The sequence below is a fragment of the Paenibacillus sp. GCM10012306 genome (assembly GCF_042649265.1).
In the GTDB taxonomy this organism is placed as follows: Bacteria; Bacillota; Bacilli; order Paenibacillales; family Paenibacillaceae; genus Paenibacillus_AQ.
The window spans coordinates 691219-748889 of sequence record NZ_JBHRYW010000002.1; the positions used below are offsets into that span (position 1 = coordinate 691219).

The window sequence follows — 57671 nt, forward strand, 5'->3', positions numbered from 1 at the left end:
ATCAATACATCAAGTCCGTCAACTAAAAGAAGAGCAGAACCCGGTATGATTAAACACACTAGTACGAATGACGATATGGAACAGATGGAATAATCAATTAATGATCAATGAAAGATCAGTAATAAATTGGTTATCTAGGAGCAGAAGTGAGGAGAGGGGAGCCGCTATTTATTTCACACTGCATAAATCAATTTGGGAATTTATTAATAAATGATGGCGAAGAATTCCCAGCAATATGCCCATATGCATACGCTTATCTAAACTGGAGAAAAACAATTCTAAAATCAGAACCTTTTCACAGCAATATTAGATGAAGAGAAGAGCAATTTCAAGAATGAAGCCATTTACTCCATTACATGTTGCAATAAATCCCAATTGACATAAGAAACTATGTCAAGCCATACGTGAAAAATACGATTTTTAAATAAAAGAAAAAGAATCATTCTTTGATGATACTGTAGAAAGTTTATTCCGAAATCTTATAATTAGCCGCGTATGGGTAAACCATTGATCTAGAATTTCAGATCAATGGTTTTTTTATTGTCAAGGAAGAGAGCTGTCGTTACGGTAATCGGTACATGTTCTTGTCCTCTGGTGGTTAGCATACACCATCTACTGAAGAATCTAACATGAGCTATTAAACTACTTTAATTGAAGAAAAACATTGTAGGCTATTAGTGCCTGATGCGAAATTTCATGAGTTCATTTTCAATAGATTATGTAAAGGAGGCACCTCCGTTGTTTCCCTCATGAAATTAACTGCCTGCACAGCCCCATCCTTAAGGTAATACAGGGTCTCGCAAATATTTTGAATATCTTGGCTGTGTGTGATTATTATAATGATTTTGTTATGCTTTATCGTATCCAAATATTCCATAAATTTAATAGAGCTCTCTATATCAAGAGCAGATGTAGGTTCATCAAAAATCATAACCTCAGGGTTTTTATTCAATACGCGCAATATGGACATTTTTTGTTTTTCTCCACCAGATAGGTTAGTGTTGTTCTCATGTATAATCGTATCTAATCCTTCAGGTTGCCCATTTATATAGTCGCTTAAATTCAATATATCAATATATTTATGAAGTAGATCCTCGTCAGGTATAGGAGAACCCAAACAAAGATTATATCTTAATGTATCATTGATTAGTATCGGCTCTTGCTCGGATATCCCGATATGTTTCTGTCTCAGTTCATTTGTATTGATCTCACGGATATCTACATCATTATACGTAATCAATCCATTTCTTTCTTCTGAGTAAAGTCCCGCCAATAAATCAACCAATGTGCTCTTGCCTGAACCATTGGCTCCAATTATTCCATATATTCTACCTTTCTCAAAATGCACTGAAACATCTTCAAGAACCTTATCTCCTCCATAACCAAAACAAAGGCCTGCTGTATGTATGGAGTGGACTTGAGCAAGTGTGCCGTTGCTTTGTTTTTCATCCGGCTGATCTAGAATCTTCATTAAACGGTGATAAGATACAAGGTTTTCCTGGTACGTTTTGCCCAAATTAAAAAAGTATCTCGCGGATCCAAGCATCATATTAAAGTAAGCTGAGAAGATGGTGAACATACCAATAGTGAAGTTCCCTTTCATAATTAGAAAACTTCCGATTAAAAAGAGAAGGATTTGTGCGATCATGGACACGATTCCATCAGCACTAGAGAAGAAATACGATATTCTTTGGTTCTTAATTGCAGCAGAGAATAAGTTCTCAAAGCTGGAAGCTAATCTGTGTCGGAATTCTTTGTGAAAGGAGTGGAGTTTGATAAACCGGGTATATTGAAGCTGCTCTTGTAAACTGGAAAAAAAGGAGCCTTGAGTTTCTTTGAACAACATACTTACTGTAAAAAGGCTTTTCTTTGAGTACGAATAAATTAGTATATATAACATCATAAAGCTTATAAACATTAGAGAAATAACACTGTTCATTCTAAAGGAAATATAAAAAGTGGCTATGAGTGTTAATGCATTGGTCAAAACATTCTGTAAAAAAGTAATGCAGAAAATAACCACAGCATTGGCATCATTGTTGATGGTTTGGTTGAGATATGCAGTATTATTTCTATTTATAAATGAGAGCGACATATCCTGAACGTGAAACAAAACATTTTTATTTAATTCGTAACCTATTCTAACTTGCATCTTTACATACATCATAGAACTCACATAGCCAAGAATTAGCTTCGCCATCGTTATCGCCGCGAAAAACATGCAGTAACGATAGACGGATTCCATTGCTTCTTCAGATACAAGAGCATCTATAAAATTCCCAATCAAGTAAGGACTCAAAATGGAGATGCCGCCAATGATCAAAGTTATTATTATATAGGCAATTAAATACACTTTATATCTTTGAAGATATGGATTGCATAATTTGAAAATTTTAATGGGACTCACCACTTTACGTTAATATAACGCGTTAAAAGAACCGCAAAAGCAGTTTGAAGAATTCATCTCAAACTGCTTTTGGTTAATGCTATGTTAAACCCCTGCATATATTTTTCAGATTAAAACTGTGAGGCTATAAGTAAACTAATTCAAGTTTAAGTCTGACCGTACCCAACTTGCCCAGGACGACATATCATTAGAGTTAAGCAGTTGGATGAACATGGGTTTAAGGGAGAGCATAAGCTACTACCATAATAACAAGTACAACTAGACACTGTTAAAGGTGATAATTCACTACCGGTATTAATTCCTTCAATTAAGTACTCCATTTTTAAGCCTCCTTATTAATAAGTACAAATTGGTAATCTATATGCAAGGGTTCACATACAAAGTTTAAACTGCGGAAGGTTGATGCTGTGGACGAACTGGACTATTTTTAAGTCTTTTAGTAATCACGGTTAAATAATTCTCTAACATGAACTTGTAGATAGAGCACTTATCGTTATTATTCGCCAATCTTCGAAATGGACATCCCCCCATACACACAGGGAGAAGTTTGCATTTGGAGCAACTACCCGAATTCGTCGGATCATACATCATGTAATCCAATAGCGCTTTATTGGCAACACCCTGATTATCATTTATATTGCCGAAGCTCCGTTCCTCATCGCCAATATCGCACCAGCATTTATATAATGTGCCTTCTGCCCCAATAATAAAACTGCTCATACTATCCGCTCCGCAAAAGCATGATGCCAGAGAGGGATAACTATTCAGAATATCAACCTCATTTTGCAGGGATAAATGATGATTAAAATCCTCTTTTGAGAATTCATACATGGTAAGGCACTCTGAGCTCGTATAGCAATTATTATCATTTGATATTTTTCCTAGATAGGGCACTACTCTGTGCTCCATTTTGTGTTCCTTAAGATAGTCAAGGATGTTTTTTCCAGATTCCAAATTATTCTTATCAACGTTTATACGAAGAGAAACATGTGGAAGAATATCAATGTTTTCTTTTAAGTTATTCATAATGACGTTAAAGGTTGGTTCACCATTGGCTAACGGGCGCCGACGATCATGCATTTCGGCCATGCCATCCAAAGTTACTTGAAGCATAGAAATTTTGAATTCTTCGAACTTCTCGACTTTATCTCTTGTTAAAAAATAACCGTTAGTTACCATATTGGCGGAATATTCAATTTTATTCTCTTCGCAAATGGCAATGAAGGCCTTCGAAAGTCGCTCAATCGTATGGAATCCCATCAGCGGCTCACCGCCGTACCATGTTGTATTAAATGCGCTAATAGAGCTAGCTTTACTTTTAAGTAAATCGATAATTTTATCCTCTGTTTCAATGCTCATGTATTTAGGTTTAATTACATCTTTCTCATAACAATACGAGCATCGAAAGTTACAATCCGAGGTCGTAGCAATCGTAAAGGAAAGCGAAGTAGTGGAATATCGACTATTCAGCATGTTAAAGCGGATCAAATCAAGTTCATTCACATCGTCATCAAGTAAAAAGAGTCCTTTCCTGAGTGAAGCAATTAATTGGTCGTCCTCGATGTCTACTCCATTCTCGCAAAATTCCACGAGCATGTTATGTTTGTCTTTTTCAATAAGACCTAAAGCATTTGAACGTGAATTATAGGCAATCAATTTGCTGGTGTCTTCTTCATAGGGGAAAAAGAAATTGTAATTTGATGCTTTCATATTAATCTCTCCCGGATATATATTTTGCACTATATAAGCTGGTTTGAAGTTTGCTTTAAGATAGGATTTGAGAGTGGTTTATGAGAATAATAGCTGCTTGTTATAATCACCTCCGTGATGTTTTTATACGAGCTTTTTTTAGTGAAAGATATTGTGATTATAATCACAAATATAAATGAAGTGTTATCTGTTACCAATAATTATAGCAATAATGGATTAAAAATGTTAAATTATATGCGAAAAACATAAAAAGATATTCAAACATCTATATATTACTATTTTAAGATAAAAAAGGAGGAATATTATATTGTTCCATCTGGCTATTTGTAGTGAAGAAACGGAGATTCATTCACTGTTTACAGCATATCTTGATCAACTTTCATACAACACTTCATTTACATTCAAGATAACCAGTTTTCTTGGAGGAGAGGAGTTAATACAGACCTATAAAGAGCGTCAGGAATATTTATTTGATATCCTCATTATTGATATAGAGATGAAGGATGTGTCCGGAATCGATGTTGCTAACATCATTCGTAGAATACCGGATCGGAACGTACATATCATATTTCTGGCAGATCATGAAGGTTATATGAGAGAAAGTTTAGAGGTTTTAGCCTGTCAATATTTTTTGAAACCCGTCACCTATGCTTTATTTGAAACTAAGATGATCAAACTTTGCAAATATATCCTCTTGTGTATTCATCCAGCTTTAATGCTTAAAACTGAAAGTAAACAAATCGTACTGCGAAATTCTGATATTATTGCAATTCTTAAAATAAAGCACTCGCTTGTTCAAAATAAACTTAACGTAATTACAGAACAGGAAACTCATTTAATTTCAGGAACCCTTTTGGAGTATGCCAATCAATTAACATTCCCGTTTATTCCTATTCATCGTTCCATTATTGTAAATATGGAGCATATTCGACAGTTCAATTCAAATTTCGTACTAATGTCGAATGGAGAGTCTTATACTGTTGGACGAACTCACACTAAAGATTTCAAGAGAGCTTATAATACTTACTTTAATTATCCACATTAAAAATGTGATGGAGATTGTTCGCGAACCGCATATTTCTCACCCCACCAAGCCATGCTACAACTGACAGGTGTAGCATTACGATTTTTTCAGGAAAGGGTGGCGGGATGAAGCGACAATGGCTTCAAGTGCTGGCTGCTGTGTTTGGTTTGACAGCTGTGCTGGCAGGCTGCAGCGGGCATCAGATCCGCAAGGAAGCGGACAAGTACAGCATGAAAGCTTATGAGGACGGGGTGCAGCGCGCACAGTCACAGGGAAAAGGGCTTAACGGGCGTTTTCTGGGTGAAATGCGCCGCTCATTTGCTGGAGAAGGGATTAATTTGACGCACGAGATGTTTGCTGAAGATAGCAGGGGAAATGTCAGCTACCAGTATCTGATCGCCGGACAGCCCTCTCAGAATATTACGCTGCATGTATTCTCAGACTTGAATGAGCGGAAGCAGCGAATTCCGGCTTGGTATGGGAGCAATGATATTGCTGAAACACCAACGACAAAGACAGAGATTTATAGCAAATACAATGCCTCACTTGTCTATACATCGATGGGTAAGGAGAAGGCTAAATATTCTGAAAAAATTAAGGCTTTGTTTACCGGACTGTTGGAACGTTTGAATCTGTCGAAGGAAGAGCCGCCACAGCATCTTAAAAAGCTGCAAAATGGCAATCAGATCTACTACGGACCCACACCAACATCACGAAGCTGATGGGAAATGTGGTTTTAGGCAGGCGTGTCATTCACTAAGGATGATGCGTCTGCTTTTTGGTATGAATCTTGGCTGGGTGAGCAAGAGTTTCTACTGTGGCGTGCTATTATATGCTTGCGGCCTATAATTCTTTCAGTCATCTTGACAGAAAACAGGCGAAGCTCGTAGTTTAATAGCCATTGCTGTCCTATCTAACCCGAATATTATAGCTATGTACAATTAATATATTTTCTGGGGTGATAGGTGGCATGGCAAATGAATACAACCAGAATGAGACTGAGCAATACTCTACAGTAGAGGGAATCGATACAACTTCCAGTGGCATTGCATCGCATGTGGAAGGCTACCAGACCAATGCCACGTTTAACGCAGCTCATGCCGAAGGTAGCAGTACGACCTCAAGCGGGAGCGCCTCTCATGCAGAGGGATACCAGACGTTGGCCAGTGCAGATACAGCGCATGCCGAAGGAAATACAACCACAGCTAGCGGCAGTGCTTCCCATGCGGAAGGTTTTCAGAGTCAGGCTACTGCAGACACGGCTCATGCGGAGGGATCATCGACCATTGCCAGCGGCGTGGCCTCACATGCCGAAGGAACACTAACGACGGCTTCCGGATTATTTTCACACGCTGAAGGGGAAGGGAATACGGCCAGCGGCAGGGCTGCCCATGTGGAAGGCGGAGGCCTAGATCCGCAGTATACGCCCTCTCCGAATCTGGCGAGCGGAGCTAGCAGTCATGCCGAGGGTGTGGGGAGCATCGCCCTTGGGTTCGCTGCTCATGCGGAGGGAGGCACAATTAGTATAACTGGTTCGCCGGGTCCCCGAGCGATCGGAGATTTTTCCCACGCTGAGGGACAAAGCACGGTAGCGATTGGCTCACCGTCCCATGCGGAAGGGCTGAACAGCATCGCCAGCGGCCATGTGGGATCGCACGCTGAGGGGCAGAACACCATTGCCAGTGGAACTGCTTCTCATGCCGAAGGCTTCCATACCCAAGCTAGCGGGTCTTCTGCTCACGCTGAAGGTGCATATACATTGGCCGACGGTCTATTTTCACACGCCGAAGGTATTGGTAACCTAGCCGACGGGCCCTACGCCCATGCGGAAGGTGAGGACAATATCTCCAGTGGTGAAGCCTCCCACGCCGAAGGCCAGGGGAACATTGCTACGTTTGCTGCGTCTCATATTATGGGGCGCTTTGGTGACGCGGATGAAGCGTACTCCTGGTTTATCGGTAACGGTACCTCCAGTACGATTAGAGGATTGGGGGCCAAATGGAGCGGCTCCACCTTCGATATGTTCATTGACGGTATGTATTTGAGTCCGGGTGCTGACTATGCCGAAATGTTCGAGACCGCCGATGGCCTGCCATTAGATGTTGGTTACTTTGTCACCGTTCAGGAAGAGGACCGGATCCGTAGGGCTACATCTGCTGATAATTTTATTATTGGGATTACAAGTGCTACTCCCAGCTTTGTGAGCAACAGTGCAGGACTGCGCTGGCAGAACAAATATGTGACCGATGAGTGGGGGCGCAAACAGTACCATGAAGTGACTCTGCCAGCTAATCAGGACAATGATGGACAAGTGCTGATTCCTGAGCGCAAGGAAATGCAGCCACTCCTGAACCCTGCTTGGGACGCCAATAAGGAATATTTTCCCCGCCTAAAACGGCCGGAATGGGTAGCAGTAGGATTAGTTGGACAAATTCGAGTTCGGGATGATGGAACCTGTGTTACACATGGATATTGCCGACCGAATGACGAAGGGATCGCGACTGCCGCTGAGCACGGATTTTTTGTCCTGAAGCGGACAGGAGCCAATCAGATCGTGGTCCTCTTGAACACCGTTTCGGGGCAAGCGGGACGATGAGAACGACTTTTAACCGGAAGATACATCATTAAAGACCACGGAGAAGTTCATGCAACTGTCCCCATTTCGCCTAGGCACGTATGCTTTCTTCCTGAGACGTTTAATCGGATTGGGTAAGAATGAGGAGTAGCGGAGACTGTTCTTACAGGATTTTTGATAGTAGAATAGATTAGTACAGCGTGTATTGAAAAATAGAGTCCCATCCTATTGCGAAGTAAAAGCTATTATGACCAGTAGCTCGAAGCCGGGGATTATATGATTATAATTCGGAAGATACGAGAATGCTGGAAAGTAATTTCGTATCACTCATTGTACCAAGGAGGATAAAAGTGATAGCTTCCATTGAAAAAACAGAGGTAGGGTATACCGCTCGTTTTGACAGGCATTGGCCTTTTTCCGCAGAGGAAGTATGGTCTTGGTTGACAGAGAATGACAAGCTGCCCCAATGGTTCCCTGAACTGCGAGTGAAAGACCTTCGTAAGGGTGGGAGTCTCATGTTCGACATGCAGAACGGCTCATGTATATCGATGGAGATCACCGATTTTACACGATATGCAGTGTTGGAATTCACCTGGGGCGCTGATCTTGTGCGCTTTGAGCTGTCCCCTGAGACGGGCGGCTGCCATCTGGTATTGATTGAGAAGCTAGGCAAAGTTACAGGTCATACCCCCAAAGACCTTGCGGGATGGCATGTGTGCCTGGAGGTCATTGTATCCTTGCTGGAGGAGAATCCATTACAGTCTCGCGATGAGGAATGGAAGAAGTGGTATGGAGAATATGAGCGGTTGCTACATCCGTATGTAACTGCTGACTGAACTGGGAAAGGAGGACCCGGCCATATTCATGGCTTTAAGGGGACCTCCTTTTTTTGCGCGGCGGTGAACTCAGCCTTCAGGGCTGACCAAAGGCTGGTCAGCGCCTGGAACGTATCGGATTATCTTTTTTTGCGGCTACGAACGCTGGATACTGTGCACATTACATCTTTAACGGAATAAGAGTAGCAGTGTTTTGGAATCGGCACACAGTGATGACGTCTGATGACTTCTACGGGATGAATGACATTGACCACCTGTGGGTGATAGTAATCTTCATACACGAAAGACGGCGGGTCAGTTACAGTTTGTTCTGGACAGTTGGGGCAAAAAGTCATTTCAATTCAGCTCCTCTTCATTGGACTTATCGTATTATACGCACATAACAAAAGCCTGCTTGGTCTATTGTCTTGTAGGCTGTAAATTAGGTGAATGTCACCCCAATACCGAAGCTTTCTGAGCGGTTATCTTGGTTGAAAAGGGTTTTGCCTAAACTTTCGCTAAGCGTGAACAGCATCGGACTGGCTTGCATGGATATGACTTGTTGTAGTACACTCGCTACCATAACGAATTTTTCAGGGAGAGATGAAACATGGAACAGGCCATACCTGTGTATATATTGTCAGGCTTTTTGGGGAGCGGTAAAACAACGTTATTGCAGCGTCTCTTGGATCACTGGAAAGGCCAGGGCTTACGCCCGGCCGTTGTGATGAATGAACTGGGAGAGGTGAATCTGGATGGTCTCCTGGTGGAACAGTCCGTGCCCATGGCTGAATTACTTGGCGGCTGTATCTGCTGCTCAATCCGTGGCGATCTTAGCACTGAACTGGCGACGCTGATCAAGAAGGAATCGCCAGATGTTGTCGTGATTGAAGCAACCGGGGCGGCCAATCCGCTGGAGATCGTTGACGGGGTGACTGAAACCTCGTTGTATCTGAAGGTAGAGCTGAAGAGCCTGATCACCGTTGTGGATGCCGGACATCTTCTGGAGCTGCACCGCGCCCAGCAAGGGGCAACCTATCGTCTTATGCAGGAGCAGATTCGCTGTGCTTCGATACTTATTTTGAACAAGACGGATCGGGTGACGGAAGAAGAGAAGGAGGAAGTTCTGACTGTTCTGCGAAAATGGAATGCATACGCGGCAATAATGCCGGCGGTTCGCTGTGAGCTGGAGTCTGAGGAAGTGCTCAGTCAGGCCGGAGGCATTCGTCTTGAAGCCGAGGATTTAACAGAGGTATCCGAAGAGGATGACACCTTACACGAAGGTGATACAGAGAGCGATCATACTGCATCGGGGTCCACCCATGCGCTGCATGATCATGTCATGGCTTACACCCATTATTTCAAAAATCCGGTGAACAGTGAAGAATTCGAGCAATTTATCAAAGATTTACCGCGGGATGTCTATCGGGCTAAGGGAATTGTGGAGTTCAATGATACCTCTAGCCGATACCTGTTCCAATATGCCTACAGAGAAGCAGATTACATGAAAATCACGCCGCAAGGAGATGTCTCTAACGTGGCGGTATTTATTGGTGAACATTTCTCGTCAGGTGAGCTGCGCAATCAGCTGCTGCGACTGGAGAAACGCCTGCTCGTACGGCCAAATGCAATTAGACGGAGCTTGTAACTGTCTGTGAAGGGCCACAAGGTCTGGTTCGTTGCTTTTCTTGCAGGTTAATAGATAGGCATACCGAATCAATTTCATAATGCGGATTTCAATCCGAATAGGTACGATATCACTTATGGATTTATGAAATTGATTCATCCCCTATAAACAATCGCAGGAGGTTAAGGCTATGACCCGAATTCAGTATCAGGAGTGCATTGATGCTTGTATCAGAACCATGAACGCCTGTAATTACAGCTATGTCTCAAGCCTGAAAGAGTACCGCCTGGAGGAGCTTCGTGAGAGTATTCGGCTAGATCGGGAATGTGCGGATATTTGCTCCTTTGCCATCCAGGCCATGACGCGTCAAAGTCCATTTGTGGTTCAGATTCTGCGCCTGTGCGCAGAAATTTGCGAAGCCTGTGCCAATGAGAGCAGCAAGCATCTACATAGGCATTGCCGGAGTTGCATCCAGGCTTGCCGGGAATGTGCAGAAGCCTGCCGTATAATTAGCGAAACCGTTGAGGTGTATGCTTAAGAAGCTGCCCTGAATCTTTTACAATATTAAAACCAGACCTTAGGTTAGTGATAACTTGGGTCTGGTTTTATTTCGTTTTCTCTCCAAAAATTAGATTCATTAAGAGGAAAAAGGAATCCGTCCGGCGAATTACAAGGAGGGAGTAAGGGAGTGTGGGCCATGAATGATTCTATAGGAATTAGAACAGGAAACGGTATCGCTGAAAGTCCAGCCGAGGCCACCTGTACCGAACTTGAAGCTGTGAGCAAAAGTTATGCCGGACGCCTGGTGCTCCAAGAAGTGTCGATGAATATACGTCCTGGGACGATTACTGCCCTGATCGGCCGAAATGGTTCTGGTAAAAGTACGCTGTTGTCCATTCTCGCAGGTCTGGTTCAGGTTACATCGGGAGTCATCCACAGGAAAACTGACCTGCTGATCGGTTATGCGCCCGAGGCGTTTCCAGGGCTTAAGTTTACACCGGAGCAGTATTTACGCAGTATGGGGAAAATACGCGGGTTATCTGCCGGTGAGATTGAAGTACGCATGGCAGAATTACTGGAGCTGTTTCAGCTGGTACCTTTTCAGGGGCAGCCGATGATTAACTTTTCTAAAGGGATGTTGCAGAAAATAAATCTGATTCAAAGCTTGCTTGTAGAGCCAGAGTTGCTGCTTCTGGATGAACCAATGTCCGGTCTGGACCTTTCGGCGCAGAATACGCTTGTTCAGCTGTTGCGTGAGCGGAAGAAGAAGGGGACGGCTGTGATCTTCTCTGTTCATGAGCCGCAATGGGTGGAGGCTCTTGCTGACCAACTGCATATTCTGCAGGCTGGACGTACTGTACGAACATGGCAGGGAATGGACGAGTTGTCCGCACGTCCCTCAACATACATTGTATTCAAGCATTTACAGGAAGAAGAGCTTCTTGATTGGCGGGAACAGCCGGGGTTTCTTTCCATGCAAGCCGTGACTGAATTACCTGACCAGCCCTGTCTGGGACTGTGTGTTGATGCTGCAGTATCCGATAACTTTTTGCGACTTGTGCTGGAGCGGGGAGGATCTATTGTATCTGTGGAACTACGCGATGGCTGGGCAGATTTAGTGCAGTGGATGAATCCTAAAACCCCAGAAGGGGGCGAACGGTCATGACCTCGCTTGTTGTGTACATGCTGCGCAGTTATACTCTTTCCCAGCGTTATTTTGCCCCTTTTGCAAGCATCATTATTGCGGTTCTGGTGTTGTATTCCTATACACCCAATCCAGTTATGAACAGCTACGCGGCTACGGCCGTGATCCTGTTTACCGGCTGTGCCTGGCTGGGTCTGAGCTTTCTGAACCACGAACATCCGGTACAGAGACAACTGACGACCGTTCATTTACGCAGTATTAGAAAATACAACATGGGATCTCTCCTCACACTTGGGGTACTGATTTTGCTGCTGGACCTGCTAATCGTTGTATATCCGCTGGTGACAGGACGCTTTGATGAAAAAGCAGGACTATACCGGATCATGCTTGCTTTAGTCGGTCATGCGCTGCTTGGCATGTTGGGGATTGCGATCTCACTATTCCTGCAGTCGTCCATGATCAAGAAAGCCAGCCATGCTACCGGAATATTACTTGGTGTAATTATAGTATCCATTGGAGGTACGAAGATTACGGAGTTATTGCCAGGTTCTTTGACCTACCTGCGGCTGCTACTCCCACCAGTGTCTTCCGTCATGGATGCAATGATGAATGCTGACCAGATTCCTGGGGTGGATATGCTGATCCCTTTCCTTCACATATTCATCTATACAGCATTATTGATCGGATTCTATAGCTACATAGCGGGCAAGAGAGATATGAATAAAAATTAATGGCTCTATCTAATGATCAGAGATGTATTTAAAATCCAAAGATTAATGAACGGGAGGAACGATGAAGGATACCAGAATACCGGAGAGTGAACAATCGAAGGAACTGTTTGCCTATTTCGGCTTGGCAGTCTACTATTGCCAGGCGCTGGAACAGCAGCTCACGAATCTGCTTTTGCTGACCAAGCTTTCGCAAGGAAAGACGCCCACGGAAGCTGATCTTACGGATCTGTACCAGCGCAAACTCAGCAACTCACTCGGCCAACTCATCAAAGAAATCCAGCATCACTTTCCGTTCTCCGAAGAAGAAACGGCACAATTGCAAGAGGTCTGGAAACAGCGCAATCATATCGTCCACGATTATTTCAAGGAGCGCATTCAGGAGACTTTCACCCCGGCGGGAAGATCTCAAATGCTGCGTGAGCTGAAACGTTTCAAGAATAAAGCTAGCAGACTGGAGAAGACCCTGCAGGGGTATTGTACAGAGTTGTACGCGAAGCTGGGTCTGGAAGAGGAGCATTTGTTATGAACGAAATCTTCAAGCACGTCCCGCTATACCGTTATCTTAGCTATTGCAATGAAACAGGACTGGAACGTACGGTGCTAGATTGTGGTGCGGGAGGAGACAGCCCTTCTTTAGGGTTGTTTGCCCAACATGGATACACTACCCGCGGCATTGAATTTGATCCTGTAGCTATAGCACAAGCTCAGGCTTACGAACAGGAAAGAGGGCTTCAACTGAACATTGAGCGTGGGGATATGCGGAACTTACCTTTTGCCGATGAATCCTTCAGCTTCGTGTACTCCTATAATTCCATCTTTCATATGAGAAAAGCAGAGGTTTCGCAGTCCCTGCAAGAAATGATCCGGACCCTGAAGCCGGGAGGAATCATGTTCGTCAACTTCTTAACCGTTAATGATTTTCGTTGCGGGGAAGGCCCTCACCTTGGGGACCATCAGTATGAACAGTTTGATGACGATCAGCCGGTTATTCATTCCTACTACACAGCTTCGGAAGCAGATCCCTTATTCGGTAATATGGAAGTCTTGTTCAAAGAAGATCGTATCTTAGAGAGAATCTTTGAGGGCGAACGTATTCGCCAGGGTTTTGTCGATTACATCGTTAAGAAATAAGTAAGACAGCAGGTTTATAAGATGGATCCGACGGGTCTGTTTTATAAACCTTTTTTTGTGGTTCTTTCTCAAAATTAGTGCTGTTATTTTAATTTGAGGGAATCAAATTCAGAAATCAGATATGAATCGAACCACACCATAAATAAACTAAAGGTTGAAAACCATTTCAGACGCAAAGAACAGAATTTATCAATGGAGTTGGTGATAATTTCTTGGCGTTCAATGTGAATTTCCAGTATAACAAGCAGCGTTTAGATAAAGTGCAAACCAATGTGGAAAACTCGTGAATGAGTATGCCTACGATGTATGAGGAAATATTACCAGTCAAAAGGAGAAGACTTCCAACCCGTTTAAATACACTGGTGAGGTGTATGATGAGGAGAGCGGGCTGTACTCTCTTAGAGCAAGATATTATGATTCGAGTATCGGGCGGTTTTTAAATGAGGATGAGGGGTATACTACATGAAACATGTTCTTAAAGAAATCAAATCAACTTTTATGGCCAAGAAGATTTTTTTCATCGAAGAAGAGCAAGTGGTTAATTCGTAACAAAATACAAGCTACTGCCACATTTTAAGAGCGCTCCGCTGTTTTGTAGAATTGAAAGTAATAGCCTTCCTTCGGTTGTTCCCATGAGTGCATCGACTTCAAGTAATAAGCGATTCGGTTTAATTTGATAAATATTAAGAAGGTGCTATAATAATTTCCAAAGATTAAATTAATAACTCAACTTTCGCACCTAAAAAATCGGCGTAAACCCTTGAGGGTGTAAGGGGATTCAATTTTTTTACTCGTATTGACAAAAAAACACCTCGCTTGTTTGGTGTCATGGAAGTGTCGAATCAACCATGCCAGCCAAACAAAAAAGGTAACTTTATGTTACAATAACATTCCCTGTTTGAACAGTCTACAAACGCCGGATGGAATCCTTTTCCCGAAGTTTTTGAAAGCCTGGCCCCATCGAATGCCAAAGACATCAAAGGCGCTATATCAAGGGTTTGTTTGGCGATTTGAACTGCGAAAGTTAAGTTAATAAGAAAGAAGATTTGCATATGTCTACAAATATTCATCAAATCGAACAACAATTTGCTAACTTGGTTCGGGCCTATCGTAAACAGCATATTGGAAAAGGTCCTGAGAAAATAAAAGTATCATTTAGTGGTACTTGGGCTATTGCTCATATGATTGGAAGCCTCAGTCCAGTAGAAAAGTTTATTGCTCAAACTGAGGAAGGGCACACAATGATATGGCAAGCTAGGACACAGATGATTAAGCAATTATATAAAAAAATACGACCTTCAGGTCTGGAAGAATTAGTTGGTGCAAAATTATTAAAACTATATGCAGATATTAATGTAGAGGAAGATGAAGCTATTTCAATATTTGTATTTGACAAACCAATAGATAAACTGTAGGATTGAATCGTGGATTAGTCAATGGTACATGGTGCTAATTACTAACTGCGTGTCACAACTTGGTAAGTAAATTGCTTCGGATTGTATTCGACGATGATAGTACTTGTTGTCGGCAAAAATTTCAAATTTAGTTTATGGCGGATTGGCCTATGGTACGTATGTGCTAATAACTAACCACCATTTTGTAAGATCACATGATCTTAACAAAATGGTGGTTTTTCTGTATAAAGGGGTGTTATATGGGGAGTTTTGATAAACATGGGTCGTTCCTGTGACGTCGTACTCGTGGAATAGACCCTGAAGAAACAAAAAATATAATGAAAAGAAGTGAGATTAAAATAAAAATTGCGAATTTAATGAATAATACACCAATAAGAGATGAATATATTTTGTAGACAAAAATAAAGTCTCCCATCAAAGTTATCAGACAAATAAAAATAAATAAGTTCATTGGTGTAAATTCAAGTTTCTAATTTTTAAGGAAAGAAGGTTATCTCTACAGTTTTACAGAGGTAATCTTCTTGAAATCCCAATTGATACCTGAAGTTATATAAAGTCTATTTGGATGTGCTGGCAGTGTATCTGTTTGCCGTTAATGTCTTAATATAATGGCGGATTTATGGAGAATGCTTGATTACTACTCTACCATAAGAGAATGTGTCTTATGGTGGAGTTTTTTGTGCCATGAAATTTGAAGGGGTCATACCCTGAGTGAACAGACAGTAAAAATCAAGCTAAATGAAAATTAGTGGAGGTCGAAACCGGTTCAACCATATTGGAGGCCATTTACTGATATGGGATCGTCCATCCTCAAATATGTTAAATCCCATAAGTTGATCCTATTTAGACTTGCGATACTTGCATTGTGGAAGCGGATGGAAAGCTTGTTCGTTCCTGTTCCACAAAAGTTCTGGAGGGGATGCGTGTTCAATTGCCCTCTGATCAACAATCTTATGAGTACAGCAAGGGTTTTATCCGAAATGGACCCTGAGCTTACCAAAAAGCTGCTGGGCAGCGTGTCTTCCGGCATTGATGAAGCAAGCCCCGATCAAGGGGGCACGGTTATTCTCGGCGAAGTTGTTTACTGCCGTAACATCATGTGAACACTGATGACGGACTTACACGTGAAGGAGTTCATGCTATGAGATTAAACACCTTTATCATTAAAGGTTTCCAGATCATTTTGAACGGATCATTGATTATTTTCGGATTTTTGTTAACCATTTTTATGATCCGTCATCTGAGTCGGATCTTTGTATTCGCGATTTATCCTACTTCAAATGTACATGACATTTTACAAGAAATTTTGGATTTTTTCTTTTTCTTTGCTTTTATTTCAATTGTCGTCAAATATTTTAAGGAAAATTATCACTTTCCCATTCGGTATTTATTATATATCGGCATAACCGCAAGCATCCGTTTCATTATCGTTAACCAAGGAAATCCGAAAGACAATTTGTTTTTATCCGTTGTCATTCTTATTCTGTTGGTAAGCTTTTTGCTGGTGAGCAAATTTCATAAACAATCGGATGGGTTCAGACGGGATGTTTGAAATAAACCCGAATGCCTAAAGTAACGTAAAAAATATGGACGTGGGGAATATTGAATCCGGCCGAGTTTATGTGTAAGATTATCCGGTTCCATGATGGTACAAACTATTAAGTTAGGTCAGAAACTACCCTCTCTGTGGATGCCTGAGAGGGTAGTTTCTGTTTAAAAGAACAGTCTACGAATTTATATGTTCCTTTAGTAGTTGGAAATAGACATGTCTGTTAGCTTTAGAGTTAAAGAGATCGTGGGAGCTATCCCCAAAGATAATGCTCTGGTCAAAACTTGCGGTGTACGAGAGCATCATGACTTGATACGATCGACCTCGATAAGAATGAATACGATGAAGGTTGTATTTCATGAGCGAAAAGCAAACAAAGCAAGTAGATGAACTGGTAAAGCGGGACTCTTTGGCGTGAAGGGCAGATTAATAATCCGCTGTGATTCTCTACAACATTTGACGTTCTTCACAACTTCCTCTTTGAACTATCACAGGCTCACAGCGGCTTCATTACTCCACACTTCATCAGTCTGATGGCTACATAGTAATAACTACATTCCCTCTTTTATGTCCCTTTTCAACGTAAACATGAGCCTGAGAAATCTGTTCGAAGGAGTAGCATCGATCGATGACCGCTTTCAATTCTCCGGCTTCTACAAGTTTTGTGAGGAGGACTAAGTCCTCAAGATTTTCTTTGGCCAGACCGCCAGCTACCGAAATGTATTTGCCGTTTGGCGTCAATGCTTGTTTGCTACTCGACTTTGAGCTTTTGCCGACAGCATCAAAGATAAGGTCATAACGACGCTCTTTTTTCGAAAAATCCTCTTGGGTATAGTCAATGACATGATCTGCTCCGAGTAACTTCACCAGTTCAAAATTACGGCTGCTGCATACAGCGGTAACGTTAGCTCCAAAGTGCTTTGCCAACTGAATGGCGGAAGTGCCCACGGCTCCAGAAGCGCCAAAGATCAGCACGTTTTGACCTTTATGAATATTTCCTTTGCGGAGAAAGTGCAGGGCCGTCGTTCCCCCAAAAGCAATAGCTGCACCCTCCTCAAACGTCATGTTTTGCGGTTTTGTCGTGAGTACTGCATTCTCGGAGAGGACGATATATTCTGCATGAGCGCCAACCTTCATCCCGGTATAGGCGATAATGGACTCACCTTTCCTGAATTTGGTCACGTTCTTACCGATAGCCTCGATGGTTCCGGACAACTCACTTCCTAGAATATCTTTTCTTGGTTTCGTGAGACCGAAGAGGAGCCTCATAACCAGCATCTTGCTGTTACGCAAGACACAGTCACCAGAAGTTACAGTCGTTGCCTGTACTTTTATTAATACCTGGTCGTCTTGAACAGATGGTGCTTTGACTTCTTTAATCTGTATAACATCCGGTGTTCCGTATTTCGTACATATCGCAGCCTTCATATACTATATCCCTTCTTTCTCTGGTGATGTTGCTTGGCTACTGTCAGTTCCTTGTGGATGAAAAGAAAAAATCTCTTCCAGCGGCAGCTCAAACACTTGAGCAATCAGAAACGCCAATTCGAGCGAAGGGGAGTACTTCTCCTTTTCAATAGCAACGATGGTTTGCCTTGTCACGCCGACCCGATCGGCCAATTGTTGCTGAGTCATCTCATGATTCATAAATCGTAATTGCCGTATATTATTCTTGACCAAGTTTTTCTTCATTTCAAAATCCTCTCTGATAATAGAAGATGTAGGACAGATTCAAGACAAGTCCGGAAAGGAAGACGTCCACTGCCAGGATATTAAACATAACCGAGAGAGGTTGATGAATCGCTAGTGCGCCCATGGCGGCAAAAAAACCAAAGGAAAACATAAAGCAAAGTTTCTGACCGCTTTCAACTCAATCATTCGATCCCGTTCATCGGCAAAGGAAGGCTCTGCCTCTCGTGTAGTTAATCTGTTCAAAATATTGAAAACAATCAGAATCACCATCTTCGCTAAAACCTCGATTACGATCCATTTCAAAAAGAAGGCTCCCCAAAGCTGTGGCAGAGATTCGACTCCTGCAGAACTCGTCCCCTGGATATCGATAAAAAGATAGAGGAAGACAAGAAGGGAGGTGAGGATGGATACGATTGCTTTTTTGGGGTGATACGTCATGAGTCATCTCCTATGTGTATGTTTTATTTAACATGATGTAAAGAATTATATACATAAAATATAGTTAACTTCACTTCGTGTCAAATATTTTTTACATTGAAGAGTGTAGTGCTCTATTTAATTCCTATATAGGACGCATAAAAAACACAACGTAATCTCTCGCAAGTGGCTCCGATGTTTATACGGTGAATTTCTTGTGCTTATGGTCAAAGTGATCCCTTGGTCCATAAGGATTCCACTCCTTCAGGTGCCAAGTGCTCCCGAAAAACTCAACTTCACGCTATAGGGCGTTGTAATAACTGGAATGGCTTAGACTGTTGAGAAAGTAGTTGTTTTGAGAAAATCCATAATTAAACCTTTGATTTATGTACCTATCTCTAAATCAGTATTTGCTTCTTGCTCCATCTGGTAACGGACCTCAGATACGTTATTTCCTAACAACCGACCGTAGCAGAAAATAACGGACTCCAGAGACGGTATGAGCAGAAATCTTGTGTGAAATCCACTGTTTGGGAGGAAATAGCGGCACCTGAGTCCGTTACATGTTCCAGAAGCTGCTTGATGGGCAAATAACGACGTTAGGGTCCGTTAGCCCATCGTAAGCCCCCATGCATGAGTTTCAACCTTCTGAAGCAGTGGTTTTGGCAAGCGCTAATGATGAAATTGAGCCTGATTAATAGAGCTATTTTGATCAACAATCGTTGAGGATGTTGTCCTAGACTTAGGCGATTATTCCGGTGTAGAGTGGACGTAGAATCGCTGTGTGCTCTCCAAATTCCTATCTGTTAAACCGCTTCTATTCGCTGAACTTAAGAAAAAAAGCCCCCTCCGCCAAAAAGGCAAGGGGGGCATGAAGATTACATTTTCTTGAATGCTGGCAACCCGGCAGCAGAAGCCTGGTGTCCTGCACCTGCTGCAACTGGATTTGCGTTTTCGGCTGCGGCAGCACCAACCTGGAGCTGATACATGCGGAAGTATCTTCCGCCGAGTGCCATTAATTCATCATGATTACCGCGTTCCACGATCTCCCCGCGGTGCAGCACCAGGATCTGGTCTGCGGAGCGGATCGTCGAGAGACGGTGGGCGATGATGAAGGTGGTACGGCCTTTCTTCAGGACTTCCAGCGCTTCCTGGATAATGCTCTCCGTCTCGGTGTCGATGTTGGAGGTCGCTTCATCCAGAATCAGAATGGCCGGATCGAAGGACAGTGCCCGTGCAAAGGAAATCAGCTGACGCTGTCCGGCAGACAACGTACTGCCTTTTTCAACTACCGGTTCGTCGAAGCCTTGCGGAAGATGGGCCAGCAGTTTATCTGCGCCTACCTCACGCAAAGCACGTTCCACACGCTCTCGTGAGATGCGTTCATCTCCGAGACTGACGTTGGAAGCTATGGTGCCAGTGAAGAGATACGGATCTTGCAGAACGATCCCCATATGGTTACGGATCCACTGCTTCGGAAGACTTGTAACTTCCTGGCCATCAATCGTGATGGAACCTTTCTGCGGATCATAGAAACGGAACAGCAGGTTAATGATCGAGCTTTTACCGGAGCCTGTGTGTCCGACGAGGGCGACAGTCTCACCCGGACGAGCCTCGAAGGAAATATCGCGCAGGACAAAGTCTTTTTTGTAGGCAAAGGATACATTCTTGAAGGCCACATCGCCTTTGTAGCGAGGCATGGAGCCGTCGGTCACAGCTTCTCCCGGTTCATCCATCAGCGTGAATACACGACCGGCGGAGACCATGGAGCTGTCGAGGTTTGCCAACTGGTTGACCATACCTGTGATCGGCTGGAACATTCGGCCCAGCACATCGACGAAGGCGTACAGCACACCCAGCGAGACAAATGTCGAGCCATCCAGACTGCCAAAGCCAAAGTACCAGAGGACCAGTACAAAGGACAGACTGCGGATCGAGTTGACCAGATTGTGCGAGGTCAGCGCATTGAGGTTGAGCATTTTGTTCTGATACTTCAAGTAATCGTCGTTCAGCTTCTCGAACTCTTCGCTGCGCTCCTTCTGACGGCGGAAAATTCGGATGATCGACATCCCCTGAATGGATTCGTTGATAATGGCGTTGATCTCGCTCAGACGGGAGCGGATGATCGTGTTGTACTTAGTCGCCACCTTCCGGTAGATAACAATCCAAAGAATCAGTGCTGGAATAATGAAGAGACTGACCAGTCCAAGCCGGACATCCAGCAGGAACAGCGCGATATAGACACCAATAATGTTAATCACACCGGTACTGAAATTGGATAACACGGCGATAAACAGGTCCTTGATAGCTTCCGTATCGTTTGTGACCCGGGAAACGACCTTGCCCGCAGGTAGGTTGTCAAAAAAGTGGACCGGAAGGCGTTGAATATGCGCATAGACATCGGTCCGCAGCTTGCGGATGACCTGGTTGGCTGACGATTGCAGCCAGTAGGTTTTTCCGAATTCCGCCAAGATGGAGATCAAGAGGAACAGGGCATATAGCCCTACCAGCTCATAGATCCCCGGCAGTTCGGGTTTGTAGAAAGCAAACAGCTCATCTACAGAAAGCTTAACTGCCGGATAGGTAACCTCATTCCCGCCGCGTACGATATGAAGCTCGCCGTCACGGAAGGTACGTTCGCCATCGGGCTGCTCTACAGGACTATTGATAAAATAGAAGCTGCGCCCAGCCTGCAACAGACGGATTTCCTGGCCTTTGGCCTCGCCTGGCTGGAAGCGGTCGGCGCGTTTATAATACTCGTTATGATAGACCGCGGCTTCTTCCGAAGAAGTGGTTTTGAAATACGGCTTCTCAATCGCCAGCATATGATTGTCGATCATGCTCTTGGCGATGAAGGGGCCGGCAAGCTCGGCCGCAACGCCGATGGACAGCAGCAGCAAGGCTGCGATAAATGTTTTTTTGGCGGTTAATGCATATTGGAGCAGGCGTTTGCCTGTACTTTGTGTCAACGATGACACCTCCTGTTAGTTGGTCTGTAGCTCAGGCTGATTAATTGGATAGGTTATTTTCGATCTGTTGACGATCATATTGTTCACGGTACCAGCCGTTTAATTCAAGCAGCTCTTGGTGTGTTCCCCGTTCCGTAATATGTCCGTTGTCCAGCACGACAATTTGATCGGCGTGTTCGACGGCGGAGAGACGGTGGGTGGAGATCAGGGTTGTTTTACCGGCACGCTCTTGCCGGATGTTCTCGATAATCTGTGCTTCTGTCCGTGCATCCACAGCGGACAGAGCATCATCCAGAATCAGAATTTCAGGATTAGCGATGAATGCTCGGGACAGCGAGACACGCTGCTTCTGTCCACCGGAGAGGGATACCCCGCGTTCACCGACCAGCGTATCCAGCCCGTCGGACAAGGTGCCGAGGTCATTCTGGAACGCAGCAGCCGTGATGGCGTCCATAATCTTGTCATCGCCAGCATTCTCCAGTCCGAACTGGATGTTCTGGCGTACACTTTTGGAGAACAGGATTTGTTCCTGTGGAACATAGCCCATCCAGCTGTGCAATTGGTCCAGAGTGATCTTCTGAATCGGCACACCGGAGATCAGAATGTCTCCGCTACCGGTTGGATATTCATGCAGAAGCTGCTTCAGCAGTGTGGATTTACCGCTACCGGTCCGCCCTACAACGCCGAGCGTCTGTCCGCGTTCAAGCGACAGGTTGATCCCGACTAGATTATCAATGGTGGATGAAGGATAACGGAAGGTCACATTTTTCAATTCAATGCCGTTAGGTCCGGCTGCAACGTCTACAGGGTTCGGAAGATCAGTTACATCTGGCTTGGTTCCCGTGGTTTCGTCAATACGTTCCAGGGAGGCGCCGCCGCGTTGCATTATGTTGATCAATTCGCCAATGGCGAACATCGGCCAGACAATCATCCCGAGATACATATTGAAGGAGATCAGATCGCCGAGTGTGATCTGGTTGCGGAAGACCAGGTAGATACCGTAGGTGAGTCCAATAATATAACTCAAACCTACGCAGAAACGGATGGTGGGCTCAAAGAAGGCATCGACCCGGGCTACGGCCATATTTTTGCGGTATACATCTTCTGTGATGTCAGCAAAGCGCTTCTCATCTAGGCGTTCCTGAACATAAGCACGAATTACGCGTACACCGGAGACGGATTCCAGAACCTGGTCATTCATATCACCAAAAGCATCCTGGGCCAGACTATACCGGTCATGTATGGCTTTACCGTAGAAGACCATGGCTATTGCAATGAGTGGCAGCGGCAGTACGGCGGCTAGTGTAAGCTTCCAGCTGACCAGAAATCCCATCGCCAGCAAGACAACGGTAAGATATACAGTGGAATCTACAAGGGTCAGCATGCCGAATCCTACAGTGGCAGAGACAGCACGGATGTCATTGGTTGCCCGGGCCATAAGGTCGCCGGTGCGGTTGCGTTCGAAGAACGAGGGGGTCATGGTCATCAGATGATTCATGAACCGGGAACGCAGCAGACGCTCTACAAGGTTGGAGCCACCGAATAGTTTGTGCATCCATATGTACGTGATCCAATAGATAAACAGCAGCAAGGCGACGATCAGACCAATGTACTTGATTAGGGAGCTGGCCGTGACAGAACCGCGGACGATTTCGTCAATGGCATTGCCGAGCAGACGAGGTGGCAGAAGTTCCAGCACACCTACTGCGATAAGCAGGAAAAGGCCGATCATGTAGCGCCTTTTTTCCCGGCGGAAGAACCATCCGAGATTTTTAAGAACAGAGAACAAGGTAAATCCCTTCCTTTCGGGTTTGTAATAAAGTCGGCAATTGGGTACAGCGAATAGTGGAAAATCTCCAACAAAAAAGGTATATCATCCGACAACGGACGATATACCTGTGTAATTAGAGGCTATCATGCGCACGGTGCAAAGCAGCACCTGGCATGGAAAGATTTTCGTTACCTGAAGATATGCGATACACTTAATCCGCAAAGATTCAGGAGGGTTCCACCATTTGGGCTGCTTCGGTATTCGATTGTGTATGGTTGCCGACAATTGTAAAGTAATCGTACTGTACTTTGATAAACACCGCTCTCACCCTTTCGTTCGTTTTTTTTGGTAATAACTTGAAGACAATTCGTTATGTTCAGAGTTTATCACTCGGTTCAAGACGTTGTCAAACAAATTTTTTTATCTTTTTTTTCAAAAGCAGTTTGGAATCTTTGATTATTTTCAGTATGATTAAAGTTACACAAAGGAGTTGAGAGAGATGAGTATGGCAATCAGCCAAGCTGCGGCAGCGTGGTTCAAGAGAGAACTGGCGCTTAACAACGGAGACTCTATTCGTTTATTTCCCCGGTATAGCTCGGGAGGCGGCCTTCACCCTGGATTCTCACTAGGGCTAGCCACCGAAGCCCCTGTAACGCCGGGTGACCGGATTGAGCAGGAGGGCATTGTGTTCTTTATGGAGGAACAGGATTTGTGGTATATGGAGGGGTACGACCTCGCCATTGAATACCATGAGGCTGAGGATGATATCGAATACAACTATAAAGCAAAGAGCGCGTCCACTGAGCCTCAGAAGTAGTGCCAACGTAGACGTTAGAAGAAGACTGCTCTCAAGTAGAAACGGCTTTGCCGTCCTCTAAGGGGCGGTATCCGTTTCAGCGAGAAATATAAGGATGATTTATAGCGTAGAACATATAAATTCTTATATTTTCAAAAAGCCCCTGCCGAGGCAGGGGCTTTTCATATGGAATATGGAGATCAGTCCGAGAAGTTACCCTGGATCAATCAATGGGAGCTGCGGAAGGAATCTTCCTCCATGGCAAAATCAAAATCGTCAATATCGAACACCTGAACCGGGACGCCACCTTCGATAATCCGCTGGATTAGCTCGAACTGGTCTGTCAGAATAGGCACATTCTCCCGCTGAGAGGAGAGAAGCAGCTCCGTCTCAATCGGGTCGAACATCTCGCCGTATGGAGCGGTGTCCACGCTATTGATGATGGTAATCTGCGCTTGTTCGCCCAGAAGAATCCCGGAGCTTTTAGCCCAAGGTACTGCGAGGCACCGATTGATCTTCTTGGCATTGAGTGGTTCTTCAAAATATGCGATCAGCTCGCCGATCTTGCTCTTGACATGTTTGTCGTCATCCGCCCGGTTCATCAGCGGCTCATCGCTGTCCCGCAATTCATATAATTCTATCACTGAGGTGTAGGGAACTATGTATTCCACAGGGCTTCCCGGCACTAGAAGTTGACCGTAAATCGCCATCATGACGGCTTCCGTCACAAATTGTCTAGACATCATTATCCTCCTGAATTTCGGGTGCTGCTTATCCTACGATTGGACATAGCCTTATAAAAACATTGTAGAGAGCAAAAGTCAACATCACCATGCAAACACTAGCTAGAGAGAAAGGACACCCCCAACTGTGAAGTACTGGAAATCTTATTATACCTTTGTACGTCCATATATGAAATGGATCATTCTCACGCTTATCATAGGGATGATCAAATTCAGCATTCCGCTGACACTTCCTATTATTCTAAAATACGTCGTGGATGATCTTTTGATGAATCCGCTGATGACCGTTAACGAAAGAGTGTCACAATTAATGATGATCCTGGGCGGCGCCTTTGTCTTGTTCGTTATCGTCCGCGGTCCGGTGGAATATTACCGTCAGTATTTTGCCCAGTTAATTACCAGTAAAGTGCTGTTCGATATGCGTAACAAGCTGTATGCCCATCTGCAGCGACTGTCACTACGTTACTATCAGAACACCAAAGTAGGCGAGGCCATCTCCAGATTTATCAATGATGTGGAGCAGACGAAGAATCTGGTGGAGGTCGGCATGATGAATGTCTGGCTGGACATGTTCACGCTGATCTTCGCTCTGGCGTTCATGTTCTACTTGAATCCGGTGCTGGCCCTGGTCTCCATTGCGATTCTGCCTCTGTATGGTATTGCTGTGAATACACTATACAAGCGGCTCAAGATCCTGACCAAAGACCGCTCGCAGGCTCTGGCTGGCATTCAAGGCTATCTGCACGAGCGCATTCAGGGGATCTCCGTGATCCGCAGTTTTACGATGGAGCGAGTGGACCAGAAGAAATTCGAAGGCATCAATGCCAATTTTCTGAACAAAGCGCTGGCCCAGACGCGCTGGAACGCGTTCACTTTTGCCATCATCAATACCTTAACCGATATTGCACCATTGCTTGTGATTGGGTACGGAGGCTATCAGGTTATTCAGGGCCATCTAACGCTCGGCACCTTTGTTGCTTTCTTCGGTTATCTGGACCGGATGTATGCACCGCTTCGGCGTCTGATTAATTCCTCCACGGTTCTGACCCAGGCCTCGGCTTCATTAGAGCGGGTGCTGGAGCTGCTTGAGGAGCCTTATGATATCGTCGATGAGCCGGGTGCTAGAGATCTGGCTGAAGGATCGGGTGCGATCGATTTCCGTAATGTCTGGTTCAAGTACAGCCCGGTAGGCGATTGGGTGTTAAAAGATATTGATCTGTCCATTAAGCCAGGGCAGACGGTGGCCTTCGTCGGTATGAGTGGTGGCGGCAAGTCATCGCTGATTAGCTTGATTCCGCGTTTCTATGACGTCACAGAAGGGAGCCTTCGCGTTGACGATCAAGATATTCGGAGCTTGACACAGGAGAGCCTGCGCGGCGCTGTCGGCATGGTTCTTCAAGACAACTTCCTGTTCAGTGGTTCGGTCCGTGAAAATATTCTATTCGGCAATCCGCAGGCATCTGAAGAGAGCATTATCGCGGCAGCGCAGGCAGCCAATGCTCATGATTTCATCATACAGCTGCCACAGGGATATGACACGGAAGTGGGCGAGCGGGGCGTGAAGCTGTCCGGCGGACAGAAGCAGCGGATTGCGATTGCTCGTGTTTTCCTTAAAAATCCCAAGGTGCTCATTCTGGATGAAGCCACATCGGCATTGGATCTGGAGTCGGAACATCTGATTCAGCAATCGCTTCAGTCGCTGGCTTACCAGCGGACGACTTTGATTGTCGCCCACCGGCTGTCTACGATTACCCATGCCGATCAGATTGTTGTGCTGGAGAACGGAGCAATTACGGAAAGAGGCACACATGAGCAGTTGATGGCATTGGACGGAAGTTATGCCCGGCTCTTTAATGTTCAGCGATTGGACGTTTAATTCAGGCAGCAATGATCTGATCAGATTGCGTAGAAGAGAGTGGCGGTGGTCTCGGAAGAGACACCGCTTTTTCTTTTTCAGATAGCATCAGAAAAAGTTTTTTGAGTCCTTGCGTCTTTTTGGGAGGGCTACACGTCTAATTGGTGTACACGTTAAGAAAGGAAGTGAGCAGCATGAACGTTGAAGTACTGGCTGAGCGGGCAATTGCCGGCGATGAAGACAGCTTCACCACCCTGATCGAGGGCATGCAGGAGCGGATTTACAGAATGGCATTTTCTTATGTCAGGAACAAGGATGAGGCGCTGGAGATTGTCCAGGAGACAGTCTATAAAGCCTATATTTCCATTCATAAATTGCAGCAGCCGCAATATTTTGCAACCTGGCTCACCAGGATTGCCGTGAATTGTGCACTCGATCATATCCGTAAATCCCAGAAAATCATCTACATGGAGAAAGAACCCGAAGGCAGCTATGTTCCCGGACAGAAGGAAGAAATCATTGACTTGCACGAAGCGCTAGACGGGCTGGATGAAAAGTCGCGGATGGTGATCGTGATGAGGTATTTTGAGGACTTGCCGCTGAAGGATATTGCGGAAATCCTGGAACAGCCCCTGAGTTCGGTTAAATCGGTCCTCTACAGAGGACTAGAGAAATTAAAAATCAATCTGGAGGAGAGTGAGCATCTTGGATAAGCAACTGGAAGTGATGCAGCAGGCATATAACGATATTGAAATTCCCCAAGAGCTATCGGCCGCTGTCCATAAGGGGATCGAAAGAGGCAAGCAGCAGCGGCGCAAAAGCAGTGTGGTACGGCGGAGCCTGAAGTGGGGCGGTTCAGCAGCGGCGGCGGTGCTGATTTCTTTTACTATAAGTGTGAATACAATGCCAGCCTTTGCAGGAAGTCTGGAGCAAGTGCCTGTGCTTGGCAAGCTGGTGGAGGTGTTGCAGTTTACCCACGGAAGCGCGGGTGGCGGCACGATCCAGGACGGGGTGGATGTGGACTTTATTGCCTTGAAGACACAGGGCGAGCGTGAACAATTGATCATGAATTTTGCCAGCCCGGATGAAGAGCAGACACTGGCGAGTTCGTATAACGTTAAGTTTACAGAATATCCTTACACGATGACCATTTCGGTCAGCGGCGCGAGAAAATTCTCGGCTGCCAAAGACTTGGAGACGCTGAAGAAGAGCCGTTTTGTAGAGGATGCCTATCCGCTCATCACGCTCGATGACTCCGCCATTCGGTTTAATGTAACTTTCAAAGAGCCGGTCGCCTACGAGGTCAAAGAATACAAAGATCCTGCGCAAGTGGTGATTACATTGAAGCAGGGAGTAGCAGAGAAAGAGGCGCCTGTGTATTCGCTGCGGACACCTTCCCAGCCTGTTGGAGAGACGCTTGGGATTGCCGAAGAAATGCTGTTTGGGGTAGAGGGATTGCGGATGCTGAAGGATCAGAAAGGACTGTTCCTGGTGGAAGCAGGGTATTACCCGACGGAGGAAGCTGCGCAGGAAGCCATGAAGCAGATTCAGACAGAGCATGGCTATGCAGAACCGCTGATTGTGGAGAAAAGAATGGCAGGCGAGCTACCGCATTCGATTTCTGCTGATCAGTAAACTGTGTTGCTCAGCTAATCTGGGCAATGCCAGCTTAAGCTGGCAAATGCATTTGCAAATTTACCGAGACACTGCAGAAAGAATCCATATATAGATATAAGTTTCGGAGAGATGCACAAACATATAATTTCACGAGTTTGGAATGAAGATATAACAAGAAGCTGCTAAACACAAAACAAAAGAAATTATACAAAATATGAATTGAAGGTCTACATGAGCCTTTGATTCATATTTTTTTATCTCTATAGACTGAATAAGCATAACTAAACTCAAGTTTAAAGTTATTAAACCCAGGAAATACCTTTCAAATGGATTAATAAAAATACAGACGGTAAATACGATTATTCCCAAAGAAAAAAAGCGCCTTATCAATTTCAAATTTCTTTTTGTCAATAAACTCAACGCACACCCCTCCGTTTAGCCTATTTCGAATCATAGAATAATTGGCTAGAAGTAATAGATTATATATAATGAACTTAAGAATCCAACGTAAAGGCTCGGCGCTACTAGGGTGAAGTTTAGTCATCGAGAGGTTTTCTTTCTTCGTACTGCCGGAAATTCCAGAATGCCCTGCTTTTTGCTGCCAGACTAGGTTCCAATCGTGGTACATAACTTATTTTACGCCATCTTTTTTCCAAGATGTAATTAACGGCATTTTTGTACCTTAAATAGCTTGCAATAAAGGATTTGTGGGAATTAAGTGCAATTTTGTACCTTAATTCCTCCCATAAAGGGCTTTTCAGCTTACTTTTTCGAAAATAAGGTACGATAATGCTCTTATTTTACTTATTTACCCTTAATTGATGAAAATAAGGTGCAATAATGCACTTATTTTCCTTGTATACCTCTGCTCTACGAAAATAAGGTATAATAACCACTCATTTTCCCTGTATATCTCTACTCAACCAATATAAGGTGCAAAATGCTATAAGCAGAGGAAGGAGAGTCATTTTCATGGCTAAGAGTGGTACAGGGGATGGGGAATTGGCTACTTAAAGCCCTAACTTCATCTCCCTCTGTATTAAGTTTTTTCTTGCAAATGCTCGCACATCCGCAGGATATTTCTCGGCTGAATAGCGACCGATCCCTCGGTATGGTCTTCAGTATGGTCTTCAGTATGGTCTTCAGTATGGTCTTCAGTATGGTCTCAGTATAGTCGTCGGTATAGTGTTCAGTATGGTCTTTTTCATGGCCTCTGTACAGTTCTCTATTTGATCCTCTGCATGCTCTTCTGTTTGAATCTTAATATCACTTAATCATACAGATCATTTCTAACCAACCGATAAAAGTCCGCTCTCTATAAAGCTTTTGCCAATAAACGCAAAAAACTGCTTCAACTACTGAAGCAGTTTTTTTGTGCGTTCATGAAAAGCAGATGAAATAAACGAATTTAAAAGCCGTCTAATGGACGAATTCCCGCTCGTTCCGTGTAAACTACATTTTGCCGATCAGCAGCGACAGAATTCCCGCAGCGATCAGTGGGCCGACCGGTACGCCTTTGAAGACTGCCACTCCGATGACCGTCCCGATCAGGAGACCGGCGACAACGGTAGGCTGGTTACCCATCAAGGTGGCGCCGCGTCCGCCAAGGTAGGCCACAAGGATGCCGATACCGATGGCAGCGAGCGACTTCCAATGCAGGAAGGACTGGCCGACTGTCTGCAGAGAGATTTTTCCACTGGCCAGTGGTGTCATGACGCCGATTGTTAGGATGATAATCCCGATGGTGAGTCCGTTTTTCTCCAGCCAGGGGAAGGCCTGATGCAGCCCAAGTACCCTTATTAGCAGTAAAACGACCATCGCAATGGTGACAGGCGAATTATTGCTGACAATACCCAGTGCAGCCAGTCCCAGCAGCAGCAAAGAGGTCATGTCCATCGAAGCTTCAACTCCTTGTCTGATTACCTTGACTTTGAAAGGATATGATCTACGATCAGCTTGCCATGTCCTCGTCCAGTCTCAATGAAGACTTCATTGGCATTGCGCCCGGAGGCAATCACTCCTGCTACGTAGATTCCAGGCACCGTGGATTCCATAGTATCAGGGTTGTATACAGGTTTATCCAGATCGTCATTCATAGCTGCACCTGCCGAAGAGAGCAGGGCCCGGCTTGGTTTAAAACCGGTTAGCGCCAGGACAAAATCATTGTCGATGACATTAGTCTCGCCATTATGACCTGTAATCAATACTGAATCTGGCTTGATTTCTGTAACACGGGACTGAAGATGCAGCCGAATCTTTCCTTTTTGCACCATACCTTCGAAGATCGGCCGAACCCATGACTTAATATTGTCCGAAATGCTGTCTCCGCGATAGACCATATCTACGGAGGCGCCCACACGCATCAGCTCAAGGGCCGCATCTACAGCCGAGTTACTGCCACCTATGACGGTAACCTTCATCCCGGTGTAAGGATGTGCTTCTCCGAAGTAGTGAGTAACCTTGGGCAGCTCCTCGCCAGGAATACCAATCATATTGGGTTGGTCAAAATAGCCGGTCGCAATGACAACATGCGCTGCTTTATGACTGTGCTGCTCGCCGCGCATATTGGAAGTATGTACGACAAACGTTCCATCTTGAAGTGTTTCAATCGACAGCGCTTCTTCATAAGCGGCGATTTCCACGCCATACTGCTCAGCGGCCCGGCGATAGTAGACAAGCGCCTCATGGCGATAAGGCTTATCGTTCGGCGAGGTGAACGGTACATCACCAATTTCCAGAAGCTCTGCCGTACTGAAAAATTGCATATTGGTGGGATACAAATAAATAGAATGGACAATGAAGTTCTTTTCAATAATGAGGCTGGACAGACCCTGACGCTGGCATTCAATAGCTGTCGAAAGCCCGCAGGGACCGGCCCCGATGATGATAACATCTTTCATGTAGCTGGTAACCTCCCGTGAAATCCTATCTTTTTATACTGCATAACGAACCTGGCAAAAAGCCGGACCTCTAAATCCTACTCCAAATTCAAGTTTTTTTCCATAAGGACAAAAAGTAAGCGCTTTTATGTTGCTTGTATATTATAGAATGGTGTATAATTAGATATATATCTAAAGTAATTTCAATCTTGCCACCAGGATCTAAATGTCATAAGGAGTGTATCTCGTGCAGCTGGACAAAATCGTTAATTATCATAAGGCTTTGGCCGACCCTACCCGCCTTCGCATGTTGCTCTTGTTATCACAAGGAGAAATGCACGGACATGCGCTGGCTGAGAAGCTGAATCTATCCCAGCCGACGGTTACCCATCATGCCGCCAAATTGCGTGAAGCTGCGCTGATCAAAGAGCGGCGCGACAAGAATACAGTATTTTTCAAGCTGAATCCTGAGTTTATCAGGGAGAATGCGGAAGCTTCTTTGGAGTTTATTTTTGCAAAAGGAGCAAGAGCTATGGAAGAGCAGTCACCTGAGAACAGCCTCAAAGAGTCGGTTATCCGCAATTTTTTCGCCAAAGACGGCCGCTTGCGGCAAATTCCGGCCCAGTACAAGAAGAAGCTGATTGCGTTGCAGTATATTGTGGAGAAGCTGGAGCCTGGTGTGGTGTACACCGAGAAAGAGATCAATGAGTTCATCAAGACATTTCATGATGATTTTGCTACCATCCGCCGAGAGTTCATCATGCATCAGTTTATGTACCGGGAGAATGATAAGTACGAGCTGAATCCGCCGGAGATGTGGACACATTGGGAATATGTCAAATAAATGTCTCCAAATGATAAGATTATGTGAAACTTGGACATAAAACGATTTAAAGGCTTGGGAATTGCATAAAATGGAATTGTAAGCGTTATCTATTACATGCATTGAAAGGAGACTTTCGGTATGATATTTAAACGCGCCAAAAAAGCATCCCCGACCATCGTTGTAACTCTGCCGCAGATCAAGCAGGCTGTGCGGCAGTTTGAAGCCGATATGCCGGACCCGATCAATCGCACTGTTCTGATCAATGATGACAAAAGCATTGACACGAGCCGGCTCAAACGCTATTTGGGCGGTGTTCCGGAGCAGCAGTTCTTTATGTCTCGTGAAACCTTTGAGATTTTTGAGGAAAAAGACAAGCTAATTCCTTATTATTTGGACATGGTTCAATCCGCAGTGGACAATTATATTAGCGATACCGGCAAGTTGCCACTACTTGAAGATGCCTGGCTGCCTGAGGTCCACTACCGGCTGCTGTCAACGGAAAGGTATCTTAAGGAAACCCCACCTTTTCCACTGTATATCACGGAAGAGGAAATGATGCTTACCCACAGAGCGGAGCATTTCAAGTAAGGGGGGGTGAAGGGGTGAGCAGGGGGTTAGAAAATGAAGACTGTCTTGGATGAAGGGAAACTAACACCCTTTTCCAAGACAGTCTTTTTGTGCGAAGATATGGATCTGTTGATAAGGGCAGGTTACGCCGCTTTGCAGATCAAATAAAGAAGGGAAGCAGGAACAGGTCGCTGACACCGAAAAAAGGAATCCGCCGTGAAATAAAGCGTCTTCTTGGGAAGAATCCAGGACGGAAGCCGAATTGTCTGTAATTAGAGCCTTGTGCAGGCATTCCGTTGGCCTGATTCATGATTTCGCCCGTCGGTATTGCCAGTGTAATATAATCCTGATCAACGTGAGCAATAAATCCGTCATGGGATTGACCGTCTGTCGTCACGATCCCAACATATTTATTCACACAGTTCCAGCTGATTTGTTGAATGTTTTGCGTTTCCATAATAATTACCCTCCCTAAGAAATACCCATCTGGATTTGAACTCCTGACATTAGTCTATGGACTGTAACCCAGAACGACCACGGTATTCGCCTATAGGATAATAATTATTAACGATGCTGTGTATATTGATTGGCCTTGCTAACCGTCCGCAGTGCATTCAGTGTCTCCTCAGAGAGCTGTGGGCTTCCGGCGGCCGATACATTCTGCAATAACTGTTCCTGACTACTCGCCCCTGGAATGATCGTTGCTACAGAAGGGTGGGCCAAAGGATAACGCAGTGCCGTTTGAGTCAAAAGGGAGCCATCACCGCTCTGCTGTGTCAGCTTGTCATGAAGTGCGAGTAATGTCTCCCGGTCATAGTCCAAATAGTTCTTGTCTGCTTTGGCCCGGCCTCTCGCAGTCAGAATTCCCCCGGCCAGCGGCCCTCGGGCGATTAGACTTATATTATGCTGGGCTAGCAGTGGAAGAATCTCCTCCTCCGGGCGCCGGTCCAAGATGCTGTATTGACTCATAACACTGACAATATTGGAGCGTTTTACATATTCTCTGATCACATTGGGACGGATAGAGGAGATGCCATAGTAACGGATTAAGCCCTCCTGCTTCAGCTCCTCGAATGCCTCTATCGTTTCATCGATAGGGTCCTCGATTGTTCCGCCGTGCAGCTGATACAGATCGATGTAGTCTGTCTGCAATCTCCGCAGACTGTCTTTAACTGCTGATTTGATATAGGCCTTGGAAGGGTCCCAATCCCAGCCTTCCTGACCTGGCTTCCTACGGTTGCCCACCTTGGTGGCAATAATTACGTCTCCGCGGCGGTGGCGAACGGCCTGGCCTACGATTTCCTCGTTTCGGCCTGCATCGTACAGATCGGCGGTATCCAGGAAGTTGATGCCCTTCTCCAGAGCTTCATGAATGAGATAGACGCCTTTGGCTTCCTCTGTTCCGAGGGACATGCAGCCGAGTCCAATTTCGCTAATATATAATTCTGATGTTCCAAGCTGATGTTTGTTCATCCTAGGTTTCCTTTCTGTTGACAGATTGACCTTTATTATATCGCCTTCAAGTCTAGTCGGACAAATCCAAGAAGTGTTTTGTTATCGGTTGATGAGACCCTATTCTTTTCAGAAAAGGATAAGGCGTGATATAGTTTTAGCTGTGAACCTATAAACAGGTTGCTTGTACGAGAACACAAAATCTAGTGAATTGGTGAGCTTATGACAAAAATACAAGGCTTGTTGTTTGATCTTGATAATACACTTATGGACCGTGATCATACGTTTCGCAGCTTCAGCACCCAGTTTGTGCGACATTTTCTGGGCCATTTATCCCCAGAAGAGATGGACAATGTGATTCGGGATATAATCATAAGGGATGCTGACGGTTACAGGGACAAGGATGGTTTTTTTGCCGAACTGAGCGAGGTACTGCCTTGGGAGACGCCCGTTTCTGCCGCCCACATTCGCACTTATTATGATGAAAGCTACAGTCACCATGGGGCGCTGATGAAGCATGCCCTGGAGATTTTGGAGCATTGCCAGAGTCGTGGTTATGTGCTAGGACTGGTGACCAATGGGAAAAAGCATATTCAGGATGGTAAAATCGACAAGCTGAATCTGCGCAGCTTCTTCAAAACGATCGTGATTTCAGGAGAGGTCGGAATCAAGAAGCCCGATCCAGCTATTTATCAGCTGGCGCTGGAACGTTTGGGAACAGGTGCTGATGAGACGCTGTTTATCGGGGATCATCCGGTCAATGATATTTGGGGTGCTGGTAAGGCAGGGATCGGGAGTATCTGGCTGCGCCGCAATCACCCTTGGGATGATGGTCTTGAAGGTGGTCCGTGGAAAATCATTGACGAGCTTGATGAGCTGAAGCAGATTTTGTAAAATAAAAATGCATTATAGGTTGACAATTGGGATATAATGCGTTTATGATAACAACAGATTATTTCGGAAGGAGACGATGAATATGACAGCATACACAAATGTTTCGACGGTTGTAATTGTTGTAGATACGTGTCTTCCGGGAACAGGTGCTGTTCAGTAAATTCTGATACAGCTTAGCGGGTAAGCTCTTCTAATGCTTATTAGCGCCGTCGGGGACCGTATTGGTTCCGGCGGCTTTTTTGCGTGCAAATATACTGAACCCTGACTCTTATTAAGAGTGTGGTTTATTCTGTATTTGTAATTGTACAGCCAGACTCTGCGCTTAAGCGGGGGATTCTGTACCAGACGCCGCCGGAACCTTGGTTTCGGCGGTTTTTTATGTTCCCGGAAAACGCACAGGATAATAAAAATATGGATACAGAATCTAGGAGGCAATACATGAATATTGAACAATATGGTTGGAATGAAAGCTGGATGAACAAGTGGAATCAAGAATGGAATACACAGGAAGATGGTAAAAGCTATGTACCCGGGCGGATTGTGGGCGACTTCGGCAGCAAATACCGGGTACTTGCGGAGACTGGCGAGACCTGGGGGGAACTGGCGGGGAAGTTCCGGCATTCTCTTTCTGAGAAGGGGGAGTTTCCGGCCGTTGGCGACTGGGTGGTCCTGGCTATGCAAGATGATGGTGCCCATGCAGTCATCCACGGTGTTCTTCCTCGGCATAGCGTGATTTCACGCAATGTAGCTGGCAGCACCCAGGATGAGCAAATCGTTGCGTCTAATGTCAATACCTTATTCCTGGTCAGCGCGTTAAACAACGATTTTAATGTCCGGCGGATGGAGCGGTATCTTATTATGGCCTGGAACAGCGGAGCCAACCCGGTAATCCTGCTGACCAAAGCAGATTTGTGTGAAAACGCGGAAGAGCAAATCGCCGATATGGAAAGGGCGGCGCCGGGCGTTCCCGTGTATGCCGTCAGTGCCTTGCTGGATCAGGGGCGTGAGAAGCTGCTTCCGTATATCGGCAGCGGTCAGACGGTTGCGCTTACCGGCTCGTCGGGCTGTGGAAAGTCGACGATGGTTAACTGGCTTAGCGGAAAGAATCTTCAATTGACGCAAGGTGTTCGCGAAGACGATAGTCGTGGCCGGCATACTACAACGCACCGGGAAATGTTCGTACTGCCAGATGGCGGTATTATCATCGATACTCCGGGAATGCGGGAACTGAAGCTGTGGGATGATGAAGGTGGATTAGATCTCGCCTTTGGGGATATCAGCGAATGGGCTGCATCTTGCCGATTCAGCAATTGTAGCCATGAGCGGGAAGAGGGCTGCGCGGTACTGGAAGCAGTCCACAGTGGACAGCTGGATGAGAAGCGGCTGCTCAACTACCGCAAGACTCAGCGCGAGCTGCAATTCCAGAACTCGAAGGAAGCTAAAGCCAAACGAAAGGTAGCATCAGGGACAGGAAACTCCAAAACAAGCCAGTCGCGGACCAGAGGCTACGGATGGCGCAAAGAATTAGACGAATATTGAGTGTTATATAAGCAGAATTTAAGAATCATCATATTTCACGAATCGACCAACTCCCTGTCCTGGCGGGGAGTAGTCGGTTGATAGCTAAAGATTCGTAAGTTCACTCTACATAACGACAAAACCTCCCGTTTCCAAAAGGAACGGGAGGTTTTGTCTAACCTATATATAAATAAAGGTCCGGTTAACGTGATTTTAGATCGTTGTTGATTCTAGTTGTTCTAATCGTAGCGGCAAATGTTATAACCAGACCTTTAGAACGATAGCTTAGAACGAAGCAGCTACAGTTTTTGCAGTTTCCAGACCTTTAGCAATAATCTCAGCGGCTTGCCCAGGAAGCTGGCTGTGACCTTCAACGATAACTTGAGTGATATCTTGGATACCCCAGAAACCAAGGTTGTTAACGATGAAGTTAACGGCCATTTCAGCACCTGCAGCAGGACCTTCGGAATAAATTCCACCTCTGGCATTCAACACAACTGCTTTTTTGCCACCCAGAAGACCTTTAGGACCTTCAGCAGTGTATTGGAATGTTTTACCTGCTTGGTTCACGTAATCGATGTATGTGTGAAGTACAGCGGGTACAGTCATATTCCATAGTGGGAAAGCGAATACGACTTTGTCAGCTGCGATAAATTGATCCAGGTATTTGTTTACCAAAGCTGCACCAGCAGCTTCTTCAGGCGTAGCTTCATAGCCTTGGTTGGCTTTGTAAACGCCAGTGATCAAAGTATTGTCGTAGTAAGGGAGCTGTTCAGCGAACAGGTCAAGTTCAGTAATTTCATCTTGTGGATGATTTTGCTTGTAGCTCTCCAGGAATTCGTTGTACAGCTGGACGCTGACCGCTTGGTCGGCAGGACGGTTGTTTGCTTTGATGAATAGGACATTAGACATGATGATTGCTCCTTAAATGTATGTTGGATACTTACTGAATATAATATAGCACTTGTAATTAAGTTTGTAAACATTAATATATATAAAATAAATTTAGTGTCTGAACAGCGAATACATGCGTTTAGGAATATGTAGAGAGGGTATATAGGAGTACGAAGGGGAAAAGGAATAAAATTCCTGACACGAGAAGAGTCTGATAAACAAGAAATGAATAAAAGGAGCGATTGACATGTCCATTGACCGTTTTATTATTAAGAAATTGGACAGCTGTCACGAAGAACACACACGTCTAAATCTAGTCGAGCTGTTCAAGCTTCGTATACAAAAGGCCGAAAAGGCGGAAGAAACAAAGTACAAAACCAGCTAAACCGTTCTATTCAATAGTTAAAAGGTAGTCGGTTGTTTCAGCAATAGACAGGCATATCCCTTCAGGCGAAGAGGCGTATGCCTCTTTGAGTTGTCTGGATAATAAAAAAACTATCCCTCTATTAATAGAGGGATAGCGCCAATGAATCATTTTCACTGTAACTGTGCAATATAGCTTCGGAGCCTTTAATTTCAATACTGATCAGAGAATTCAAGCATTTCTGGAGGGCACTTTTGCCTTTTTGAATTTTGAGATCCAAGGTGCTGTTGAGTAACCGGAGCACTTTTTGAGTCGGCTGTTTATTTTCTGTTGTGAAATACACAGGTACAAGTTTGTTCTGAAATGTTATAACCATTCTCATTTGGAATCCACCTCGCTACAAGTATTTCATAGTAATGATAATACTGGGTGTTTCTTAATTTTACCTTAAAATTAGCTTATGATAACATAAAGATTACTAGTTTTATTTCTTTATGTAGTGTTTTTTGATTTAATTATGATCAGTGGAGTAATAAAGGAAGGATATAATGATGTGAATGAAAAGGAAAGAGTGATCCTGGCCCGTTTTCTGTTTCCAGAGCAGGCGATGAGTGGTGATATTGAGAAGATATTGAACAAGGCAGCTGCAGGATCTCGGCTGTGCCGGCTGCAGTACGTCGAAGCGGGTCTTAAAAGAGATGTTTGCTTGCTGGTTCATAGGGATACTACATGGATTTTTTGTCTGAGAACACCTGGATTGTCAAGCTGGGAGTTAAGAGAGCCTGCAGCGGTGCGTCAGGCCTGTATCGATTTACTAAATGGTTGCGGAGATTCTGAAAGTGATAGCCAGACGGCGCCCGCTATGTTGCTGTCCAGGAAGAGATTCGAGGAGATCAGGGAAGAGGCGGCAACCCTTCCGGGACATATCCTGTCAAATTTACTGGAGGAAGCAAGCGGTGATGTCATGAACGCGACCCGATTAGCCAGAATCATGAAAAAGTACACGTCCAAGGGTGAATTGCGGCTTTGCATGCATTATCCCGGCGGCTGGAAGACCCAGTATGCTTCCTATATCGCCGATCCATCCGGCGCATTTGTGCTGCGTATCGGACGTGGAACTGAAGATTGGATGATTGCTGCTCCAACGACCAAAGCGGAATTCTGCAACGCTATCACACAATGGGTTCTGAAGGCGGCGCCAATCTGACGCTGCGACCAGCACGGGAACTATGAAGCCCGGAGCCCGCATCAAACCTTAGCCAAAATACGCGTAAGCAAATACAGTGACACACATCAGGCAGGGCCGATACTTTGGTTCCGGCCATTTTGGCGTTTTCTCATGAATCTCAAAGTCTCTCAAACATAGTTTCCATGTTTTTCAAAAAAATGAGTATCCGCCAATGTACCTATTTTTACTAGGTTTAGTACCTGTGCTCCGGAGCATCGTGGTCTTCTTAACCATTCTTTAGGCACCCGCATATGCTGCAAGCAAGGGCGAAAGACCCGGTAAGAAAGGAGAATGAAGGATGAATAGAAGAAATAAACACTCGTTGTTGTTCTTGATCATCGCTCTGTGTTTGTCCGTACTTGCCGGCTGCGGGGGCGACCCGGCGTCGGTGAAGGTGAAGATCGGCGAGGTGACCCGTTCGGTGTTCTATGCGCCTGAGTATGTCGCGCTGTCACAGAATTTTTTCAAGGATGAGGGTCTGGAAGTGGAGCTGCAGACCATTCCTGGCGGAGACAAGACAATGACGGCTCTGCTCTCGGGAGCGATTGATGTGGCGCTTGTTGGCTCCGAAACTTCAATTTATGTATCCCAACAGGGAGCCGATGATCCGGTGATCAACTTTGCACAACTTACTCAGCGGGACGGAACCTTTCTCTTTGCTCGCAAAGCTTCAGGGCAGTTCAAGTGGGATGATGTGAAGGGATCTGTTTTTCTCGGTCAACGAAAAGGTGGCATGCCGCAAATGGCCGGCGAATTTACGCTGAAGCAGAAAGGTATCGATTCCGCCAAAGATGTGAAGCTGATTCAAAATATTGATTTTGCCAACATTACCGGTGCCTTTGCTTCTGGAACGGGGGACTATGTACAACTGTTCGAGCCGCAGGCTTCTATCTTTGAGCGTGAAGGACGGGGTTCTGTTGTAGCTTCATTCGGGGTGGAGAGTGGTTACTTGCCGTACACAGTCTTCATGTCCAAGAAGAGTTATATCAGCAAAAATAGCGACACGGTCCAAAAGTTCACCAATGCGATCCAGCGGGCTCAAACTTGGGTGAAGGAGCATAGCCCGGAGCAGATTGCGGATGCGGTACTGCCGTTTTTTGACAAGATAGATCGGGATATCGTGATCTCGTCGATTAAGCGCTACAAAGAGCAGGATACGTATGCGACAGATCCCATCATTGACAATAAAGAGTGGAATAACCTGCTGGATGTTATGGAAAATGCCGGTGAGTTGAAGGAACGTGTACCCTTAGACAAAATTGTGAATAACCGATTTGCTAAAAAATCCCGGGACAGTCTCGCAGGTCAATCCGGTAAATAAAGATGGGCTGGAAAGGAGAAGGTGGATATGCTGCCGGTAGTGGAATTAAAAGGAGTCACACATGCTTACTTGGGCGAACGGGAAGCTTCTCTGGCTGTTGAAGACCTGAACCTCAGTATCGTTAGTGGAGAATTCGTCAGTCTGGTTGGACCTAGTGGCTGTGGTAAAACAACGCTCCTCTCGATTATTGCCGGATTATTGCAGCCATCTGAAGGAGAGGTCTCCGTCTATGGCCGTCCCATCCATAGCCCTTCCCCTGACATCGGCTACATGCTCCAGCAGGACTATCTGTTTCCCTGGCGCAGTATTCTTGACAATGCCCTGTTAGGGCTAGAATTGACCGGTAATCTTAATGAGGAGAACCGCAGAAAGACCATGGAGCTGCTGGGAGACATGGGGCTAGCGGGAAAAGAGAACGCTTATCCATCAGAGCTCTCCGGCGGCATGCGGCAGCGCGTAGCGCTCGTGCGTACCCTGGCCACAGACCCCGGTTTGCTTCTACTGGATGAACCGTTCTCGGCGCTCGATTACCAAATCAAGCTGCAGCTTGAAGATCTGGTGTCGGAGACGCTGCGCCGCCGCGGGACGACAGCGATCCTGGTTACTCACGATCTCTCTGAAGCGATTGCGGTCAGCAACCGGGTGATTCTGCTGGAACCAAATCCGGGAAGAATCCGCAAGGTGTTCACCGTACCGGAGTCTATCCGTGAGGTTCCGCCTTTGTATGCACGGGATCAGCCGGGCTTTGCAGAGCTTTTTCATGAGGTGTGGAAAGAAATAGAGCAGGCGGGGAGCAAGTCAATTTAGGGATGTAACGCTGAACGTAAGGAGGGAACGCTTGTGGAGCAATCGGAAATATCCGGGATCGCAGCTTCCCGCGAATCATGGCTGCGGCAGATGCACAGCGTATTTAGGCAAGAGAAACGACGAGAGAAAAATCGGGTTTTCGCGGTCCGCACCAGCCTGCTGCTGGTGTTCTTTGCCCTCTGGGAAGTCAGTGCACGGCTGGGCTGGGTCGATCAACTATTGTTCAGCTATCCGAGCAAGGTGTTCCGGCAAATCTGGGGCGATATGGTTAGCGGTAGTCTCTGGCCGCATTTGGGAATCACGGTTGGAGAGACTGCGGCAGGCTTCGTGCTAGGAACGCTGCTCGGTACACTGCTTGCGGTTGTGATCTGGTGGTCGCCTTTTTTATCCGCTGTACTGGATCCGTATATGGTCGTATTCAACAGTATGCCAAAAGTAGCGCTTGGTCCAATCTTTATTGTGATGTTTGGTGCCGGGTTCACAGCGATAGTAATGACTACGTTGTCCATCACGATCATTGTAACTACACTTGTTGTCTATAATAGCTTCTGCAGTGTCGATCCCAATCTGGTCAGGGTAGTGCGGTCATTCGGCGGCACACGGGTGCAGGTCTTCTTCAAGGTTATTCTGCCTGCTTCGTTCCCTGCTATTGTATCTACGCTGAAAGTGAATGTTGGCATGTCTTGGGTAGGAGTCATTGTAGGTGAATTTCTGGTCGCAAAATCAGGTCTTGGTTATCTCATTATCTACGGCTTTCAAGTCTTCAACTTTACGCTGGTGATGTCGAGTCTGCTCATCATTGCAGCGGTCGCAACGGCTATGTATCAACTGGTTGTTTATGTGGAGAAGCTACTGTTAAATCGGCGTTAAAAAGGCGATGACAAGTTGTGCCCTTCAGGAAAATCTTGTACCATGACTATATTATCTGTACTTTAATTAAGAAGCGAAAGTAGTTAAGGAGAGTATTGTTCATGGGATTTCGTGTTATCAAAACCGCGGCGGCCACACTGCTGTCTATTCTGCTGGCAGCCGCTGTAGGCATACCAAATGCGCAAAGCGCAGGTCTGCTGGCTATTTTAGGGGTGGAAGTGACCCGCAAAAGGAGTCTCCGAACGATATCGGCGCGCTTTTTCGCCTCGCTCGTGGGACTCTTTTTGGGTTGTATTTTATTCTGGGCTCTGGGCTTTCATTACTGGGTACTCGGACTCTATGTGCTGTTTGGCTTTCCGCTAATTGTGCGAGCAGGCTTTAAGGAAGGAATCGTCACCAGCTCTGTTATCGTTTTTCGGGTTTTTGGACAAGCCGAAATCACCTTACACGTCCTGTTCCAGCAGATTGAGCTGCTCGTAATCGGACTTGGGTCGGCAGGATTGGTGAATTTGATCTATATGCCGCATGCAGGTGGGGCAATTTCAGCCATTCGCAAGGAAGTGGATGGTTATTTCTCTGTGATCTTCACCCAGATGGCTCGCACATTGCGTGACCCTGCCTATGTCTGGGATGGTAAGGAACTGATCGGAGCTAACGCAGCCGTCCAGCGAGGACTGACAGCTGCGACGCGGGAGATGGAGAATCATGTGATTCATCCCGATGAAGCGTGGAATGTCTATTTTTATATGCGAAAAGAGCAGTTAGAATCCATCCAGAACATGGTTCAACTACTCTCCCAGGTCTACCGGCAATTGCCGCATGGTGAAATGATGGCTGAGCTCTTCGATCAACTGAGCAGCGATGTGAAGGCTGAAGAATATACAGGTCGAACGGAGCACTTGCTGCAGGAGGTAGAGCAGGAATTCAAGCGTATGGAGCTCCCGGCTTCCCGGGAGGAATTCGAAGTGCGTTCAGCGATTCTTCAACTGTGTCGTGAACTGACTCTGTACCTGAAAATTGCCAAACAACATAAGAATCCAGTCGGACATGAGGTAGTTCGTCCTTCACGGAATTCTGCCCGTAAAAGCTGAGATTAGGCCTCGAAGCCCGGGACAGGTATTAACAAACAATAGTAAAATAACGATAAGTATAATTAAGCAATAAAATAGTACCCCAGGAGATACATTGTGAACAGTAACAGTGAGGATTCAAATACAGCAGGAAATTCCGTAGTCTCGGGTTTTCTGCTCTGGCAGGTGAGAGCATGAATAGTAGCAACGAGGAGTATATCGGGAAGCAACTGGTTACCAACTTGTTCAACAGCAAGGGCGTCTTTGTATTGCCTGCGATGACCTTGTTAAGCGCCGAACATATCCGATTGATCAGTCAGCACAAGATTACGCTGGAGGAGAAGGACGTTATTCATTTGGATGGCGCGGCCTTTTTCCAGATCGCTGTCGACGACTGTACGACTGCAATGGAAAGTATTTTTGAACAGATCCGTTATAATAAAAGCAAGCGCATTCCCATGATTGAGCTCCGAAATGAAGTCATTCCTTTCATCCATCAGGTTACGGAGAAGAATGATTTCTATGGTATATTGGCTGCGTTGCAGTCAAAGGACGATTATACATACAGGCACAATGTTGCAGTAGGGATTCTCTCAACGCTGCTGGGCAAGTGGCTCAAGATGAAGCCGGAGGATCTCAGCCAGCTGACCATTGCGGCCACCCTGCATGATATCGGAAAGATTATGGTGCCGGCTGAGATTCTAACCAAGCCAGGACCGCTGAGCGAAGAAGAGTTTCAGATAATGAAAAAGCATACTACGTATGGCTACGAAATGGTGCGGGACACGGTGGGCACGAATCACAATCAGGCGCTTGTAGCTCTTCAGCATCATGAGCGAATGGATGGCAGCGGCTATCCGTTCGGGGTGCTTGGACACCGGATTACGGATTTTAGCAAAATCGTAGCGATCTGCGATATTTTCCATGCCATGACTTCAGACCGTTTCTATCGAAAGGCGTCTCCGCTTTACGAGGTTCTGACACAGATGGAGGAGAGTGTGTACGGGAAGCTTGATCCTTATATTTGCCGAGTCTTTATTGATAAACTGATGCAGTCCATGATAGGGAACGAGGTGGAGCTGACCGATGGGCGGGCAGGAAGAATTGTGATGATCCTCTCGCATGACCCTCTTCGTCCGCTCGTGAACATCGGGGAGGACTTCGTGGACCTGAGCAAGCAGAGAAACCTTGGTATTGTAAGGGTAATTCCACAATAAAATGTACTCATACCATCGTATCTAATGAAATAAAATGTACTATAACCCTCGCGGCCGGGTCCGGGAGGGCTTACTCAAATTTATTTATAGTCTAACAATCAACAAATGCCTAGAACCTGCATACACTTGATAGTGAATGATTGTATGGAGGAGGTTCAAAGATGTCATTAGGCCATAAACGTCAAACAAGGGAGATCATTACGAAGGCAATTTGCGGCAAAGGTCGTAAGTTCTCTACCGCAACTCATACCGTGACTCCGCCACATCATCCGACAAGTATTCTGGGGGCATGGATTATCAACCACCAATACGAAGCGGTTGCCGCCGGTAACGGAATCGAAGTAATCGGTACTTATGATGTGAACATCTGGTACTCGTACGACAAGAATAAGCAGACCGAGGTAGCTAAAGAAACGGTCTCTTATGTGGAAGTTATTCCTCTGTCGTACCTGGACCCGAGACACCGCGCATCTACAGTAGAGGTCTCTGCGGAGGCAACGCAGGAACCAAACTGTGTAGAAGCGGGCGTATCGCCGGGAGGCGGAAGCGTCACCCTTCGCGTGGAGCGGGAGTTTGAAGCGGAATTGGTGGCTGAGACCAAAGTCCGCGTGTTTGTAAGTGATCAAATCGATGATCTGGAAGACAAGGATTATGATTTTGACGGCGAAACCTTCGATTATGAAGATTTAGACCCTGACGCCCTGGATGATGAGTTGTAAGAAGGATGCGCCGCCGCTTGCCTTAAGATGAATGAGATATGGTTCATTATATGTTGGGAGGGCGGCGGCGAAGAGGGCGAATGCCCTCCTTTTTTTGAAAAATTTTTTGGCTCGATCTAAAAATCAGAGGTTGTAATTAGTTCCACAAAAGTTTAATCTCTATGGCAAAAACGGTGTCTTCCGTATGACGGGAAGCCGTTTTTTGCTATTTGCGCATGAACCTCGGGAACGTTTGCCAAAGCCAGCTCTGCTGAGGGTTCTTGCTGCATGGGAGAATCAGGTTGTGGACCACATCACTATCAGCCCGAAGGAGGGCGGGAAGATGATCAATGAAGGGATAGCAGTCTACAGGTCTCTTTCGCCGGAGCAGAGGGAGCAGCGCCTGCAGCGCAGTGGACTGGAAGCAGCACTCACTATGAACGGTAAGAGGAAACTGCTCATCGATGAACTGGGGGACAACGCCAGAGTAGGTAGGGAGCGTAGTCCTGTCTGGGAGATGGGGAACTCCGCTGACAATACATACAAGGCAGTTAACCACAGGGGAAGATATCGGCAACGCTACGCCATTTCTATTTATAATCTTGCGGTGCTGGACATTGCCCCCCTTGGAGCAGGATCGGGAATGAAGGTGGCTATCCATAGTTCCTTTGGACCACCGGGAGGCTTTCGAGCGGATCAACGCCCCGGGAGACTTGCGACCGAAAACCAGGATGCTGAATGGGCAAACTGGCTGACAAGCGGGGAAAGTTCCCAGGCGTATGCGATAGATCGGTTAAATGATTCGATGGGTGCAGGTAGTGGTAGTGATGCAGAAAGAAACGTGAATGGCCGAATATGGAGGGGAAACGGAGCCGCTTCGGGTGAGAGCAGAAGCTTCCGGCGGCACGTGGACGCTTTGGCCATCCGCGCATTGTATAGCCTGGGTCTGGACAGCGGGGAAGTGCTGCTGACCGCCATGGGCGGGCGCCGGTATGTGGTGGAGGCTGTGACACCACTGGCAATGGCTCCGGGCAAGTCGCTCCCGGAGCCTCACGTTGCGGCTGCGCAGGCATTGGCGCGCAGCCTGGCGAGTGAGCAGCCCGGGCGCCCGGGGCTGCTCATGGGAATGGACCCGGAGTTTCTATTACTCCGGGTGGACACGGGCCGCGTCGTGCCTGCGTCGCGGTACCTGCCCATGGCAGGCGTCGCGGGCTGCGACGCCGGGCCCCCGGGAACGCGTGGCGCGTTCCCGGTAGCCGAGCTGCGCCCTAAGCCGCGCGGGGAACCGCGCGCGCTGCTGGCGCAGCTCATGTCCGCCGCGGCTACGGCGGACCGGCTCATCGCCGACCGCACGCTGGCGTGGCGGGCGGGAGGCATGCCGCTGGCGGGCTGGGCCCTCGGCGGCCATCTTCACTTCAGCGGCGTGACGCTGACCGCGCCGCTCCTGCGCGCGCTCGACAACTATCTCGCGCTGCCCATTACGCTGCTGGAGGACGCCAGAGCGTCCTCGCGGCGTCCGCGTTATGGTGTGCTCGGCGATTTTCGGTACCAGCCGCATGGCGGCTTCGAGTACCGCACCTTGCCGAGCTTCTTGGTCTCCCCGGTCATCGCCAAAGGCGTGGTCCATCTGGCTCACCTGATCGTGAGCCATTATGAAGACCTGCCGCTCCGCCCGCTCGACCGGGAAGATCTGCATGCCGCCTACTACAGCGGCGACAGAACCCCCTTGCGGGCCGCCTTCGTTCCCTTGGCGGCCCACATTAGAGCCTTGGGCGGCTACGAGAAGGCCGCCCCACATATTGAGCCCCTGCTTCGCTATATCTCCGCAGGGCGAACCTGGGATGAATCCCGTGATATTCGCAGGTTATGGCAGGTGGGAAAGCCCGATGAGATTATTCCCGCTATACAATCCTAATCCCCCATTAAGAATCGGGCTGTCCTTATAGGGATGCTCTAAGGATGAGGCAGTCCTGTTTTTTTAAAGAGCTGTAAAAAGACGGTAGAGCAGCGATTTTCCCGTTAGAGGAGGATCGCTGCTCTATTTTTTTGTTATTGCTGGCTTGCTTCAACAAATGGTGGGCTAGTGGAAGCCAACCAGTAATCTCCAGTTAGCTTTCTCATACGAAATCGTTTATTTTGGGATTGTCGTGAGAAATTTGTCATGAGCATTTTGCTCCTAGCCATTTATTCGATTCATCCAATATTTGTGCAGCTTGAACTTAAAATTAAATAGAAGTAGCCGTAACTTGGGGAAATTCGGATCTCTATAGCAGTAGCCAGCAGTACAACTTACCAAGGGTAACTTTGAGAGCGAACTTTCTGTTATAATAGAGGTTAGCATGAAAAAGGCTTGGAGGTAGACCATGGCAAAATATACGCCGATGATAGAGCAGTACCTACGTGTGAAAGAAGGAGCGAAGGATGCATTCCTCTTTTTTCGATTAGGTGATTTTTATGAGATGTTCTTCGAGGATGCCGTGCTGGCGTCAAAGGAACTGGAAATAACATTAACCGGACGCGAGGGTGGGGGCGACGAGAAGATTCCGATGTGCGGAGTCCCATACCATGCTGCTGAGGGTTACATACAGCGTTTGATCGAAAAAGGTTACAAGGTCGCTATCTGCGAACAACTGGATGATCCTGCTGTAACGAAGGGGATGGTGCGCAGAGATATTGTGCGCGTCGTGACACCGGGAACGGTAATGGATGGCAAAATCATTTCTGACAAGAACAATAATTATTTGGTCTGTGTCACTGAGTTGGAAGGAATGATGGCACTGGCTGCCTGTGATTTGACCACAGGTGAGCTATATGTAACTTCCGTGCTGTCCGGCGCAGAGTGGTTGCGAGACGAGATCGGCATTTATGAGCCCGCCGAGATCATCGGTGATGCAGTCCTGCTGGAGACCCTGCGGAGCGAAGCTTCGCTGCTGGCCAAGCCAGTCGTATACACCCCGTGGGAGAAACGGGACGAGGAATTGGCTCGTCGCCAGTTCGGTGAGTCGGCTTGGGTACGGCTGGAACGGGAGCGGGGCCATTGTCTTTCGCTGCTGATCTCCTACCTGAGTGAGACACAGCGGCGGTCGCTGGGACAACTGAGCCAGATTTCGCCTTACGAACCGGGCAATTATATGATTCTTGATCCATTCACCCGCAGAAATCTGGAGCTGACCGAGACGGTACGTGAGCGTTCTAAAAAAGGCTCGCTGCTCTGGCTGCTGGACCGTACCGAGACGTCGATGGGTGCACGTCTGTTGCGCCGTCGTATCGACAAGCCGCTGCTCCAGCGGGCCCCGATTGAACGTCGGCTGGAAGCGGTCGATTATCTATATAATCAATTCATCGTTCGCGAAGATTTGCGCCAGGCACTCAAGGAAATATATGATCTGGAGCGTCTGGTTGGCCGAATAGCCTTCGGGAGCGCCAATGGCCGGGATATGAATGCGCTGAAGCTTTCTCTGGAGCAGATTCCGGCACTGAAAGAATTGTGTGGAACGTCAGGCTCTGTCACCTTGCAGGAGATCGGGGCAGCGATGGATGATTGCGTAGAGCTGCGTGAGGACATTGCGCGGGCAATTGTTGACGATCCGCCTGTATCTGTACGTGATGGGGGAATTATTCGTCAGGGGTACCATGAACGTCTGGACGAGCTGCGGGAAGCGAGCAGTAGTGGTAAGCAATGGATTGCGGAGCTTGAGGCCAAAGAGCGTGTGGCTACTGGTATCAAGTCGCTTAAAATCGGCTATAACAAAATATTTGGCTATTTTATAGAGATTACCCGTGCTAATCTGTCCGCATTGCCAGAAGGGCGCTATGAGCGCAAACAGACACTGGCGAATGCAGAGCGCTTTGTGACTCCTGAACTGAAAGAGAAAGAGGCGCTGATTCTGGAAGCCCAGGATAAAATGACGGATCTGGAGTACAGCCTCTTCACAGAGCTGCGTGATAGAATAGCAGCCCAGGTTCCGCGACTGCAGAATCTGGCCGAGAAGGTCGCTGAGATTGACGTATACCAGAGCCTTGCGGCTGTTAGCGCAGAGCAGCGGTTCGTGAAGCCAAAGCTTTCCGACGGATACGATCTCCGGCTGGAAGGCGGACGGCATCCGGTCGTGGAAGCGGTGTTGAAGGATGCAGCGTTTATCGCTAATGGAAGCAGTCTCACCAAAGCGGAGGGCAATATTCTGCTAATTACAGGTCCGAACATGGCGGGTAAAAGTACCTACATGCGTCAGGTTGCCCTGATCTGCATCATGGCCCAAATCGGCTGCTTCGTCCCTGCTTCCCATGCAGAGGTGCCACTGATCGACCGGATTTTCACCCGGATCGGAGCCGCTGATGACTTGATTGGCGGTCAGAGTACGTTCATGGTGGAGATGGCCGATATTCAGGTCATGACGGAAAAAGCCACCGCACGCAGTTTGATTATCATTGACGAACTGGGCCGGGGAACTTCGACGAGCGAGGGCATGGCCATTGCTCAAGCTGTCATTGAATACGTGCATGACACCATTGCCTGTAAGGCACTCGTCTCGACTCACTTTCATGAGTTGGCTCACCTGGAGCAGAGTCTTGGTGGTCTGCGCAACTATTCGATGGCGGTGCAGGAGAGCGGTGACAAGGTTAACTTCTTGCGCAAGCTTGTACCGGGGGCGGCAGACAGCAGCTACGGTATTTATTGCGCACGGCTGGCTGGACTGCCGGGAGGAATTATTGACCGCGCCTACGGGCTGCTCCAGAGTATTGAGCAGGCAGCTGCGCCAGGCGGAAATGCGCCCCATTACGGGGGCTCCGAGCAACGTCGTTCCAGTGCGGAGGGACCCGCTTCGGTTCAGGAGTCTGCTGCAAGCCTGACGGAAGTGCCAACAGATCATGTGTCCACCCAAGCGGGTACGGCCTATGCTGAAGCCGCTGTTTCGATCGCAGCTTCGGAGGCTGCCGTGCCGCTCAATGCTCCTGATTCTACTGTATCGCTCTCGGCACCTGAAGCCGAGGGGGAAGTGGTGCAGCTCTCTATCTTTGGTGAGGAAGAGCCGCGCAAGTCCCGCAAAGGCGGGGCAGGAGCTTCTGTGCCTGCTGAGGGACAATATCATCCGGGTCTCAAAGACTTTATCGCAGCCGTTCAAGGGGCCGATCTCATGAACATGACGCCGCTGCAAGCGATGAGTCTGTTGAATGACCTGAAAATGAAAGCCAAGGATCTCTAATAGACATGTACAGCTTAACAATATAGATAGCCTATAGCGGGGTGAATAATATGGCGAAAATTCATGTGTTGGACGAGCATATTGCCAACCAGATCGCCGCGGGGGAAGTGGTTGAACGACCGGCCTCCGTGGTGAAGGAGCTTGTAGAGAATGCCATTGATGCGGGAAGCACAGTGATCGAGGTATCGGTGGAGGAAGGTGGACTTCAGAGCATCCGTGTCAAGGATAACGGCTCAGGCATCGAGCCGGATGATTGCGAGACAGCGTTCTACCGGCATGCGACGAGCAAGATTGTGACCGGACGTGATCTGTTCCAGATCACGAGCCTCGGCTTCCGGGGCGAGGCACTGCCCAGTATCGCGGCGGTATCCAAGGTGTCACTGCTCACAGCGAGCAAGGACGACGGTGTAGGCCGCAAGATTGAGATCGAGGGCGGCAATTTGCGGATCAATGAAGATTCTCCTTCCGGACAAGGGACAGATTTTGCTGTTCGGGAATTATTTTTCAATACCCCGGCCAGGCTGAAATACATGAAGAGCATTCAGACTGAACTCGGACATATCTCCGACACGATGTACCGGACGGCGCTTGCTCATCCCGGGATTTCCTTCACGCTTCATCATAATGGCAATCAACTGCTGCGCACATTGGGCAATGGTGACCTGCTGCAGGTCATTGCTGCCATCTATGGAACGTCAGCGGCCAAGGCGATGCTACCTGTCTCTGCAGAAGATCCTGACTTCAAGATCACCGGCTTTGTCAGCCGTCCGGAATGGACGCGATCCAACCGCAATGCGGTGACTACGATTGTTGGAGGACGCCATATTCGCAGTAATGGCCTGAATGCAGCCATTATGCGGGCTTATCATACACTGCTTCCGATTAATCGTTACCCGCTGCTGGTGCTTAAGTTCGATATGCATCCCTCGCTGGTGGATGTCAATGTGCATCCCGCCAAGCTGGAGGTGCGTTTCAGCAAGGAGAATGAGCTGTACAAGTTCGTCGAGGAGGAGATTCGCAAGGTCCTAATGGGACAAAGCTTGATTCCTCGCCCTAGTAAAGAACCGATCGGTTCCAAGAATAGCGGTGCCTTTATTCAGGAACAGTTCGCATTTGGTAGAGGGGCGTCTCGCCCGCCAGCTGAAGGTGAAATTACAGCAGCTCCCAATGTGTCCTCAGGTGAGCAGCAGCATCCGGTGGCTCCGAGCGATGCAACCCGTCCGCAAGAGTTGAATTCCGACCTGGCGGCAGCGGGTTTGGGCCGTTCATATGAGGGTAGTAATCCTTCTGCGAATTCAGAGGTATTTCAGTCACGGGAATCGACTGCCTCCTATGGCAGAGGTAATCCGTTGTCTTCTCCTCCGCTAGGCGGAGGAATGTCTAGTGACGGCTACCGTAATTCATCTGCTGGAGCCAGTGGGAATTATTCAGGGAATGGCAGCCGGCAGTCGGTGGGAGGTGCTGGTGGCAGCAATGCCAGCGGTGGATATCGTCCATCACCTACAGCCCTGTCCGCCAGAGGCCAATTCCCGTTGAACGAAGAATTATGGGCGCCTGCAGCCAGCGAGGAATCGGGATTACCCGCTTTTCCAGAGCTGAATTATATCGGCCAGCATCATGGGACCTACATTATTGCCCAGAATGACAGCGGCCTGTATCTAATAGATCAGCATGCAGCACATGAACGAATTAACTATGAGTATTATTATGAAAAGTTTGGCCGTCCGGAAGATGCCTCACAGGAACTGTTGCTGCCCATTACGCTGGAATTCACACCGTCAGAGAGCCGCCAGCTTAGCGAACGGCTGCATTGGTTCCAGCAAGCCGGTGTGTACCTGGAGCATTTTGGTGGACAGACCTTTTTAGTGCGTTCTCTGCCGTATTGGTTCCCAGAGGGGGACGAGAAGGCGGTTATTGAAGAAATGGCAGAATGGGTGCTGAGCGAACGGGCGATTGACTTGGCCAAGCTGCGTGAGAAATCTTCCATTCTATGCTCCTGCAAAGCTTCTATTAAAGCAAATCAGAAGCTGACTGAACAGGAAGTAGAGACCCTCATTTCCCGGCTCGCGGCTTGCCGCCAGCCATACACCTGCCCACATGGGCGCCCGATTGTCATTTCTTTTTCGGCCTATGACCTGGAGAAGTTGTTCAAACGGGTAATGTGAAGTTTTGAAATAAGATTGATCTATAAAAGATTTATTGTATAGAGCCGAACAGGAGGCACAATGATTATAACGACGGGTAATGACCCGATACCGGAAATTGTACAGCGGGCACAGCGCCTGGCAGAACGTACGGGGTGCAAATATGTGCCGCGTGGCAAGTATTCTTTCCCCAAACTTGTGAAGCAATATGGGGAGGAAGAGGTACTGGTAGTACTGCAGGAAGCAGTTCGGCTGATCCGGCCCGAAATGCCGCCTATGGAGTTCCATCCCAGCATGGGATATGTACGAGCCAAGCGGATTCTTAGGGGCGAACCAGATCCCTTGCTCGCTGCTGCGGACATGATTCCCGGTGACAGTGTGCTGGATTGCACTGCTGGCCTTGGTACGGACTCGCTGCTCTTCTCGGTATATGGTGGAGAGTCATCCCAGGTAACAGCACTGGAAAGCTCCCTCCCCCTATATGCACTGCTAATTGAAGGGATGAGCCATTACAGCACTGGGAAGGAACGGGTAAATGAGGCTTTACGCCGAATCCAGGTCGTGAATAGTGACCATTTGGACTATTTGCGGGGACAGCCGGACCGCAGTGTAGATATTGTTTACTTCGATCCTATGTTCCGCGTGCCATTAACGGCGTCGGACTCCATTTCTCCGCTACGTCAGTATGCCAACGGAGCAGCGCTGTCACTAGAGAGTGTGGCTGAAGCTAAGAGAGTAGCCCGAAAAACTGTGCTGTTGAAGGAAAAAGCTCTAAGCGACGAATTTGCACGGCTGGGCTTCTCAGAGCTGCTGCGCGGCAGCTCCAAAATATCGTACGGGGTGATTAAGATTGACAACTGAAGAAAGGCGCAAGGTTCTGGTGCTGCTAGGACCGACCGCTGTCGGCAAGACCAAGCTAAGTCTTGCTATCGCTAAGGCTTACGGAGCTGAGATCATCTCCGGTGATTCTATGCAGGTATATACTGGCATGGATATCGGAACAGCCAAAATCTCACAAGAGGAGATGGAGGGTATCCCTCATCACCTGATTGATATACATGATCCTAAGGATGCCTATTCCGCTGCGGAGTTTCAGGAGCAGGGTCGCAGGCTGATTGAAGAGATCAGCAGTCGAGGCAAACTACCATTTATAGTAGGGGGCACGGGGCTATACATCGAATCTCTTTGCTACGGCTTCCGCTTCTCGGAAGCGGTGGCAGATGAGGCTTTCCGCAAGGAGCAGGAGGATTACGCGGATGAGCACGGAGCGCTTGCTCTGCATGCGAGGCTGGCTGCTGTAGACCCTGTTAGCGCTGAGCGGCTGCATCCCAATGACCGTCGCCGTATCATCCGTGCGCTGGAGGTCTTTCATCAGACGAATATAACGCAATCGGACTCCCTTGCTGGGCAAAAGAAGGAATCGCCTTATGAATTGTGTCTAGTCGGTCTGACTATGGACCGGAAAATTCTTTATAAACGGATCGAAGATCGAATTGACGCCATGCTCGCTGACGGGTTGATTTCCGAGGTCCAGGGATTATTAGACCAGGGGTACGACCGGAGTCTCGTCTCGATGCAGGGTCTTGGCTATAAAGAGATTGCTGCTTATCTTGCGGGTGAGCTGACTATGGACGAAGCCGTAACGCTCTTAAAACGGGATACCCGTCGGTTTGCCAAAAGACAGATGTCATGGTTCCGTCACATGAAGGATATCCAGTGGATTGATGTTGACGCGGAGCCAAGCCTCGATGAGCATGTTGAGAGATTCCGCGAGTTCATAACAAATAGTTTCTCTAAAGACCTATAAATATTTGCGTCATACGATAGCATAGAGGATGCTCCCGAAGTGGATTTTCACTTTTAGGGAGCATCTTTTTTTCGTCTAAGAGGGAGTGTTGAACGACAGTGCATATACGCTTGACAGTCGATATGAATAAGGTATAGATTAATAACAAACACTTTTGTATACGTTTGTATACAATATGAGGGGGATTTAGAATGCGTGAAGGAAGGGATCGATCGAAAGGACCTCGTGGTCACCGGGGATCTGGTGAACAGGGCTGCGATTCTGGCGAAGGCCACAAGGAGCGTATCCAAAGTGCGCAGACTTTTCGCAGAGGGCGTGCCATCGCCTTTCTGGAAAGACTGGATATCAAGCGTTCCACGTTGATGCAACAGCTGAACCAGCCTGAATACGATTCGATTAAGCAAGTTTTAAGTGGTGAATTAAAAGCCACTGATGCCATCATGCAAGAATTTATTCATGCTTTTGAGCTGCGGGAAGTGATGCTGGAGCAGGATGGAAAACGGGAAAAAGAAGAGGTCAAGGATGAGAGTAACAGCAACAGTAACTGATGATAGAATTGTCAGCCACAATGACCTTAGAACAAGAGTTTCAGAAATCAGGTGAAAAAATGTCAAAGCTAAAGAGCTTTTTGAAGCCTTACTGGCTGTGGTGTGTACTGGCACCCCTTCTGATGGTGGTTGAAGTGTTCATGGATTTGCTTCAACCTACGCTGATGGCAAGTATTGTGGACAAAGGCATAATGAAAAATGATTTGATGCATATTGTTTCGACCGGTCTGACTATGCTTGGCGTTGCCTTTATTGGTCTGCTTGGAGGCGTGGGGTGTACTATATTTTCGAGTATAGCGTCGCAAAATTTCGGCAACGACCTGCGGATTCGGCTATTTGAGCATGTACAGACTTTTTCAAATCGAAATCTGGATAAATTGAAGACCGGATCGCTGATTACCCGTCTAACGAACGATGTGGTGCAGCTACAGACGTTTGTTCAGATTATTCTGCGATCACTGGTTCGTTCACCGCTGCTACTTATCGGCAGTTTGGTTATGGCGATTCGCATCAGTCCTTCCTTAACGCTAATCCTGCTCGTCTCGGTTCCGCTGTTGTTTGTACTGCTTTATGGACTAATCCGGCTTTCCTTCCCGCTGTTTGGCAAAATGCAGAACAAGCTGGATGGGGTCAACACGGTGCTGCAGGAAAATCTATCAGGAATGCGGGTTATTAAGGCCTTTGTTCGCGGTGAACATGAGCAGAAACGCTTTAACGAGGCGAATAAGGATTTTACCGAGACGGCGATCAAGGTTACACGGCTGATGTCACTCAATTTACCGCTCATGATGTTGGTGCTGAATGTCAGCATTGTCGCGGTTCTTTGGTTTGGGGGACTAGCAAACTGGAATCACGGATTACCTATCGGCGATTTGATTGCTTTTATCAACTATGTGACCCAGCTTCTGATGTCGATGCTGATGCTAAGCAGTATGCTTACATTCATCTCGCGGGCAAAAGTGTCCGGGGATCGTGTAAGCGAAGTGCTCGCTACAACAAATGAAATTACAAATTCTCATGACAGACTTACTAATGCTGTTCATGCTGGTCAAATTGAGTTTGACAGAGTCTCATTTGCTTATAATTCGGAAGATGAGAATCTTGTGTTGGAGGATATTTCTTTTACCGCTAAGCCTGGTGAAACGGTCGCTATCCTTGGCGGCACTGGAGCGGGGAAATCAACACTGGTCAGCCTCATGTCGCGGATCTATGAGGTGTCATCAGGTTCAATTACGATCGACGGTACAGACATTCGAAAAATTGACTTAGAGCACTTACGCAGAAGCATCGGATTTGTTATGCAGCAAACGATTTTGTTCAGCGGGACGATCCGCGACAATATCCGCTACGGGCGACCTGATGCTACAAATGAGGAGATTGAGCAAGCGGCCATTGCCGCAGAAGCGGATGGATTTATTAAGGGGCTTCCTGAAGGCTACGATACTGTGCTTGGTCAGCGTGGAATTAATCTGTCCGGAGGACAGAAGCAGCGGCTGTCCATTGCACGGGCACTGCTCATTCAGCCAACTATTCTGATCATGGACGACAGCACCAGTGCGCTGGATGCGGTAACTGAATCACGAATTCGGAGGCGCCTCAGTCAGCAGATAGGGAGCAGCACCAACATTCTGATTACGCAACGTGTCTCGTCTGTCGTTGATGCGGATCGTATTCTAATTCTGGAGAACGGTGTAATCGCTGCTCAGGGTACACACGAAGAACTGCTGCGAACCTCAAAGGTTTACCGGGAGATACGACAGTCGCAGCTCAAGGAAGAGGAGGCATCGTAATGTCCAGTACTCATAATCGTACATCTGCACAGGTTCCCGGACCGCAGGGTGCCTTCGGCAGAGGGCCTGGAGGGGGTGGGCCTGCCATACCTATCGTTCGCGCCAAGAACCGGAGTGCCACCATTAGACGCATCTGGGCTTATTTGAATCGTCAACGGGGCGGGTTGATCGTAGTGTACATTTTCACTGTGCTGAATGCAGTATTGTCGCTTGTTGCACCGTTTCTACTTGGCAAGGCGATAGACATCGCCGTTATTCCACGCGAATACAATTTGCTGGTTCGGTTTAGCCTTCTCCTACTTGGGATCTATGCGCTGTCCAGTCTGGTTGCCTGGGTTCAGGCTTATGTGATGACAGCAGTATCACAAAATACGGTGCTTGAGCTTCGGCGTGATTTATTCGCCAAGTATCAGGAACTGTCGGTACAATTTTTCGATACACATGCTCGTGGAGAGCTGATGAGCAGGGCGACTAACGATATCGAGAATGTATCAAATACGCTGAATCAGAGTGTAACTCAGCTTCTGAATAGTCTTATTACGCTCAGTGGTTCGCTGGTTATTATGCTCACTATGAATGTTCCGCTCACGGTTGTGGCATTGTTAACAATCCCTCTTGTGCTTATAAGCAGCCGTAGAATCGCGGGCTTAAGCCGAATCTATTTTAAGGATCAACAGCGACATTTGGGAGAGCTTAACGGGTTTATTGAAGAGACGATCAGCGGACAAAAGGTCGTTAAACAATATGTCAGGGAAGCTATGGAGACAGAGCGGTTTCGCGGGATCAGTCATAAACTGAACAAAGTCGGCATCAAAGCGCAGATTGTATCCGGACTAGTAGGGCCGGTCATGAACCTTATCAACAATCTGGGCTTTGCAATCATTGCCGGTGCCGGCGGCTGGATGGCTTATCATGGATTGGCTACAGTCGGGGTTATTGTAAGCTTCTTGAACTATTCAAAACAATTTGGCCGTCCGATCTCAGAACTTGCGAATCAGTACAATCTGATCCAGTCTGCCATTGCGGGAGCGGAGCGAGTATTTGAAGTGTTAGATTTGCCGTCGGAATACGAATCATTAGAAAA

Annotated in this window: 52 protein-coding genes and 2 pseudogenes (2 of these 54 only partly in view); 40 read left to right on the forward strand and 14 right to left on the reverse strand. The window is 47.0% G+C overall.

Annotated features, from left to right (window positions below; genetic code table 11):
* Positions 1-26 carry the 3' end of a DUF885 domain-containing protein gene (locus ACFORK_RS06890; protein WP_379196956.1) on the forward strand. 1720 nt of this gene lie to the left of the window's left edge, so 26 of the gene's 1746 nt are visible here — the last part of the coding sequence; the start codon falls outside the window, past its left edge; it ends in the stop codon at positions 24-26.
* Positions 27-694: 668 nt separating this feature from the next.
* Here the strand turns inward: ACFORK_RS06890 and ACFORK_RS06895 are convergent.
* Both ACFORK_RS06895 and ACFORK_RS06900 read right to left on the reverse strand, forming a co-directional pair.
* On the reverse strand, positions 695-2410 hold the full coding sequence (locus ACFORK_RS06895; RefSeq protein WP_379196958.1) for an ABC transporter ATP-binding protein: 1716 nt from the start codon (positions 2408-2410) through the stop codon (positions 695-697).
* Between the two features lie 381 nt (positions 2411-2791).
* Positions 2792-4117 carry a radical SAM protein gene (locus tag ACFORK_RS06900; protein WP_379196960.1) on the reverse strand — a complete coding sequence of 442 codons (1326 nt, stop codon included), beginning with the start codon at positions 4115-4117 and terminating at the stop codon, positions 2792-2794.
* A 307-nt stretch (positions 4118-4424) separates the two neighbouring features.
* Between ACFORK_RS06900 and ACFORK_RS06905 the strand changes: the two genes are divergently transcribed.
* The 15 genes and pseudogenes from ACFORK_RS06905 (at position 4425) to ACFORK_RS06975 (ending at position 16632) form a co-directional block, all read left to right on the forward strand.
* Positions 4425-5162 (forward strand): LytR/AlgR family response regulator transcription factor, encoded by a 738-nt coding sequence (locus tag ACFORK_RS06905; protein WP_379196962.1) that lies wholly within the window; start codon positions 4425-4427, stop codon positions 5160-5162.
* Positions 5163-5266: 104 nt separating this feature from the next.
* Positions 5267-5863, forward strand: coding sequence for a hypothetical protein (locus tag ACFORK_RS06910; protein WP_379196964.1), 597 nt, complete (start codon positions 5267-5269; stop codon positions 5861-5863).
* A 248-nt stretch (positions 5864-6111) separates the two neighbouring features.
* Entirely contained in the window at positions 6112-7737 is a 1626-nt protein-coding gene (locus ACFORK_RS06915; protein ID WP_379196966.1) for a peptidase G2 autoproteolytic cleavage domain-containing protein, read from the forward strand.
* 329 nt (positions 7738-8066) lie between these two features.
* Positions 8067-8552, forward strand: a complete 486-nt coding sequence (locus tag ACFORK_RS06920; protein WP_379196968.1) for an SRPBCC family protein — start codon at positions 8067-8069, stop codon at positions 8550-8552.
* Positions 8553-9141: 589 nt separating this feature from the next.
* Positions 9142-10179 (forward strand): CobW family GTP-binding protein, encoded by a 1038-nt coding sequence (locus ACFORK_RS06925; protein WP_379196970.1) that lies wholly within the window; start codon positions 9142-9144, stop codon positions 10177-10179.
* A gap of 169 nt (positions 10180-10348) precedes the next feature.
* Positions 10349-10696, forward strand: a complete 348-nt coding sequence (locus ACFORK_RS06930; RefSeq protein ID WP_379196972.1) for a four-helix bundle copper-binding protein — start codon at positions 10349-10351, stop codon at positions 10694-10696.
* Between the two features lie 159 nt (positions 10697-10855).
* Positions 10856-11824 carry an ATP-binding cassette domain-containing protein gene (locus ACFORK_RS06935; RefSeq protein WP_379196974.1) on the forward strand — a complete coding sequence of 323 codons (969 nt, stop codon included), beginning with the start codon at positions 10856-10858 and terminating at the stop codon, positions 11822-11824.
* Entirely contained in the window at positions 11821-12534 is a 714-nt protein-coding gene (locus ACFORK_RS06940) for a hypothetical protein (protein ID WP_379196976.1), read from the forward strand. The genes ACFORK_RS06935 and ACFORK_RS06940 overlap by 4 nt, the downstream gene beginning before the upstream one ends.
* Before the next feature lie 61 nt (positions 12535-12595).
* A complete protein-coding gene (locus tag ACFORK_RS06945; protein ID WP_379196978.1) occupies positions 12596-13060 on the forward strand; it encodes a hypothetical protein in 465 nt (154 codons plus the stop codon).
* Positions 13057-13665: a class I SAM-dependent methyltransferase gene (locus ACFORK_RS06950; protein WP_379196980.1), complete on the forward strand. Its 609-nt coding sequence runs from the start codon at positions 13057-13059 to the stop codon at positions 13663-13665. The genes ACFORK_RS06945 and ACFORK_RS06950 overlap by 4 nt, the downstream gene beginning before the upstream one ends.
* A 316-nt stretch (positions 13666-13981) precedes the next feature.
* Entirely contained in the window at positions 13982-14131 is a 150-nt protein-coding gene (locus ACFORK_RS06955; RefSeq protein WP_379197164.1) for an RHS repeat-associated core domain-containing protein, read from the forward strand.
* Positions 14132-14717: 586 nt separating this feature from the next.
* Positions 14718-15080: a Na-translocating system protein MpsC family protein gene (locus ACFORK_RS06960; protein ID WP_379196982.1), complete on the forward strand. Its 363-nt coding sequence runs from the start codon at positions 14718-14720 to the stop codon at positions 15078-15080.
* Between the two features lie 862 nt (positions 15081-15942).
* A pseudogene (locus ACFORK_RS06965) lies at positions 15943-15999 on the forward strand (hypothetical protein); the annotation flags it as partial.
* A gap of 19 nt (positions 16000-16018) precedes the next feature.
* Positions 16019-16123 (forward strand): annotated as a pseudogene (locus ACFORK_RS06970) (helical membrane plugin domain-containing protein); the annotation flags it as partial.
* A gap of 98 nt (positions 16124-16221) precedes the next feature.
* Positions 16222-16632, forward strand: a complete 411-nt coding sequence (locus ACFORK_RS06975; RefSeq protein ID WP_379196984.1) for a phosphate-starvation-inducible protein PsiE — start codon at positions 16222-16224, stop codon at positions 16630-16632.
* A 534-nt stretch (positions 16633-17166) separates the two neighbouring features.
* Here the strand turns inward: ACFORK_RS06975 and ACFORK_RS06980 are convergent.
* The 5 genes from ACFORK_RS06980 to ACFORK_RS07000 form a co-directional block, all read right to left on the reverse strand.
* Positions 17167-18057 carry an NAD(P)-dependent alcohol dehydrogenase gene (locus ACFORK_RS06980; RefSeq protein WP_379196986.1) on the reverse strand — a complete coding sequence of 297 codons (891 nt, stop codon included), beginning with the start codon at positions 18055-18057 and terminating at the stop codon, positions 17167-17169.
* 3 nt (positions 18058-18060) lie between these two features.
* Positions 18061-18321, reverse strand: a complete 261-nt coding sequence (locus tag ACFORK_RS06985) for a helix-turn-helix transcriptional regulator (protein ID WP_379196988.1) — start codon at positions 18319-18321, stop codon at positions 18061-18063.
* Positions 18322-18432: 111 nt separating this feature from the next.
* Positions 18433-18759, reverse strand: a complete 327-nt coding sequence (locus tag ACFORK_RS06990; RefSeq protein ID WP_379196990.1) for a hypothetical protein — start codon at positions 18757-18759, stop codon at positions 18433-18435.
* Positions 18760-19616: 857 nt separating this feature from the next.
* Entirely contained in the window at positions 19617-21707 is a 2091-nt protein-coding gene (locus tag ACFORK_RS06995) for an ABC transporter ATP-binding protein (protein WP_379196992.1), read from the reverse strand.
* Positions 21708-21747: 40 nt separating this feature from the next.
* Positions 21748-23496, reverse strand: coding sequence for an ABC transporter ATP-binding protein (locus ACFORK_RS07000; RefSeq protein WP_379196994.1), 1749 nt, complete (start codon positions 23494-23496; stop codon positions 21748-21750).
* 481 nt (positions 23497-23977) lie between these two features.
* Between ACFORK_RS07000 and ACFORK_RS07005 the strand changes: the two genes are divergently transcribed.
* The gene (locus tag ACFORK_RS07005) at positions 23978-24295 is read left to right on the forward strand and encodes a HesB/YadR/YfhF family protein (protein WP_379196996.1); all 318 of its coding nucleotides are present in this window, start codon (positions 23978-23980) and stop codon (positions 24293-24295) included.
* A 206-nt stretch (positions 24296-24501) separates the two neighbouring features.
* Here ACFORK_RS07005 and ACFORK_RS07010 read toward each other — a convergent pair whose 3' ends face one another.
* Entirely contained in the window at positions 24502-25017 is a 516-nt protein-coding gene (locus ACFORK_RS07010; protein WP_379196998.1) for an ADP-heptose synthase, read from the reverse strand.
* A 127-nt stretch (positions 25018-25144) separates the two neighbouring features.
* Here ACFORK_RS07010 and ACFORK_RS07015 point away from each other — a divergent pair, with 127 nt between their 5' ends.
* From ACFORK_RS07015 to ACFORK_RS07025, 3 genes are all read left to right on the forward strand, one after another.
* On the forward strand, positions 25145-26893 hold the full coding sequence (locus tag ACFORK_RS07015; protein WP_379197000.1) for an ABC transporter ATP-binding protein: 1749 nt from the start codon (positions 25145-25147) through the stop codon (positions 26891-26893).
* A 173-nt stretch (positions 26894-27066) separates the two neighbouring features.
* On the forward strand, positions 27067-27585 hold the full coding sequence (locus ACFORK_RS07020; protein ID WP_379197002.1) for a sigma-70 family RNA polymerase sigma factor: 519 nt from the start codon (positions 27067-27069) through the stop codon (positions 27583-27585).
* Positions 27578-28507, forward strand: coding sequence for a DUF4179 domain-containing protein (locus tag ACFORK_RS07025; RefSeq protein ID WP_379197004.1), 930 nt, complete (start codon positions 27578-27580; stop codon positions 28505-28507). The genes ACFORK_RS07020 and ACFORK_RS07025 overlap by 8 nt, the downstream gene beginning before the upstream one ends.
* 1434 nt (positions 28508-29941) lie before the next feature.
* Here the strand turns inward: ACFORK_RS07025 and ACFORK_RS07030 are convergent.
* Both ACFORK_RS07030 and ACFORK_RS07035 read right to left on the reverse strand, forming a co-directional pair.
* Entirely contained in the window at positions 29942-30385 is a 444-nt protein-coding gene (locus ACFORK_RS07030) for a DUF441 domain-containing protein (protein ID WP_379197006.1), read from the reverse strand.
* A 23-nt stretch (positions 30386-30408) separates the two neighbouring features.
* A complete protein-coding gene (locus ACFORK_RS07035; protein ID WP_379197008.1) occupies positions 30409-31389 on the reverse strand; it encodes a YpdA family putative bacillithiol disulfide reductase in 981 nt (326 codons plus the stop codon).
* A 226-nt stretch (positions 31390-31615) separates the two neighbouring features.
* Here ACFORK_RS07035 and ACFORK_RS07040 point away from each other — a divergent pair, with 226 nt between their 5' ends.
* Both ACFORK_RS07040 and ACFORK_RS07045 read left to right on the forward strand, forming a co-directional pair.
* Positions 31616-32212, forward strand: coding sequence for a DUF2087 domain-containing protein (locus tag ACFORK_RS07040; RefSeq protein WP_379197010.1), 597 nt, complete (start codon positions 31616-31618; stop codon positions 32210-32212).
* 120 nt (positions 32213-32332) lie between these two features.
* The gene (locus ACFORK_RS07045; protein ID WP_379197012.1) at positions 32333-32782 is read left to right on the forward strand and encodes a DUF3939 domain-containing protein; all 450 of its coding nucleotides are present in this window, start codon (positions 32333-32335) and stop codon (positions 32780-32782) included.
* Positions 32783-32921: 139 nt separating this feature from the next.
* Here the strand turns inward: ACFORK_RS07045 and ACFORK_RS07050 are convergent, their stop codons facing one another.
* Complete coding sequence (locus tag ACFORK_RS07050) at positions 32922-33218, reverse strand: phosphatidylinositol kinase (protein WP_379197014.1); 297 nt, start codon at positions 33216-33218, stop codon at positions 32922-32924.
* Positions 33219-33325: 107 nt separating this feature from the next.
* On the reverse strand, positions 33326-34234 hold the full coding sequence (locus tag ACFORK_RS07055; protein WP_379197016.1) for an aldo/keto reductase: 909 nt from the start codon (positions 34232-34234) through the stop codon (positions 33326-33328).
* Between the two features lie 201 nt (positions 34235-34435).
* On the opposite strand from ACFORK_RS07055, the gene ACFORK_RS07060 reads away from it, so the two are divergent.
* Positions 34436-35107: an HAD family hydrolase gene (locus ACFORK_RS07060; protein ID WP_379197018.1), complete on the forward strand. Its 672-nt coding sequence runs from the start codon at positions 34436-34438 to the stop codon at positions 35105-35107.
* 438 nt (positions 35108-35545) lie between these two features.
* On the forward strand, positions 35546-36646 hold the full coding sequence (rsgA, locus tag ACFORK_RS07065) for a ribosome small subunit-dependent GTPase A (protein WP_379197020.1): 1101 nt from the start codon (positions 35546-35548) through the stop codon (positions 36644-36646).
* 264 nt (positions 36647-36910) lie between these two features.
* On the opposite strand, the gene ACFORK_RS07070 is transcribed toward rsgA, so the two are convergent.
* Positions 36911-37537 carry an FMN-dependent NADH-azoreductase gene (locus ACFORK_RS07070; protein ID WP_379197022.1) on the reverse strand — a complete coding sequence of 209 codons (627 nt, stop codon included), beginning with the start codon at positions 37535-37537 and terminating at the stop codon, positions 36911-36913.
* 229 nt (positions 37538-37766) lie between these two features.
* Between ACFORK_RS07070 and ACFORK_RS07075 the strand changes: the two genes are divergently transcribed.
* Positions 37767-37904, forward strand: coding sequence for a hypothetical protein (locus tag ACFORK_RS07075; RefSeq protein WP_379197024.1), 138 nt, complete (start codon positions 37767-37769; stop codon positions 37902-37904).
* A 121-nt stretch (positions 37905-38025) separates the two neighbouring features.
* On the opposite strand, the gene ACFORK_RS07080 is transcribed toward ACFORK_RS07075, so the two are convergent.
* Positions 38026-38265, reverse strand: coding sequence for a hypothetical protein (locus tag ACFORK_RS07080; protein ID WP_379197026.1), 240 nt, complete (start codon positions 38263-38265; stop codon positions 38026-38028).
* Between the two features lie 171 nt (positions 38266-38436).
* On the opposite strand from ACFORK_RS07080, the gene ACFORK_RS07085 reads away from it, so the two are divergent.
* From ACFORK_RS07085 to ACFORK_RS07155, 15 genes are all read left to right on the forward strand, one after another.
* On the forward strand, positions 38437-39090 hold the full coding sequence (locus ACFORK_RS07085) for a hypothetical protein (RefSeq protein ID WP_379197028.1): 654 nt from the start codon (positions 38437-38439) through the stop codon (positions 39088-39090).
* Between the two features lie 319 nt (positions 39091-39409).
* A complete protein-coding gene (locus ACFORK_RS07090) occupies positions 39410-40432 on the forward strand; it encodes an ABC transporter substrate-binding protein (RefSeq protein ID WP_379197030.1) in 1023 nt (340 codons plus the stop codon).
* Positions 40433-40459: 27 nt separating this feature from the next.
* Positions 40460-41239, forward strand: coding sequence for an ABC transporter ATP-binding protein (locus tag ACFORK_RS07095; RefSeq protein WP_379197032.1), 780 nt, complete (start codon positions 40460-40462; stop codon positions 41237-41239).
* Between the two features lie 90 nt (positions 41240-41329).
* Positions 41330-42109, forward strand: a complete 780-nt coding sequence (locus ACFORK_RS07100; RefSeq protein ID WP_379197166.1) for an ABC transporter permease — start codon at positions 41330-41332, stop codon at positions 42107-42109.
* 101 nt (positions 42110-42210) lie between these two features.
* Positions 42211-43200, forward strand: coding sequence for an aromatic acid exporter family protein (locus ACFORK_RS07105; RefSeq protein ID WP_379197034.1), 990 nt, complete (start codon positions 42211-42213; stop codon positions 43198-43200).
* Between the two features lie 173 nt (positions 43201-43373).
* Complete coding sequence (locus ACFORK_RS07110; protein WP_379197036.1) at positions 43374-44396, forward strand: HD-GYP domain-containing protein; 1023 nt, start codon at positions 43374-43376, stop codon at positions 44394-44396.
* A 161-nt stretch (positions 44397-44557) separates the two neighbouring features.
* Positions 44558-45115: an outer spore coat protein CotE gene (locus ACFORK_RS07115; protein ID WP_379197038.1), complete on the forward strand. Its 558-nt coding sequence runs from the start codon at positions 44558-44560 to the stop codon at positions 45113-45115.
* Positions 45116-45437: 322 nt separating this feature from the next.
* Positions 45438-47009: a putative amidoligase domain-containing protein gene (locus ACFORK_RS07120; RefSeq protein ID WP_379197040.1), complete on the forward strand. Its 1572-nt coding sequence runs from the start codon at positions 45438-45440 to the stop codon at positions 47007-47009.
* Positions 47010-47457: 448 nt separating this feature from the next.
* Positions 47458-50298 carry a DNA mismatch repair protein MutS gene (gene mutS, locus ACFORK_RS07125; protein WP_379197042.1) on the forward strand — a complete coding sequence of 947 codons (2841 nt, stop codon included), beginning with the start codon at positions 47458-47460 and terminating at the stop codon, positions 50296-50298.
* Positions 50299-50348: 50 nt separating this feature from the next.
* A complete protein-coding gene (mutL, locus tag ACFORK_RS07130) occupies positions 50349-52463 on the forward strand; it encodes a DNA mismatch repair endonuclease MutL (RefSeq protein ID WP_379197044.1) in 2115 nt (704 codons plus the stop codon).
* A gap of 60 nt (positions 52464-52523) precedes the next feature.
* Positions 52524-53303 carry a class I SAM-dependent methyltransferase gene (locus ACFORK_RS07135; protein WP_379197046.1) on the forward strand — a complete coding sequence of 260 codons (780 nt, stop codon included), beginning with the start codon at positions 52524-52526 and terminating at the stop codon, positions 53301-53303.
* Complete coding sequence (gene miaA, locus ACFORK_RS07140) at positions 53293-54249, forward strand: tRNA (adenosine(37)-N6)-dimethylallyltransferase MiaA (RefSeq protein ID WP_379197048.1); 957 nt, start codon at positions 53293-53295, stop codon at positions 54247-54249. The genes ACFORK_RS07135 and miaA overlap by 11 nt, the downstream gene beginning before the upstream one ends.
* A gap of 191 nt (positions 54250-54440) precedes the next feature.
* A complete protein-coding gene (locus ACFORK_RS07145) occupies positions 54441-54797 on the forward strand; it encodes a hypothetical protein (RefSeq protein WP_379197050.1) in 357 nt (118 codons plus the stop codon).
* Between the two features lie 59 nt (positions 54798-54856).
* On the forward strand, positions 54857-56587 hold the full coding sequence (locus ACFORK_RS07150; RefSeq protein WP_379197052.1) for an ABC transporter ATP-binding protein: 1731 nt from the start codon (positions 54857-54859) through the stop codon (positions 56585-56587).
* On the forward strand, positions 56587-57671 hold the 5' portion of the coding sequence (locus ACFORK_RS07155) for an ABC transporter ATP-binding protein (protein WP_379197054.1). Its footprint extends 760 nt past the window's final position; only the first 1085 of its 1845 coding nucleotides appear in the window; the start codon lies at positions 56587-56589; the stop codon falls past the right edge of the window. The genes ACFORK_RS07150 and ACFORK_RS07155 overlap by 1 nt, the downstream gene beginning before the upstream one ends.

Excerpts from the sequence above, each read along its gene's own strand:
- ACFORK_RS06930 (WP_379196972.1), top strand. The coding sequence starts at position 10,349 with ATGACCCGAATTCAGTATCAGGAGTGCATTGATGCTTGTATCAGAACC.
- rsgA (WP_379197020.1), top strand. The coding sequence starts at position 35,546 with ATGAATATTGAACAATATGGTTGGAATGAAAGCTGGATGAACAAGTGG.
- ACFORK_RS06925 (WP_379196970.1), top strand. The coding sequence starts at position 9,142 with ATGGAACAGGCCATACCTGTGTATATATTGTCAGGCTTTTTGGGGAGC.
- ACFORK_RS07145 (WP_379197050.1), top strand. The coding sequence starts at position 54,441 with ATGCGTGAAGGAAGGGATCGATCGAAAGGACCTCGTGGTCACCGGGGA.
- ACFORK_RS07005 (WP_379196996.1), top strand. The coding sequence starts at position 23,978 with ATGAGTATGGCAATCAGCCAAGCTGCGGCAGCGTGGTTCAAGAGAGAA.
- ACFORK_RS06945 (WP_379196978.1), top strand. The coding sequence starts at position 12,596 with ATGAAGGATACCAGAATACCGGAGAGTGAACAATCGAAGGAACTGTTT.
- ACFORK_RS06975 (WP_379196984.1), top strand. The coding sequence starts at position 16,222 with ATGAGATTAAACACCTTTATCATTAAAGGTTTCCAGATCATTTTGAAC.
- ACFORK_RS07150 (WP_379197052.1), top strand. The coding sequence starts at position 54,857 with ATGTCAAAGCTAAAGAGCTTTTTGAAGCCTTACTGGCTGTGGTGTGTA.
- ACFORK_RS07115 (WP_379197038.1), top strand. The coding sequence starts at position 44,558 with ATGTCATTAGGCCATAAACGTCAAACAAGGGAGATCATTACGAAGGCA.
- ACFORK_RS07060 (WP_379197018.1), top strand. The coding sequence starts at position 34,436 with ATGACAAAAATACAAGGCTTGTTGTTTGATCTTGATAATACACTTATG.
- ACFORK_RS07050 (WP_379197014.1), bottom strand. The coding sequence starts at position 33,218 with ATGGAAACGCAAAACATTCAACAAATCAGCTGGAACTGTGTGAATAAA.
- mutL (WP_379197044.1), top strand. The coding sequence starts at position 50,349 with ATGGCGAAAATTCATGTGTTGGACGAGCATATTGCCAACCAGATCGCC.
- ACFORK_RS07090 (WP_379197030.1), top strand. The coding sequence starts at position 39,410 with ATGAATAGAAGAAATAAACACTCGTTGTTGTTCTTGATCATCGCTCTG.
- ACFORK_RS06990 (WP_379196990.1), bottom strand. The coding sequence starts at position 18,759 with ATGACGTATCACCCCAAAAAAGCAATCGTATCCATCCTCACCTCCCTT.
- ACFORK_RS06950 (WP_379196980.1), top strand. The coding sequence starts at position 13,057 with ATGAACGAAATCTTCAAGCACGTCCCGCTATACCGTTATCTTAGCTAT.
- ACFORK_RS07055 (WP_379197016.1), bottom strand. The coding sequence starts at position 34,234 with ATGAACAAACATCAGCTTGGAACATCAGAATTATATATTAGCGAAATT.
- ACFORK_RS07020 (WP_379197002.1), top strand. The coding sequence starts at position 27,067 with ATGAACGTTGAAGTACTGGCTGAGCGGGCAATTGCCGGCGATGAAGAC.
- ACFORK_RS07110 (WP_379197036.1), top strand. The coding sequence starts at position 43,374 with ATGAATAGTAGCAACGAGGAGTATATCGGGAAGCAACTGGTTACCAAC.
- ACFORK_RS07120 (WP_379197040.1), top strand. The coding sequence starts at position 45,438 with ATGATCAATGAAGGGATAGCAGTCTACAGGTCTCTTTCGCCGGAGCAG.
- ACFORK_RS07075 (WP_379197024.1), top strand. The coding sequence starts at position 37,767 with ATGTCCATTGACCGTTTTATTATTAAGAAATTGGACAGCTGTCACGAA.
- ACFORK_RS07105 (WP_379197034.1), top strand. The coding sequence starts at position 42,211 with ATGGGATTTCGTGTTATCAAAACCGCGGCGGCCACACTGCTGTCTATT.
- mutS (WP_379197042.1), top strand. The coding sequence starts at position 47,458 with ATGGCAAAATATACGCCGATGATAGAGCAGTACCTACGTGTGAAAGAA.
- ACFORK_RS07100 (WP_379197166.1), top strand. The coding sequence starts at position 41,330 with ATGCACAGCGTATTTAGGCAAGAGAAACGACGAGAGAAAAATCGGGTT.
- ACFORK_RS07070 (WP_379197022.1), bottom strand. The coding sequence starts at position 37,537 with ATGTCTAATGTCCTATTCATCAAAGCAAACAACCGTCCTGCCGACCAA.
- ACFORK_RS07010 (WP_379196998.1), bottom strand. The coding sequence starts at position 25,017 with ATGTCTAGACAATTTGTGACGGAAGCCGTCATGATGGCGATTTACGGT.
- ACFORK_RS06935 (WP_379196974.1), top strand. The coding sequence starts at position 10,856 with ATGAATGATTCTATAGGAATTAGAACAGGAAACGGTATCGCTGAAAGT.
- ACFORK_RS06910 (WP_379196964.1), top strand. The coding sequence starts at position 5,267 with ATGAAGCGACAATGGCTTCAAGTGCTGGCTGCTGTGTTTGGTTTGACA.
- ACFORK_RS06980 (WP_379196986.1), bottom strand. The coding sequence starts at position 18,057 with ATGAAGGCTGCGATATGTACGAAATACGGAACACCGGATGTTATACAG.
- ACFORK_RS06985 (WP_379196988.1), bottom strand. The coding sequence starts at position 18,321 with ATGAAGAAAAACTTGGTCAAGAATAATATACGGCAATTACGATTTATG.
- ACFORK_RS06960 (WP_379196982.1), top strand. The coding sequence starts at position 14,718 with ATGTCTACAAATATTCATCAAATCGAACAACAATTTGCTAACTTGGTT.
- ACFORK_RS06940 (WP_379196976.1), top strand. The coding sequence starts at position 11,821 with ATGACCTCGCTTGTTGTGTACATGCTGCGCAGTTATACTCTTTCCCAG.
- ACFORK_RS07080 (WP_379197026.1), bottom strand. The coding sequence starts at position 38,265 with ATGAGAATGGTTATAACATTTCAGAACAAACTTGTACCTGTGTATTTC.
- ACFORK_RS06900 (WP_379196960.1), bottom strand. The coding sequence starts at position 4,117 with ATGAAAGCATCAAATTACAATTTCTTTTTCCCCTATGAAGAAGACACC.
- ACFORK_RS07095 (WP_379197032.1), top strand. The coding sequence starts at position 40,460 with ATGCTGCCGGTAGTGGAATTAAAAGGAGTCACACATGCTTACTTGGGC.
- ACFORK_RS06915 (WP_379196966.1), top strand. The coding sequence starts at position 6,112 with ATGGCAAATGAATACAACCAGAATGAGACTGAGCAATACTCTACAGTA.
- ACFORK_RS07135 (WP_379197046.1), top strand. The coding sequence starts at position 52,524 with ATGATTATAACGACGGGTAATGACCCGATACCGGAAATTGTACAGCGG.
- ACFORK_RS07045 (WP_379197012.1), top strand. The coding sequence starts at position 32,333 with ATGATATTTAAACGCGCCAAAAAAGCATCCCCGACCATCGTTGTAACT.
- ACFORK_RS07035 (WP_379197008.1), bottom strand. The coding sequence starts at position 31,389 with ATGAAAGATGTTATCATCATCGGGGCCGGTCCCTGCGGGCTTTCGACA.
- ACFORK_RS07030 (WP_379197006.1), bottom strand. The coding sequence starts at position 30,385 with ATGGACATGACCTCTTTGCTGCTGCTGGGACTGGCTGCACTGGGTATT.